General features: G+C 57.7%; 53 protein-coding genes and 1 pseudogene (1 of these 54 only partly in view). 28 read left to right on the forward strand and 26 right to left on the reverse strand.

Features of this window, described 5'->3' with window-relative positions:
* A pseudogene (locus ACVWY8_RS09815) lies at window positions 1-172 on the forward strand (IS5-like element ISSoc13 family transposase); the annotation flags it as partial.
* A 40-nt stretch (window positions 173-212) separates the two neighbouring features.
* Here ACVWY8_RS09815 and ACVWY8_RS09820 read toward each other — a convergent pair.
* From ACVWY8_RS09820 to ACVWY8_RS09850, 7 genes are all read right to left on the reverse strand, one after another.
* Window positions 213-1,082 (reverse strand): hypothetical protein, encoded by an 870-nt coding sequence (locus tag ACVWY8_RS09820; protein ID WP_457394593.1) that lies wholly within the window; start codon window positions 1,080-1,082, stop codon window positions 213-215.
* 1,376 nt (window positions 1,083-2,458) lie between these two features.
* Window positions 2,459-3,418, reverse strand: a complete 960-nt coding sequence (locus ACVWY8_RS09825) for an RAMP superfamily CRISPR-associated protein (RefSeq protein ID WP_457394590.1) — start codon at window positions 3,416-3,418, stop codon at window positions 2,459-2,461.
* Window positions 3,352-4,467: a type III-B CRISPR module-associated Cmr3 family protein gene (locus tag ACVWY8_RS09830; RefSeq protein ID WP_457394587.1), complete on the reverse strand. Its 1,116-nt coding sequence runs from the start codon at window positions 4,465-4,467 to the stop codon at window positions 3,352-3,354. Before ACVWY8_RS09830 ends, ACVWY8_RS09825 begins: the two co-directional genes overlap by 67 nt.
* 310 nt (window positions 4,468-4,777) lie before the next feature.
* On the reverse strand, window positions 4,778-6,766 hold the full coding sequence (cas10, locus tag ACVWY8_RS09835) for a type III-B CRISPR-associated protein Cas10/Cmr2 (protein ID WP_457394584.1): 1,989 nt from the start codon (window positions 6,764-6,766) through the stop codon (window positions 4,778-4,780).
* Between the two features lie 61 nt (window positions 6,767-6,827).
* Window positions 6,828-7,094 carry a CRISPR-associated endonuclease Cas1 gene (locus tag ACVWY8_RS09840; RefSeq protein ID WP_414344071.1) on the reverse strand — a complete coding sequence of 89 codons (267 nt, stop codon included), beginning with the start codon at window positions 7,092-7,094 and terminating at the stop codon, window positions 6,828-6,830.
* A 373-nt stretch (window positions 7,095-7,467) separates the two neighbouring features.
* Complete coding sequence (locus ACVWY8_RS09845; RefSeq protein WP_457394581.1) at window positions 7,468-8,334, reverse strand: SpoIID/LytB domain-containing protein; 867 nt, start codon at window positions 8,332-8,334, stop codon at window positions 7,468-7,470.
* A gap of 130 nt (window positions 8,335-8,464) precedes the next feature.
* On the reverse strand, window positions 8,465-9,766 hold the full coding sequence (locus tag ACVWY8_RS09850) for an MFS transporter (RefSeq protein ID WP_457394578.1): 1,302 nt from the start codon (window positions 9,764-9,766) through the stop codon (window positions 8,465-8,467).
* Window positions 9,767-9,997: 231 nt separating this feature from the next.
* Here ACVWY8_RS09850 and yidD point away from each other — a divergent pair, with 231 nt between their 5' ends.
* On the forward strand, window positions 9,998-10,267 hold the full coding sequence (yidD, locus tag ACVWY8_RS09855) for a membrane protein insertion efficiency factor YidD (protein WP_414344078.1): 270 nt from the start codon (window positions 9,998-10,000) through the stop codon (window positions 10,265-10,267).
* A 17-nt stretch (window positions 10,268-10,284) separates the two neighbouring features.
* Here the strand turns inward: yidD and ACVWY8_RS09860 are convergent, their stop codons facing one another.
* Window positions 10,285-10,668: a RidA family protein gene (locus ACVWY8_RS09860; RefSeq protein ID WP_414407490.1), complete on the reverse strand. Its 384-nt coding sequence runs from the start codon at window positions 10,666-10,668 to the stop codon at window positions 10,285-10,287.
* Between the two features lie 183 nt (window positions 10,669-10,851).
* Here ACVWY8_RS09860 and ACVWY8_RS09865 point away from each other — a divergent pair, with 183 nt between their 5' ends.
* Window positions 10,852-11,202 (forward strand): phenylpyruvate tautomerase MIF-related protein, encoded by a 351-nt coding sequence (locus tag ACVWY8_RS09865; RefSeq protein WP_414344080.1) that lies wholly within the window; start codon window positions 10,852-10,854, stop codon window positions 11,200-11,202.
* 80 nt (window positions 11,203-11,282) lie between these two features.
* Window positions 11,283-12,029, forward strand: a complete 747-nt coding sequence (locus ACVWY8_RS09870) for a TVP38/TMEM64 family protein (RefSeq protein WP_457394576.1) — start codon at window positions 11,283-11,285, stop codon at window positions 12,027-12,029.
* Window positions 12,030-12,241: 212 nt separating this feature from the next.
* Here ACVWY8_RS09870 and gshA read toward each other — a convergent pair whose 3' ends face one another.
* Complete coding sequence (gene gshA, locus ACVWY8_RS09875) at window positions 12,242-13,378, reverse strand: glutamate--cysteine ligase (RefSeq protein WP_457394573.1); 1,137 nt, start codon at window positions 13,376-13,378, stop codon at window positions 12,242-12,244.
* A 148-nt stretch (window positions 13,379-13,526) separates the two neighbouring features.
* Between gshA and ACVWY8_RS09880 the strand changes: the two genes are divergently transcribed.
* From ACVWY8_RS09880 to ACVWY8_RS09910, 7 genes are all read left to right on the forward strand, one after another.
* On the forward strand, window positions 13,527-14,966 hold the full coding sequence (locus ACVWY8_RS09880) for an NAD(P)/FAD-dependent oxidoreductase (protein ID WP_414409351.1): 1,440 nt from the start codon (window positions 13,527-13,529) through the stop codon (window positions 14,964-14,966).
* Window positions 14,963-16,252, forward strand: coding sequence for a hypothetical protein (locus tag ACVWY8_RS09885; protein WP_457394570.1), 1,290 nt, complete (start codon window positions 14,963-14,965; stop codon window positions 16,250-16,252). The genes ACVWY8_RS09880 and ACVWY8_RS09885 overlap by 4 nt, the downstream gene beginning before the upstream one ends.
* A gap of 252 nt (window positions 16,253-16,504) precedes the next feature.
* Entirely contained in the window at window positions 16,505-17,581 is a 1,077-nt protein-coding gene (locus ACVWY8_RS09890) for a hypothetical protein (RefSeq protein ID WP_457394567.1), read from the forward strand.
* 57 nt (window positions 17,582-17,638) lie between these two features.
* Window positions 17,639-18,091 carry a hypothetical protein gene (locus ACVWY8_RS09895; RefSeq protein ID WP_011432204.1) on the forward strand — a complete coding sequence of 151 codons (453 nt, stop codon included), beginning with the start codon at window positions 17,639-17,641 and terminating at the stop codon, window positions 18,089-18,091.
* A gap of 137 nt (window positions 18,092-18,228) precedes the next feature.
* Window positions 18,229-19,530 (forward strand): gamma-glutamyl phosphate reductase, encoded by a 1,302-nt coding sequence (locus ACVWY8_RS09900; RefSeq protein WP_457394564.1) that lies wholly within the window; start codon window positions 18,229-18,231, stop codon window positions 19,528-19,530.
* Window positions 19,531-19,665: 135 nt separating this feature from the next.
* A complete protein-coding gene (locus tag ACVWY8_RS09905) occupies window positions 19,666-20,307 on the forward strand; it encodes a hypothetical protein (protein ID WP_011432202.1) in 642 nt (213 codons plus the stop codon).
* 3 nt (window positions 20,308-20,310) lie between these two features.
* Window positions 20,311-20,673: a DUF3493 domain-containing protein gene (locus ACVWY8_RS09910; RefSeq protein ID WP_011432201.1), complete on the forward strand. Its 363-nt coding sequence runs from the start codon at window positions 20,311-20,313 to the stop codon at window positions 20,671-20,673.
* A 26-nt stretch (window positions 20,674-20,699) separates the two neighbouring features.
* On the opposite strand, the gene ACVWY8_RS09915 is transcribed toward ACVWY8_RS09910, so the two are convergent.
* Window positions 20,700-21,092, reverse strand: a complete 393-nt coding sequence (locus ACVWY8_RS09915) for a hypothetical protein (RefSeq protein WP_414407368.1) — start codon at window positions 21,090-21,092, stop codon at window positions 20,700-20,702.
* A gap of 200 nt (window positions 21,093-21,292) precedes the next feature.
* Between ACVWY8_RS09915 and psaC the strand changes: the two genes are divergently transcribed.
* Entirely contained in the window at window positions 21,293-21,541 is a 249-nt protein-coding gene (psaC, locus tag ACVWY8_RS09920) for a photosystem I iron-sulfur center protein PsaC (protein WP_011432199.1), read from the forward strand.
* Window positions 21,542-21,712: 171 nt separating this feature from the next.
* Here the strand turns inward: psaC and ACVWY8_RS09925 are convergent, their stop codons facing one another.
* The 3 genes from ACVWY8_RS09925 to ruvA all read right to left on the reverse strand — a co-directional run bounded on the left by ACVWY8_RS09925 (window position 21,713) and on the right by ruvA (window position 24,234).
* Window positions 21,713-22,867: an RNA-guided endonuclease InsQ/TnpB family protein gene (locus ACVWY8_RS09925; RefSeq protein WP_457394561.1), complete on the reverse strand. Its 1,155-nt coding sequence runs from the start codon at window positions 22,865-22,867 to the stop codon at window positions 21,713-21,715.
* A 147-nt stretch (window positions 22,868-23,014) separates the two neighbouring features.
* A complete protein-coding gene (gene nadD, locus ACVWY8_RS09930) occupies window positions 23,015-23,623 on the reverse strand; it encodes a nicotinate-nucleotide adenylyltransferase (protein ID WP_414375554.1) in 609 nt (202 codons plus the stop codon).
* Entirely contained in the window at window positions 23,620-24,234 is a 615-nt protein-coding gene (gene ruvA / locus ACVWY8_RS09935) for a Holliday junction branch migration protein RuvA (protein ID WP_457394558.1), read from the reverse strand. Before ruvA ends, nadD begins: the two co-directional genes overlap by 4 nt.
* A 166-nt stretch (window positions 24,235-24,400) precedes the next feature.
* Between ruvA and ACVWY8_RS09940 the strand changes: the two genes are divergently transcribed.
* From ACVWY8_RS09940 to lspA, 3 genes are all read left to right on the forward strand, one after another.
* Window positions 24,401-25,204 carry an ABC transporter permease gene (locus tag ACVWY8_RS09940; protein ID WP_457394555.1) on the forward strand — a complete coding sequence of 268 codons (804 nt, stop codon included), beginning with the start codon at window positions 24,401-24,403 and terminating at the stop codon, window positions 25,202-25,204.
* A 156-nt stretch (window positions 25,205-25,360) separates the two neighbouring features.
* Window positions 25,361-25,585, forward strand: a complete 225-nt coding sequence (locus tag ACVWY8_RS09945; protein ID WP_414357256.1) for a hypothetical protein — start codon at window positions 25,361-25,363, stop codon at window positions 25,583-25,585.
* A 266-nt stretch (window positions 25,586-25,851) separates the two neighbouring features.
* The gene (gene lspA, locus ACVWY8_RS09950) at window positions 25,852-26,376 is read left to right on the forward strand and encodes a signal peptidase II (protein WP_457394552.1); all 525 of its coding nucleotides are present in this window, start codon (window positions 25,852-25,854) and stop codon (window positions 26,374-26,376) included.
* A gap of 89 nt (window positions 26,377-26,465) precedes the next feature.
* On the opposite strand, the gene ACVWY8_RS09955 is transcribed toward lspA, so the two are convergent.
* Window positions 26,466-27,506: a threonine aldolase family protein gene (locus ACVWY8_RS09955; protein ID WP_457394549.1), complete on the reverse strand. Its 1,041-nt coding sequence runs from the start codon at window positions 27,504-27,506 to the stop codon at window positions 26,466-26,468.
* Between the two features lie 46 nt (window positions 27,507-27,552).
* Window positions 27,553-28,623, reverse strand: coding sequence for a gamma-carotene 1'-hydroxylase CruF (cruF, locus tag ACVWY8_RS09960; protein WP_414343391.1), 1,071 nt, complete (start codon window positions 28,621-28,623; stop codon window positions 27,553-27,555).
* A 277-nt stretch (window positions 28,624-28,900) separates the two neighbouring features.
* Between cruF and ACVWY8_RS09965 the strand changes: the two genes are divergently transcribed.
* Window positions 28,901-29,734 carry a M23 family metallopeptidase gene (locus tag ACVWY8_RS09965; RefSeq protein ID WP_457394546.1) on the forward strand — a complete coding sequence of 278 codons (834 nt, stop codon included), beginning with the start codon at window positions 28,901-28,903 and terminating at the stop codon, window positions 29,732-29,734.
* Between the two features lie 62 nt (window positions 29,735-29,796).
* Here the strand turns inward: ACVWY8_RS09965 and ACVWY8_RS09970 are convergent, their stop codons facing one another.
* Window positions 29,797-30,414 (reverse strand): hypothetical protein, encoded by a 618-nt coding sequence (locus ACVWY8_RS09970; RefSeq protein WP_414374941.1) that lies wholly within the window; start codon window positions 30,412-30,414, stop codon window positions 29,797-29,799.
* A gap of 304 nt (window positions 30,415-30,718) precedes the next feature.
* On the reverse strand, window positions 30,719-31,267 hold the full coding sequence (locus ACVWY8_RS09975; RefSeq protein WP_414417988.1) for an NUDIX hydrolase: 549 nt from the start codon (window positions 31,265-31,267) through the stop codon (window positions 30,719-30,721).
* A 140-nt stretch (window positions 31,268-31,407) separates the two neighbouring features.
* Between ACVWY8_RS09975 and trpE the strand changes: the two genes are divergently transcribed.
* The 4 genes from trpE (at window position 31,408) to ACVWY8_RS09995 (ending at window position 36,100) form a co-directional block, all read left to right on the forward strand.
* On the forward strand, window positions 31,408-32,928 hold the full coding sequence (trpE, locus tag ACVWY8_RS09980; RefSeq protein WP_457394543.1) for an anthranilate synthase component I: 1,521 nt from the start codon (window positions 31,408-31,410) through the stop codon (window positions 32,926-32,928).
* Between the two features lie 3 nt (window positions 32,929-32,931).
* Window positions 32,932-33,762 (forward strand): phytanoyl-CoA dioxygenase family protein, encoded by an 831-nt coding sequence (locus tag ACVWY8_RS09985; protein WP_457394540.1) that lies wholly within the window; start codon window positions 32,932-32,934, stop codon window positions 33,760-33,762.
* 596 nt (window positions 33,763-34,358) lie between these two features.
* On the forward strand, window positions 34,359-35,465 hold the full coding sequence (chlG, locus tag ACVWY8_RS09990) for a chlorophyll synthase ChlG (protein WP_414352183.1): 1,107 nt from the start codon (window positions 34,359-34,361) through the stop codon (window positions 35,463-35,465).
* Between the two features lie 173 nt (window positions 35,466-35,638).
* Window positions 35,639-36,100: a hypothetical protein gene (locus tag ACVWY8_RS09995; RefSeq protein ID WP_457394538.1), complete on the forward strand. Its 462-nt coding sequence runs from the start codon at window positions 35,639-35,641 to the stop codon at window positions 36,098-36,100.
* Between the two features lie 402 nt (window positions 36,101-36,502).
* On the opposite strand, the gene ACVWY8_RS10000 is transcribed toward ACVWY8_RS09995, so the two are convergent.
* Window positions 36,503-37,747 (reverse strand): RNA-guided endonuclease InsQ/TnpB family protein, encoded by a 1,245-nt coding sequence (locus ACVWY8_RS10000; RefSeq protein ID WP_457394535.1) that lies wholly within the window; start codon window positions 37,745-37,747, stop codon window positions 36,503-36,505.
* A gap of 57 nt (window positions 37,748-37,804) precedes the next feature.
* Between ACVWY8_RS10000 and tnpA the strand changes: the two genes are divergently transcribed.
* Window positions 37,805-38,245: an IS200/IS605 family transposase gene (gene tnpA, locus ACVWY8_RS10005; RefSeq protein WP_457394533.1), complete on the forward strand. Its 441-nt coding sequence runs from the start codon at window positions 37,805-37,807 to the stop codon at window positions 38,243-38,245.
* Between the two features lie 69 nt (window positions 38,246-38,314).
* Here the strand turns inward: tnpA and ACVWY8_RS10010 are convergent, their stop codons facing one another.
* The 4 genes from ACVWY8_RS10010 to ACVWY8_RS10025 all read right to left on the reverse strand — a co-directional run bounded on the left by ACVWY8_RS10010 (window position 38,315) and on the right by ACVWY8_RS10025 (window position 42,299).
* Entirely contained in the window at window positions 38,315-39,703 is a 1,389-nt protein-coding gene (locus ACVWY8_RS10010; protein ID WP_457394607.1) for an MFS transporter, read from the reverse strand.
* Window positions 39,704-39,779: 76 nt separating this feature from the next.
* On the reverse strand, window positions 39,780-40,520 hold the full coding sequence (locus ACVWY8_RS10015; RefSeq protein WP_457394530.1) for a Uma2 family endonuclease: 741 nt from the start codon (window positions 40,518-40,520) through the stop codon (window positions 39,780-39,782).
* A 40-nt stretch (window positions 40,521-40,560) separates the two neighbouring features.
* Entirely contained in the window at window positions 40,561-41,946 is a 1,386-nt protein-coding gene (locus tag ACVWY8_RS10020) for an aspartate ammonia-lyase (protein WP_457394604.1), read from the reverse strand.
* Window positions 41,947-41,987: 41 nt separating this feature from the next.
* Window positions 41,988-42,299, reverse strand: a complete 312-nt coding sequence (locus tag ACVWY8_RS10025; RefSeq protein WP_011432176.1) for a hypothetical protein — start codon at window positions 42,297-42,299, stop codon at window positions 41,988-41,990.
* A gap of 310 nt (window positions 42,300-42,609) precedes the next feature.
* On the opposite strand from ACVWY8_RS10025, the gene infC reads away from it, so the two are divergent.
* The 4 genes from infC (at window position 42,610) to raf1 (ending at window position 46,906) form a co-directional block, all read left to right on the forward strand.
* The gene (gene infC, locus ACVWY8_RS10030) at window positions 42,610-43,116 is read left to right on the forward strand and encodes a translation initiation factor IF-3 (RefSeq protein ID WP_457388865.1); all 507 of its coding nucleotides are present in this window, start codon (window positions 42,610-42,612) and stop codon (window positions 43,114-43,116) included.
* A 15-nt stretch (window positions 43,117-43,131) separates the two neighbouring features.
* Window positions 43,132-43,596: a thioredoxin-dependent thiol peroxidase gene (gene bcp, locus ACVWY8_RS10035; protein ID WP_457394528.1), complete on the forward strand. Its 465-nt coding sequence runs from the start codon at window positions 43,132-43,134 to the stop codon at window positions 43,594-43,596.
* A gap of 104 nt (window positions 43,597-43,700) precedes the next feature.
* Window positions 43,701-45,638, forward strand: a complete 1,938-nt coding sequence (locus ACVWY8_RS10040) for a serine/threonine-protein kinase (protein ID WP_457394526.1) — start codon at window positions 43,701-43,703, stop codon at window positions 45,636-45,638.
* A 164-nt stretch (window positions 45,639-45,802) separates the two neighbouring features.
* Complete coding sequence (gene raf1 / locus ACVWY8_RS10045; RefSeq protein WP_414343401.1) at window positions 45,803-46,906, forward strand: RuBisCO accumulation factor 1; 1,104 nt, start codon at window positions 45,803-45,805, stop codon at window positions 46,904-46,906.
* 86 nt (window positions 46,907-46,992) lie between these two features.
* On the opposite strand, the gene proB is transcribed toward raf1, so the two are convergent.
* On the reverse strand, window positions 46,993-48,108 hold the full coding sequence (gene proB, locus ACVWY8_RS10050; RefSeq protein WP_414352179.1) for a glutamate 5-kinase: 1,116 nt from the start codon (window positions 48,106-48,108) through the stop codon (window positions 46,993-46,995).
* A 213-nt stretch (window positions 48,109-48,321) separates the two neighbouring features.
* On the opposite strand from proB, the gene ACVWY8_RS10055 reads away from it, so the two are divergent.
* Entirely contained in the window at window positions 48,322-49,524 is a 1,203-nt protein-coding gene (locus ACVWY8_RS10055) for an RNA-guided endonuclease InsQ/TnpB family protein (protein WP_457397061.1), read from the forward strand.
* A 446-nt stretch (window positions 49,525-49,970) separates the two neighbouring features.
* On the forward strand, window positions 49,971-51,023 hold the full coding sequence (locus tag ACVWY8_RS10060; RefSeq protein ID WP_457394522.1) for a CsgG/HfaB family protein: 1,053 nt from the start codon (window positions 49,971-49,973) through the stop codon (window positions 51,021-51,023).
* A 19-nt stretch (window positions 51,024-51,042) separates the two neighbouring features.
* On the opposite strand, the gene pruA is transcribed toward ACVWY8_RS10060, so the two are convergent.
* A complete protein-coding gene (gene pruA, locus ACVWY8_RS10065; protein WP_457394519.1) occupies window positions 51,043-53,997 on the reverse strand; it encodes an L-glutamate gamma-semialdehyde dehydrogenase in 2,955 nt (984 codons plus the stop codon).
* A 145-nt stretch (window positions 53,998-54,142) separates the two neighbouring features.
* Here pruA and ACVWY8_RS10070 point away from each other — a divergent pair, with 145 nt between their 5' ends.
* A complete protein-coding gene (locus tag ACVWY8_RS10070; protein ID WP_457384863.1) occupies window positions 54,143-54,802 on the forward strand; it encodes an SDR family oxidoreductase in 660 nt (219 codons plus the stop codon).
* 177 nt (window positions 54,803-54,979) lie between these two features.
* Here ACVWY8_RS10070 and ACVWY8_RS10075 read toward each other — a convergent pair whose 3' ends face one another.
* The gene (locus ACVWY8_RS10075) at window positions 54,980-55,276 is read right to left on the reverse strand and encodes a hypothetical protein (RefSeq protein ID WP_414413829.1); all 297 of its coding nucleotides are present in this window, start codon (window positions 55,274-55,276) and stop codon (window positions 54,980-54,982) included.
* Between the two features lie 6 nt (window positions 55,277-55,282).
* On the reverse strand, window positions 55,283-56,214 hold the 3' portion of the coding sequence (locus ACVWY8_RS10080) for a hypothetical protein (protein WP_457394516.1). The gene runs 334 nt beyond the window's last position; the window shows 932 of its 1,266 coding nt (coding positions 335-1,266); the start codon falls outside the window, past its right edge; its stop codon occupies window positions 55,283-55,285.

The following is a 56,214-nucleotide window of genomic DNA, read 5'->3' on the forward strand; positions in this document are numbered from 1 at the left end:
TAGAAAGACGCAGCGGCATTATGACAAGCATCTGTATCAAGAGAGGCATTTAATCGAATGCTTTTTTCATAAGTTAAAGCAGTACCGGCATCTATGTTCTCGTTTTGACAAATTGGCCAGGAACTTCTTGAGTTTTCTCTATCTCGTCAGTGCTCTCTTTTGGCTCAAATGAAAGATCAACACAACCTAGAAGGAGCGAAAAGTTCATCTTTTCAAGGCTGTTCAGACTTCAGACCGAAGAGATGGAGACTGCCTTTTATTCGAGATAAGTCATTGAGAAACTGGGAACGGACATGCTGGCATCCAGCTTGGACACCTCCCATGAATAGGCAGACCACTTCCTGGCATTGAGTACCAACTTGCTTATGCTTAATCTTGTGCCTCCTAATCGTTACCCAAGAGCAATGGGCGCTGCCTCGCGCAGCGTCTCCACCAAGATCGGGATTCCGCTTGTAGTTTTGATGTCGATTTTGTTGATAAACCAACCCCATACCATTTCCTCGGGTACCCTCTACATCGATAGGATCAACCCAATTTGAACCTAACGCATCAATGGGATCCTGGTCAGGGCCAGGGACAGCGAATACAGCGCAACTGCTGGGTGAGAATGCCTCATAATTGGGGTTCTGATCTCCACTGAGCAAACGTTCCGGCCAGATTTGTCCAACTTTTTGATACCACTCTTCGTATACTTGCCTCCATTTTTCTGGTTCAAGACGTATTCCAAACACCCTGTACTCACCCTTAATTTTGATATCAAGCGTCAGGTGACTGCCTCGGGCTGCAGGAGAGTTGTCTCTTCTTTCCATCATGAAAATGTGAAGTGGTCTTCTCCAACCTCGCCCTACTCCTCCGGTCATCACTGCAACTCGCACAATGGGGAGAAGGATTCCCATGAGGATCTCTTTGGGAGCTTCAATTCTAAGTTCTCCCTGCCATGAGTAGAAGGTTGGGGAGTTTTTCGACTTGCGTGCCCAGATATCTCCCTGGATCATTTCCAGCCTTATGCACCCTTTTTGAGACTTGGGTTCTAGGGTTCCAAAAAGCTCACTCACTGTCTTCTCTGCATTCTCTTGGCTCATAACTCCCAGAAAGAATCGCAATGCCCAGGATCTAAGCCATCCTCGCCAATGCGAAGGTCGCAGCTCCAGGGTTCTCATGTTAGGGCCCGCATTACCCTGGCTGGAGAGATGGAATCTAAAGAGTATACTTGATATGCCTTCACTTAACTGTCTGGATCCCTTGTGGTTAGGGATCGAAATCCGACCATATCCAGAGGCCGTGCGGCTACCTATCCCCAAGACTTTTAAGGCTTGTTGAACCCATGACCAGACCTCATCGACTTCTTCTTCAGTTGCGCCGGGAACGCCCTGGATAGCTACGAGAAAATCAATGGGTTCCCGACCATTGCCCAGTGTGTAGAGCGATAAAGGAGTGCCTTGACCCTGGTGGAACACCTGAAAGTTTTGCTGAGGGTTGACAATATCGAGGCTTAACGGGTGGGCTCTAGGGGCCAAGCGTCGAGAAATTGAATCTTTCCTGCCGAGATAACAGTCTCTTTCTGAAATCCAAGGAGAGCTTCCATCTTGGGGATCCGCTCCGGTTGTTGCTTTGCCCAGGCCCGCACAATTCCTCGGATTGAAGAACCTGGAATGTACCCGTTGAGAGGCAAGTCAGGCATAAGTTCCCAGTTTTCACCAACATTGCGCTTATCCTCTGGCCGACCTCTTTTGGGCTGCCATGGCCCACAGGGTTCCCCTGCTGAAACAAGAGTTTCCACATCGGGATGAGGATAGGATCCCACTTTTGCTCGCCAACGCAAAGTGAAAGTTCCCTGACGGAAAAGGTTTGAGGATCGCTTTTGATGTTGCTCAGCCAATAGCTTAATTAGACGCGGCCCGGTGTACATCAGTGTTTTCTCCATTTGTATCTCCTGAAAGATAAGCTCTAGCCCAAAAGTTCCAGTGATTTGAGAGAACCAACGCCCTCCGCCATAGCGCAAGGTACTCTGCAGGTTGGTCGCTGGCCAAAGTTTGGATCCGCTGCATTAATTCTCTGGAATCTAAGGAATTATTTTCGTTAACCAGTTGTCCCAATAAAGAAGTCCAGACAGGAACTGTTCTCTGTCTTACTTTACCCTCTTGAGCATTGGACTGGTTAACATATCCTATGGCCGAGAGTAAGCCAAAAACTCTCAGGTGCTGGGAAAGTCGGAGCACTGCGTTGAGATCTTCCTGAGAAAGAGACTGTTTCCCCTGAGATTTTATGTACTGTTGGATGTGTTTATAGGCTAGCAGGCTGATATGCTCCGGGCGCACGCCTGTTGGTTGTCGCTCAGACGACGTGGGAACAGGGGATCTGTCTATTGGCGGGTTGGAAGATATAGCTTTGCTCTCCAATTTGGGATTTGGAGGAACGGGCTTAGGAGAGCTCTTGGCGTACTTGTTTTTCGACATCCTTAAACTCCTGCGGTGTTTTCAGATTTGGCTTGTAGAGCGGGCGGAGAAGCATTGGAGACCCATCCTTGAACCCAGCCTCGTCCAACGTTGGCTTGTCCTCCTACTTGGAACAAACCTTGAAGAATGTTGATCAAAATCTCATGTTCTTGGGTGAGATCTTGCTGATGGGGCAGGGGGCTATATCCCCAAGTAAAATAAAGAATCGTGTCACGAGGGATGCACACATCTGTCCAAAACACTTCTGCCGAGCCTACTTGGTTAGCTCCTTCAGGATCTTCCTGAATCTTGTTACGGATCTGCGTCCAAAGGGAGTGCTCCATCAAGATCTGGAAATCGCTGTCGGGAAGAATGATCCGATTGTGTTTCCAGGTTTTTTGGGTATCCCCCTGTAAAACAGCGGGCCACTCCCCAACCAGTGAGAAGGTTTGCCCTTCAGGGAGTTTCTCAACATGCACTTCTGCGTCTGCCACAACATAAACACCAGGTTTTGTTCCTACAGGGGTTCTGGGGAGAACTGGAAGAGGCTGACGGCACAGCAAGGCGTGATCTCGCAGTAGGGAATGACAGCTCACCCAACAGAAAACGGAATCGGATCCCTCTAGAGACATGGTGCGCATCGGCACCCACAGTAAACGGGCATCTCCAAACCAGACTTGGTGAACCCCCATCTGGCCGTCTTTTTGGAGTTCCCGTCCAAAGAGGGTATCAGCGATTTCTGGATCTTGGAGTGTCACCTCGTTCCGCAGGCTTCCTCGTAAAGAGGATCCTGGGATGTAGGGAAAGTTGGTGTGAGATTCACGGGCAATTTCCAGGATATTGCCTAAGTCGCCTTCTCCACCGCAATGGATGGGGGCAAGGCTGTAAAGATAGCCAACGCGAAAGTCAGGTTGAATCATTTTACAATTCCCCACAAAAGTGTTCCGTAATTTAATGATGCAAAGGTCTGGGACTGGGCGCATGGATTGCCTATAAGCTGCCTTGGCAGTGGTGGATCCTCCTTGAAGTGATACACTGTGCCGGCGGGGATGAAAGCCCGTTGAGGTAGCAGCGCAAAGTCTAATCGCTCACTGCCCTGTCGCCGAACCGCAGAAATTCCACCCCATAGCAAGGCCCGATCCGTGGCGCATCCCGCCAGATAAGGCTGCCACTGGGGGGGATAGGCCTGATAGATGCGGGGATCCGCTTCAGGCTGCGCTAAGCCCGGAGTGAGTAGATAAGCCACCCGACCCGTCCCCTGCCGAAACCGCTCCCAATCGATGCCGGGATCCCAATCTTCCAGAGGCGTGACCAGGGCGCGATGTCCCTCTCCGCCCAAGCGAACGGTGGTGGCCGGGATCCGAGCACTGATGGCTGCCGCCAATCGCCACCCCCACCGCAGCCGGGTTGCCACCTCGGTAAAGTAGCCCGCCTCCTCTTTCACTTGGCGAGTGTCAGATTTGATGTCGATGTGAGGTAGTACCTGGGTATCCCAGGGATCCTCATGAAAGTCGTCGGCCTGGGGTAGGGATCCTTGGAGATAAGCACTCAGTGCCGAGGCCCGCATCCAGGGGTGGGGACGGCCTTTGATGTACTCCCCTTTTTTGAGAGAGGGGGGCACCAGGGGCGGGAGTTTTTGATCATCCCAGCCGATAGGTTTCCAAGGATCCCCCTCAGCCGGCTGTAGGCGAGAGTATTGGTCTCCCCGGACTTTCTCTTCGAAGTTGTCTTCTGGGGTCGTGTCTGGATCAGCATGGGGATCCGATTGACCCGTAGCCAGGAGATCCTTGGGAGCGGGTAGCCAGAGCGTATCTTGCTCATCCAGGAGAAATGGCCCCAGGGACTTGAGATTTCGAGCCTTGTCTGAGGTGTAGGGCAGGGCGGAGCGTAGCGCTTGAAAGATCGTGGTGGGCATAGGGGGAAATAATCCTTTCGCCCAGGATCCCTCGCCGGGAGAAAAAGGTTTGCTCTCGCGGAAGAGCAGCACATCCATAGGCTCTAGGGCGTACCAGTACAGTTGAGTTTCAGACATAAGAATTACCTGCCTTGTGGAAATAAATCTTCGACACAGAAGGTGACCTCAGAGAAAGCCAAAGGAGAGAGGCAATCACGCTCTTTAACCACTTGCACTTCTTGATAAAAACCTTCCGCAGGGTGTGATAAAGAGCGCTCTCCTTGGCCTTGACATCAACAACCCAGTCATCCCAGATCCCGGCTTTAATAACTCCACCCGGTCGGCATCGGTCAGCACACCGTTTTCGATCATGTGATGGTAATCTTCAACTCTCCAGGGGTGAATATTTTGTAACTTGGCTTTGTCTTGTAACCGCATCTCGATCCTCTTACTTTGCCTCAATTTCCTGAGGTTTTTTGATCCAATCATCTCGTTGTTTTTCCTTGTCTATCCAAAAGGCTGAGAATCTCAAGAGATTACCCAAATCTACCGGAGTGGCGCCCAGAGCCTCTGACTTGCCTTGAAACTCGAATGCCCAGCTTTCCCAGGCATTGATCCAGTTCACCAAAAGCTCCCGAACAGGTTCCAGCTTCTCAGCTCGGTCTAGTCGCGCCAAAATCGTGGTGGTGGCCAGCTTAAACAGCTTGTTATTTGCAGAGATCACACAGCGCAGCGGCAGTTCTTCGGCCAAACGATATAGCACTGGCCCCAGATCCAGTTCCGGCCCTTGCTTTAACCAGTCCCACCATTGCTCCAGCAGTTCCCCTTTCATCAGGGCCTCCAAGGTATTCCCGGATTGGTAAATGACCCGGAAGCAAAGACCATCCTTGCCAGGGATCTTCTTGGCTCGATGCTTCTCAGCTTCCCAGAGATTTTCCAGGACGGTGGGCAGAGGGATCCCTTTGTTGGCGATCACCACGCCGATGCTCATGGTGGCTCCTTCGCCCATGGTGAAAAGGGGACGATTGGGCAGGCCGGAGAGATCTTTACCCGGCTGGGGATGCCAAAATCCTCCTTCAAATCTGAACTCGTCTTTGGGATCCCGTTTCCCACACCAATTCCCACACCAAGCTGCGCGCAGGAAGAGGAGATATTCGGGCAGATCTTCTAAGGGCAAGAGAGCCATGACATCGTCTCCGCCACTGTAGACCACCCGACCACAGAAGCGTTTCTCCGTCAGGTAAGGAACTAGTCGATTGGAGAAATCCAACAAGGCCCGATTAAGCCCCACGTGGGTGGCTGGCCCCATGCGCTTTTTGACATTTTGCAGAAGCTCCTGCCACTCCAAGCCATTCTTCTTCAATTGATCGGCAACATCTTCAGGCAGGTAGGTCTCATAGGGGTGTAGCCTGGAGCCGCTGACATACTTGCCCATGTTGTCTCCATCCGCCAGTACAATCACCCACCAGTCGGAGGGACTGCCCCCGGTTAGACCCACCTGTCGATGGGCTTGATCCACGGCTTCTCGCAATAGGGCAATATCTTCAGGATCCTGGAGCCCCAGATCGTCCACCAGCCATCTGCTGGAAAACATCACTCCGTTGTAGGGTGCTTCTCCCCTCGTCCGCTGGGAGAGGGGTTGGGGATCAGGAATCATTTGCTCATCCGTCTTCGGCACCTGAAAAGGGCGGCGCGTCAGGGATCCAAATCGATCCCGATATTCCGGCAGAACTTGTCGGATCTGCTTCTCCAACACGTGCCAATACTGTTTCACCTTTTCGGGAGCATCATGGGCAAAGCGGGCTGCTGCAATGGAGCTGAGGTTGGGAAACCGGATCAGGTTTTCCAGATCGTCCTCTTCTTCGGCTACTCCCAGAGAGTTGGCAATGCCCCCATACTTCCAGGCCATGCGTTTGGTCAGTTCCACCGCGTTCAACATCTCCGAGCCGTTGAAAAGCCCCGGATAAACTTCGGCCATCAGTTTCCAGAACATGCGCAGGGATCCCGCCGGCAACCCTGCCCCTTCACGGAATCGATCCCGATAGAGCAAATTGGGGTGAACCGCGCTGTACATGCCTGAGAGGGTAGACCGCTCCCCAGGGGCCACCGGGATCTGCCAGGTGCGGGTATTTTTAATAGCCTGAATCGACTGACCCAAACGCGCTTGCAAGCTGCCCCACCAGGTGTCCACATTCAAATTCCCATAGGCTTTTTCTTCAGGGTTGGTCGGCAATTCAACTCGGCTTTGGGCTAGAGTTTGCTGGGATTCTTTCCAGGACTTGTAGTCGGGATCTTTAGTTTTAGCTTGCAAAGGCTTGTCGGGATCCCCCAGCGGAACCAGAGTCCAATAGCTTTCCCAAGTATGATCAAGCAAGTCAGAGACTTTCTTGCGTCGTTTGTTGTCGGGGATGTCGTAGGTGATGACGTAGAGCTGCATGTGGGATCCCCTCAGCGGATGAGGAACGGCAAGTAAACAGGGATCTGATCATTTACATCATTTACAAACTGCTTGTAGGTCTGCACCTGCCGGTTGATGACGGCCCAGCACAGTACCCCATGTGGGAAAGATAGGCGATGGGGATGTTGCGCTCTAGGCAACTCTGGATCAGTTGGGTTGTGACTTGGGCATGGCCAAAGATCAAAATCTGATCCAAGTGGGGCAATTGAGCCTGTTGAAGAACAGCTCCAGCCCGTTTGACAACCAGGCGTTCCTGGTCGAGGCTGAGGTAGCAATCCTGTTGGGAGACATAGAGTGTTCTACCCATGAGGCCACTCCCAGAAGCCTAAAATTGAAGCTGAGGTGGGAACAAAACGGGGTCTTCTTCAAGTTAAAAGTCAGGCCCAAAAATGCTGTAAGGGAAGATGCGAATGGCGAAAAAGCAGAGCAGGGTTTCTGGTGTGGGATCCGTTCGTGACGGTGCGCTCCTGATGAAAGATCTGCAAACCCTGAGACACTACGGCATCCTTGGGGATCTGGTGTATCGTTGGGGCTACTATCTCGGCTCTAGCACCATGACCGAAGTGGAGTTCAACGCCGCCCTCAGCGAGGGGATCCCAAAGCCCAAGAGGTCTTTCAGGCCCAAAAGCCGCGGTTCGGTTGACGCAGACGAGACAGAGCAAATCAGGGCACTGAAGGTCTCACTCTGGCAAACGAGCAAAGCTGACCCCTCGGTAGTAGTAGGCCAAAATTTGGCGGTAAGTCCAGCCTCGGCGGGCCAATTCTTGGGCGCCCCACTGGCTCATGCCAATGCCATGCCCAAACTTGGGATAGGGGCTGACATCCGGTAAGCTCATCAAATAAGGGATCCCACTCACCCCGACGGTTTGGCCGCCGCTGCTGGCGCTGTACATGGCATTGACAAACTGACCCCCATACACCATGACCACACCACGGGTGGCTTGTGTTGCTTCCAGGGCGGCTGCCGACCGCTGGGAAAGCCCTCGGTACACCTGGGAGCGAGTATCGCTAAACACATCAAACCAACCGCGGGAATTGCGATGGTAAAGAACGTAGCTGCGGGCTGCCACCGCTTGCGCCTTCAGGGCTTCTGGGAAGAACCGGGATCCCATTTCTGCATCCACCACACTGGCCACATAGTCTTCCAGATCCACGTAGTTGATGGCCATCACCAGGTTGTACCCGGTCAAGAGCACCTTGCCGGAGTACCAGCGGCCATTCACCGCTACCAGGCCACCCTCCTGAGGTTCGATGAACAACGCCGGGTCAACCACTCCATGCAGACGCACCCCTCGAGGGCCGGGCTGAGCCAAAAACCCCTGCATAGGGGGCAACTCCGCCAGCACCTCTCCCCGACCGTTGATCAGGTGGGCAGGGAGAGAAACGCCTACCACCAGAGGGGCAGTGGTATCGGCCAATTGCACTCGCACCGTCACCCCCCAGACGGCTTCCACCCATCCCCAGAAGGCACTGACCACCAGGGATCCCATCAGGGCCAGCCAATGCCGCGCTTCCATAGCCCGTGCCCAGAGTTGCTTTTTGTACACCAACTCCAACTTAGGATAGGGCGAGTTTCCAGAAATGGGCCGGTTTGTCTGTAGAAACTGCAGAGGGCTTGAGTCTCAATTCAGGTGTGGATCAGGTGTGGAGCAGGGGGGATCTGATAGAGATATGAGACTATCTATGAACGGGATCCCGTCTCCGGGGGAGCGGGCTGACCCGGTGGCTCCAGGAGGTCGGGTTGCGGCTGTCCTCCAGACAACCCGAAAGGCTATCCGGCCCCAGGCCCAAGGCAAAGCGCAGCGAGTCCCCCGGTCGTCCATTGGAGAAGAAGAGAAAAGAACCCAAGGAAGCCAAGGAAAGAAGAGCCGCATAGCCAAACATGGCTCGATAGCCGGATCCCGCTGCTAAGGTGCCCAAAAGGGGCCCCGCCAGGCCAATGCCCAAATCAAACCCGCACATCACCAGGCTAAACAGGCGACCCCGCTCCGCCGGCTCCGAGCGATCGGCCACGAGGGCAGAGATGAGAGGGATCAAAGTACCAAAACCGCAACCCACCACGATCCCAGCAGCCAGAAAAGCGCCGGTGCTGTTGGCAACAATCAGGATCCCCATTGCCAAGGCATAGGTGGCCAAGCTGAGGGAGATAAATGGCCCCCGCCCATAGCGATCGGAAGCGCGACCGGTGAGCAGGCGCACTCCAAAGCTGGCAAAGGCCACTGCCGTATAAAAAAGACCTGGATTCAGGGGAGCTCCGGCTTCTTGGATTAACAAGGCCACAAAGGTGGTCTGGGTGCCGAAGGCCAACCCCACCAAAAACATCACCCAAGCGAGGGAGCGCACCTTCGGGCTGCCCAGAAAGCTCCAGAAGGCCCCATCCATCGGCAGGGATCCCCAATGCTCACGCCGCTGTTCTCGAACCAGTTGGGTACAAAGAAAGCCCACCAACCCCAGCAGAGCAGAGAAGAGAAACGAAGGGCCATAGCCGGCAAACTCCCGCAAAAAGCCGCCCAAAGCAGGGCCAATGGCTGCGCCGATCGGATTGACCAAACTCATGTAGCCCAGGATCTCACCCCGTTTTTCTTCTGGGGCAAAATCCACCACCAAAGTCACATAGGCCGTGGCAAAAGCGGCGATGCTAACCCCATGAAAGGCTCGCACCAGCGCTACCCATGGGATCCAATCGGAGAGCCAGTATCCTATGGGGGCCATCCCCACCACCCCCATGCCGATAAGCAGCACGATCTGCCGGCTGTGGCCATCCGCCAGGCGACCCAACGCAGGGCGAAAGGCCAGCAACCCAATCGAAAAGGCCCCCATTACCCAGCCCACTTGCTGGCTGGTGCCACCGGCATCTCTGACGTAGAGAGGCAACGTGGGCAGCAGCGAGGATAAACTGGCCCAAAAGAGCAGCCCAGCCACAAACAAAATGCCCAAGTTGCGCCGCTGTGCCGGCTGCAGCTGCCCGAATACCCTCACGCCAACTCCTTATGCAAAATGGAACTCAAAGCGTTCTCCCAGAACCGCGCCCTAGGATAAGCCCACCTTCGCCGGATCCCTCAGCCCGAAATATTTAGGTGCTAACCTTTCTGATTGTAACCGTATGGTCTGGGGCTGGGAACCGGCCCTGCTCGCCTTTGCAGGCGCCTCCAGTCTGGGATAACAGCTAACCTCAAGTTACCTAGAGATGCGCTTTTTGGACTCCGACCCATGCCTGAACGATCGGATCCCCTCACTCGCAGCTTGATTGCCCTGATCCGGGGTTACCAGGTGGGTATTTCTCCTTGGCTGCCGCCTGCTTGTCGCTACTACCCCACCTGCTCCCAGTACACCTTGGAAGCGGTGCGGCGCTACGGTGCCCTACGTGGGGGTTGGCTGGGGCTCCGTCGCCTCTGTCGCTGTCATCCCTGGCACCCAGGGGGCTACGATCCAGTTCCCGATTTGCCGGGATCCGCGCCGACCCAGAAACCATTCCGCTAGCCGGACTCAGGAGACATTTAGGTCGATTGTGGGTAGCAGGCCACAACCTCGATTTCTACTCGGGCATTGAGGGGCAGGCGAGCCACCTGCACGCAAGAGCGGGCCGGAGCCGGATCGGTGGCAAAAAACTCTCGATAAACCTCGTTCATGGCCGCAAAGTCCTCCATATCGGCCAGGAAAACCGTTGTCTTCACCACATTGGCGAGAGTGGTGCCCCCCGCTTCCAGCACTGCCTGCACGTTCAGCAACGCCTGCCGAGTTTGAGAAACAATGTCCTCCCCCACCAGTTTGCCGGTTTTGGGATCCAGGCCCACCTGCCCGGCGGTGAACAGAAACGGCCCCAGAGCAGCAACACCCTGGCTGTAGGGGCCGACAGGAGCGGGGGCAGCTTCGGTTTGCACAGCACAAGGGCCTGGCCCGATTTGGCCCTGCTGGTGGCCGATCTCTGGCTTGGCCGGCTTCGTCTGCTCCATAGAGGTTTGCCCAACTCTGTCGCTACGCTACCACAGGTGGATTGCCGAAGAGCGGGGCTGAGAATGCCAAGATGAATTTCAAGATGAATTTGTTGATAGGGAGAGGGATCCATGCCGTTGATCAAGCTGCAAACGTCTGTGCAACCAGAAATCGCCGCAGTAGAGGAACTGCTTAAGGTGCTGTCTGCTGCTCTATCGGAACAGTTGGGCAAGTCGGAAGCCTACGTGATGACCGCCTTTGAGGGTGGGATCCCGATGACCTTTGCTGGCAGTGGGGATCCCTGTTGCTACGTGGAAATCAAGAGTATCGGGCAATTTTCCGCCCAACAAACCCGGGCCATGAGCGAGTTTTTTTGTGGCACCATCGAGGCCCGATTGGGGATCCCCAAGAAGAGGATTTACATTGAGTTCAGCGATGCCAAAGGCTATCTTTGGGGATGGAACGGCACGACTTTCGGGTAAAGATACTTCCCCCACTCCAAGAGCTGTCTACTCTGGCTTGCCCTAGCTCGCCTCACAAGAACTTTGTAGGAGTTTAGCCAATGGAAGATCTACCTCAACTCAACACAAATCCCCAAAAGCAGCGGATTTTGCTTAAGCTTGCTACCGGCTTGGGCTTGGCCATTTTTATCTTTTGGGCAGCCCATCGATTGGGATTTTTTGGAGTTATTCAAGACTGGCTCGCCGAAGCTCTGGCTTGGATTGAAAGCTTGGGGTTGCTGGGGCCAATCCTCTTCATTGCCATTTACATTGTAGCGACGGTGCTGCTTCTACCAGCCTCGGTGCTGACCTTGGGGGCAGGGGCCGTGTTCGGGTTGCTGGCCGGAACTGTGTACGTGCTGATCGGGGCAACCATTGGAGCCAACTTGGCTTTTTTAATCGGGCGCTACTTGGCGCGGGAACAGGTGGCGAAATGGATTGAGGGAAATGCCAAGTTTGCGGCCATCGACCGAGCAGTGGGACGTGAGGGATGGAAAATAGTCGGCCTGATTCGGCTGTCGCCTGCGTTTCCCTTCAATGTGCTCAACTACGCCCTGGGGCTGACCCAAATTTCTTTTCTGGATAACTTGCTGGGCACTGCCGGGATCGTGCCGGGCACTTTTATGTATGTGTACATCGGCTCATTGGCGGGATCCCTGGCCAACATGGAAGGCAGGGAGTTGGATCCTCAGGCTCAAACCGCCCAATGGGTCGTTCGCCTCGTGGGGCTCATCGCCACCATAGCCGCTACCGTCTACGTCACTCGCATTGCCCGCAAAGCCCTACAAGAAGCGGTGGAGCCTGCCTAGGGAATTGCATTTTAAACAAGAATGAAATCTGTTGCATTGCTTCCCAACTCCTCTCTCTCTGGGAGAAGGACTGGAGGTGGTCGCGGAAGCGGCGCGGAGCGTTTGGGCAGCAGTAGGAGTGTCTCAATCCAGTTTGAAATGACTATAAGTTGGCTCGGCGAGCTAGTGTGTAGAAAGCACCGGGTTGAGAACGCTCACCGTTGGGCAGAGGCTTAGCCGACAGCTTGACAGAGGGTTTCCTGCCTCTCTCGGTCTTGTTCGGCCAGCTCCTGGATGGCCTTTTGGTACACCTGGGCAGGTGTGGATCCCTGGTTGACTTGCTTCAGCCAGCGTTGGGCCTCATTGCCCTGGTGGAGTAGGGTTTGCAAGGGAGCTAGAAAACAGCCTAAGCCCTGAGGTTGGCCAATGCGCCAAGCTTCGGTCAGCAGCTCTTCGATCCACTCTTGGGCCGCCCGTTCCCGGCCTGTCTGCCAATCGACCAAACGAGATTGCAGCGATTCTCGGGCAGCAGCCTGCTCGTTGGCCTCGCAAAGGCTCTCCAGCTCTGTCGGGGTAAAGGGCCCCCGCAAGGGATCCAGCGCTTCCGGCTGGGCCAGCAACTGCCAGAGACGGGCTTCCACCAAGGCGGTAATCGCCAGAACCATTACCGGATCCCCCACCAGATCGCAAATGCGCAGCTCCACCCGGTTGAGATGGTAGGGCCGCTCCGGGCCGTTGGGTCGCACCGAGGCCCACAGGTGGCGCACATTCTGCATGGTGCCCAAGGCTAGCTGCTCCTGGATCCAGGCAATGTAGTGGGCGTGATCCCGGAAGAAGGGCACCTGAGCCGGCGTTTTGGGGAACACCTGCCAACGGCTGGAGTGGGATCCCGTCACCCGTCCGTCCAGAAAAGGAGAGGAAGCGCTCAGAGCTAGGTAGAGAGATGCTTCCGCTCGCAGCAGGCGACAGGCCCGGAAGATGGCCTCGGTACCTGGCAGGCCAACATTGATGTGAATGCTAGCAGTTACCACCCGCGTGCCATAGGTGCGCTCGATGTAGTCGTGGTAGGGGTTGCCGGGATCCGACCGCTCGAAGTGGTCGCTGCCGCCCAAAGCTAGCGTGCTCCCTGGCAGAAGGGTGTAAGGGCCAAGACGGCGCAAAAATTGCCGCAACTGTAGGCGAGGCCGCAACAAGGCACAGAGCAGGTCTTCGTAGCGGCGAAGGGGAGGGGTGATATACTCCACGTTGCGCCGATCCGGCTCCCGCACAAACCCTGGCAAAGCCTGGCAAATGCGATCCGACAAGCCCACCACTTCCCCGGCGGCGGTGCCGGTGTACATTTCCACCTCAAAGCCCTTGGTTAACAGCACAGGCCAGCCTCCAGCCGCAGCCTCACCAGTCTAACCTTTCCTTTCTCCCCTCATTGTCCTGGGGTTTGGCAGGGAATTGGCCGGTGGTGGGGAAGTTTCTCGACCTGTTTTAGAATGTCCCTGTAAAGCAGTTTCGGGAAGAGACAGAGTGGGGGATCCCATCTACATCCTGGGAGCGGGGCCGGCAGGCATGGCGGCTGCCTATCGCTTGAACCAACTGGGTTTTTCCGTAGTGGTGGTAGAACGAGAGGAGAAGGTCGGGGGTTTGGCCAAAAGTATTCAGTATCAGGGGTTTATCTTGGACTATGGCCCGCACCGTTTTTTCACTAAAATCCTGCCGGTGCGAGAGTTGTGGAATCAGGTTTTGGAATCCGAGCAAGTAACCGTCCGACGGCTCACCCGCATCTATTACCGCAAGCAGTATTTTCAGTACCCCATTCAGGCCTGGGAAGTCCTGCGCAAAGTGGGTTGGTGGGAAAGCCTGCACATTGTCCTTTCCTATCTCTGGGCACAATTAATTCCGCGACCAGCTCCCCAGAACTTTGCCGACTGGGTCAAAGGCAAGTTCGGCACCCGACTCTTTCAAATGTTCTTTGAAGGATATACGGAAAAGCTTTGGGGGATCCCTTGTACCGAGATCAGTGCTGATTGGGCTGCCCAGCGCATCAAAGGTCTCAGCCTTGGGCAAGCCATCCAAAAGGCCTTGGGGTGGAATCGAAGCTTGGCCAAGTCTCTGATCGACCAGTTTCAGTTTCCTCGTCTGGGATCCGGGCAGCTCTATGAAAAAATGCAGGAGTATTTGCTTGCCGAGGGACAAAAAGTCCTGCTCAACACAGAAGTAGTCACCCTCAGACATCGGGGATCCCAAGTTGTCGAGCTGCAACTGCGCAATCTTCAGGATGGAAGTGAAACTTGGGTCTCCCCCTCCCACGTCATTTCCTCGATCCCTCTGACGGTGTTGGTGCAGAGCCTGCGGAAATTGCCTCCCCCCCAAGTGCTGCAGGCAGCCCGCAATCTCAGATTTCGCAATACTGTCTTGGTTTACTTGATTGTGCAGGGATCCCAGCTCTTCCCCGATAACTGGCTGTATATCAACGATCCAACGGTGGGGGTGGGACGGGTGACCAACTTCGCCAATTGGTCTCCGGCCATGTTGCCCAACCAAGAGCAAACCCCCTTGTGCTGTGAGTATTGGTGCAACTTTGGGGATCCCTTGTGGCAAGCTCCTGAGGAGGAATTGCTGGCTTTGGCCGAGAAGGAGCTGCGTCAAATTGGCCTGCTTCACGATCAAAAGATCTACAGTGGCTTTGTGGTGCGCCTGCCCCGCACTTATCCCATCTATACCGGTAGCTATAAAGAAGATTTAGCCATTTTGCAGGAGTATCTCAGCCAGTTTGAAAATCTACAAGTGGTGGGCCGCTACGGCTCATTTAAATACAACAACCAAGATCACAGTTTACTGATGGGCTTGCTGGCGGCTGAGAACATTCTCCGACCCGGTAGTCACAATCTCTGGCAGGTGAACTCCGACGACGATTACCAAGAAGAAATCAAAGTGCCATCTTCACCCTTAACGATTCAGCGATGAGCTTTCCTCTCAGTCATCTGTTGCAGCGAGGTCTGCAGTACCTTGCCCGTTTCTTAGGGCAAATCTTGTTGCCCAGTTTGGCCTTGACAGTGCTGCAGATCTTTATGATCTCCCTCTGGAGTGAGGAGAGCGATTATGTTTCCATCTTCAAGGGCCTAACTCAGTGGGATAGCCATTGGTATCTCGGCATCACGCGGCGAGGGTACCAGTTTGTGGGCTTTGACAAGATTGCCTATGAGCAGAGCAACGTGGCTTTTTTCCCCGGCTATCCCCTGGCGGTGGCCGGAATCAGTCGCCTTTTGAGCGTTGACCCTGAACTAGGGCTTTACCTCACCGCCCAGCTCTTTTGCTGGCTGATGTGGGTTTACCTTTTCCTGTTCTACTGCAAGTGGCAAATTCCCCCGCTCTGGCAGGCTTTGGCAAGTTTGCTCATCCTGGTTTATCCCACCAGCTTTTATCTGTGTGTGGGCTACAGCGAGTCTTTGTTTACAGCTAGCTTGTTGGGTTTTCTCTACTGGTCAATTCATTGGGATCGCCCCCTGCTGATGCTCCTGGCCGGGATCCACGGCTTGGCAATGAGCGCCACCCGCATTGTGGGTTTGCCGGTAGCCTTGATTCCACTTCTCAATCTCTGGTCAGGATCCCGACGTTGGCTTTGGACAGTGGCGACAGTGAGCCTGGCTTTGCTGGGGGGGCTGGGCTTTTTTCTCTACTGTCAGCTTCGCTTTGGACGCTGGGATCTCTACATGGAAATGCAGTCCTACTTTGGCCCCAGCTCTGTCAATTACCTGGCCATTGTTCAAGCGCACACCTATACTCCTCTCTTTTCTATTGGTCATTGGCGATCCCTGTTTTCCTTTTCTGAAGCTTTGGAAGCTGGGATATGGGCAATTTCCCTCAGTCAAGTGTTTGTTCCTCTCACCTTGGGATCCCTACTGGTGACCGGTTTGATAGATGGGATCAGCTCCACAGCCGGCAAAAGTCGGCGCTGGCAGGAGCGGCTGGGGTTTCATTTGGCTGCTTGGGTGATGTTTTACATTGCCTTAGCAGGAATGAGTGTGGTGGGCCAGCGAAGTATGGTTCGCTATTGCCTGCCGGTTTACATCGTGCAGGTGCTGGCCTGGCTGCATTGGGCCAAACACACCGATTTCAGCTTCATCCCCCAACGGGCTTGGCGATATCTTGGCAGTGCCCTGAAGCTGGGGTATTGTCTTTTGGCTTTCATCTTTTTTGCCCTCAACCAAATCCTCACCTGGCGCTACGTCCAACATCTTTGGGTGGCTTGACGGAGCCGTCTTGACGAGAGAAAGAGCAATGTGCCGATGAGTCTTCGCCTCAGCCATCTGTTGCAGCAGATCCGCAAACTTTTAGGTTGCTTCTCTGTTCGGATTGCTTTGCTAGGCTTAGCGCTTACTATCCTGCAAGTGCTAACGATATACCTCTGGACAAAACGCGGTGACTATGCTTCTGCTTTCGCGGCTCTGAGTCAGCGGGATAGCTATTGGTATCTCAGCATTGTGCGGCGAGGGTACCAGTTTGTGAGCTTTGATAAGATTGCCTATGAGCAGAGCAACGTGGCTTTTTTCCCCGGTTACCCCCTGGCGGTGGCTGGAATCAGTCACCTTTTGAGCGTTGACCCTGAACTGGGGCTTTACTTAACTGCTCAGCTCTTTTGCTGGCTGATGTGGGTTTACCTTTTCCTGTTCTACCGCAGGTGGCAAATTCCCCCACTCTGGCAAATTTTGGCGAGCTTGATTATTTTCATCTATCCCACCAGCTTCTACCTGTGCGTGGGCTACAGCGAGTCTCTGTTTATGGCCAGCTTGCTGGGTTTTCTCTACTGGTTCATTTATTGGGATCGTCCCCTGCTGATGCTCCTGGCCGGGATCCACGGCCTGGCCATGAGTGCTACCCGGATTGTGGGTTTGCCGGTGGCGTTGATTCCTCTCCTCAATCTTTGGCAGGGATCCCGAGGCCGTCGCCGGCTTTGGACAATGGTGACGGTGGGCCTGGCTTTGCTGGGAGGGCTGGGCTTTTTCTTCTATTGTCAGCTTCGCTTTGGACGCTGGGATCTCTACCTGGAAATGCAGCGTTACTTTACCGGCGTGAAAGCCAATTATCAAGCTATTTTCCAAGCTCGCACATATGTCCTTTCCGCCGAACGCTGGCAAAGCTTACTCTCTCTTTCTGCACCGATGAAAGACCCTGGGCTGTGGGCTGACGCTCTTAGCCAACTGTTTGTGTCTGCCACCCTGGGATCCCTGCTTGTTACAGGTTTAATGGATGCGGCAGGAGTTATGGCAGGTAGAAGCCAGTGTTGGCGGGAGCGGCTGGGATTTCACCTGGCTGCTTGGGCCATGTTTTACATTGCCCTGACGGGTACGAGCCCCTTGGGCGAGCGAAGCATGAGCCGCTATTGTCTGCCGGTTCACATCGTGCAGGTGCTGGCGTTGGTGCATTGGGCCAAACACACCGATTTCAGCTTCATCCCCCAGCGGATGCGGCCCTATCTTGGTGTCGCCTTGAAGCTGGGATATGGGCTGCTGGCTTTCATTTTTTTTGCCCTCAACCAAATCCTCACCTGGCGCTACGTCCACCATCTCTGGGTGGCTTGACTCCGCTTTCCTGAAGATAGGATGTGAGGGATCCCAACTTCTCACCGGCTGAGAGCTGTGGCCTTCTCTTCTCCCCGCAAGTCTCCCCGTCAAAACTCAGCCCCGCGTGTCGCTCAGACCCTTGAGCCCGCCAAAATTTACCCCTGCCCGTGCTGCCATCAAGGTCAGTTGCGCCTGATCACCCTAACCGAAGCCTTTGGGTGTAGCCGTTGCCAGCATATTTTTGCCATTACCCCCGACCGCCTGTACATCGAGCAACTGGCCGTTTCTTATCCCTATCGCAAAATGTGGTTCTGGAACGGCTACCAATGGGTGTTGCGGCGGGAAAACACCCTACAGGGATCCGCGCTCTTGGGCCTCACCCTCAGCTTGGGCATTGTCTTGGCGGTTGGGTTCATCGGCGCAGTGCTCTTCCCAAACCAAACCCAGTTGCTCAGTTGGTTCATGATTCTCGGCTTGTTGCTAACGCTGCTGATGGTAACGGCGATCCTGCTGCTGCGGCGGCCCTGAGGTGAGTGAGATTTTCTCCAGCGACTGGTCTCCAGAATTGGCAGCCCCAGCACTTGTGGATCCAACCATTTCTTGTTAGCAGTGGTCTGGAGAACGCAGCGGGTCTGTCTCTAATGGGCTAGGCGGGAGAAGTTCAAGTGACAGATTTCGGTTCAGACTTTGACTTAGGTACCACTCTGCGACAGGTACGCCGCTTACTACCGCAGATGCAGCGGCTGAGCAGCCAAACCAAGCGCCAGGCCCTGCTGGCTCTCTCGCGGTGTTTGTTGGAGCGCTCCGATCTGCTCCTGGAAGCCAATACCCTCGACCTGGAAAGTTGCCGCGAGCAAACCGTACCGGAGTGGATCCTCAACGGCCTGAAGCTCACCCCCGAGCGTCTACAGCGATCCGCCCAGTTGCTGACTCTCCTGGCCCAGCAGCCGGATCCCATTGGCAAGCTGGAGAAAGGGCACCGCCAGGAGAATGGCCTGTTTATTGGCCGCTACCGCGTCCCGTTGGGGTTGATTGCTCTGGTCTACGAAATCTACCCCGAGTTTGCCTTAAATGGCATTGGCATGTGCCTAAAAACAGGAAATGGCGTGATTTTGGCCAGCAGCGGTCCCATCCAGAAAACTCACCAGGCTATGGTCAACCTGTTGGCAGAGACGGCTTATGAGCACGGGATCCCGGAAGGGGCCATTCAAACCTTGCCCGCCCAAGACCGAACCGCAGATCCCCAAGCAGATTCCCCACTGTTGCCGTTGCTACAGCAAACCCGCTACCTCGACCTGGTGATTCCCTGCGGTCGCCCCGGCTGGGTGGAGTTCCTGTTGCAGGCCAGCAAAGTGCCGACTCTGGCCACCCATTTGGGCTACGGCCACATCTATCTGGATCGCACTGCCCCTTGGCCCTTGGTCAAATCGGCTTTGTTGGATCCCCTGGCCCAGTACGGCTCAGAAGGGATCCCTATCTATCAGCCTCTCACCCTCTGGCTGCTGATCCACACCGATTGGGCCACCAACCATCTGACCGCCTTGATTGAGGACTTGCTGGGTCACGGGATCGATATCCAGGCAGCCGCCTCCATTCTGGAACAGTTCCCGCAGCTCCAGCCGCTTGGGCAAGGCTTTGACTCGACGGAACGACCTCATCTGCGCCTGCAGCCCATTGCCGACCTGACGGAGGCGATCGCCTGGATTAACAAAAATGGTTGCCGTCAATCGGAGACGATCCTCACCGATAGCCAATCGGCGGCCCAACGCTTTCTCCAAGAGGTGGATGCCGCCCTGATCTACATCAACACTTCCCCCCTCTCGGCAGGCCGGGGAGCTGGGATCCCCACGTTGGGAGCGTTTCGCGACCTGTCTTTGGGCATTTCTACCCAGCGGCTGCACGTGCGCGGGCCCATCGACGTGGAAGCCCTGACAACGGTGAAGGTGGTGGCTCAGGGCGATCTGTAGAGCCGGGCAGCAACCCAACTGATGCGCCAAGGTTGGCCGGTCTGCCCAAGATCCAAGAGCTGGGATGAGGCTGGAGAATGAGAATGTAGATCGCCATCAGCTCAACATCCAACTGAGCCCAAAGGGAGGACTTTTTTGGGGATCGACCTTCGCAGTTACGTGTTTTTGGATCGGCTGCAACCCCAGTATGCTGCTTATCTGGGCACAGTAGCCTACGGCTTTTTGCCCCTGCCTGGGGACACTTCTTTGTGGGTCGAGATTTCCCCCGGCATCGAGATCAACCGCGTTATGGATATTGCCCTGAAGGCCACCTCGGTGAGGCCGGGGCTGCAGGTGGTGGAACGCCTCTACGGCCTTCTGGAAGTACACTCCAGCAACCAAGGGGATACCCGCACCGCCGGACGGGCGATTCTGGCTGCCTTAGGGGTGAGTGAACAGGAGCGCCTCAAGCCCCGCATCATCTCCAGCCAGATCATCCGCAACATCGATCCCCACCAAACCCAGTTGATTAACCGTTCCCGCCGTGGCCAAATGCTCCTGGCTGGCCAAACCCTCTACATCCTGGAGGTGCAACCGGCAGGCTATGCCCCCCTGGCTGCCAACGAGGCAGAAAAATCTGCCCAGATCAACATCCTAGAAGTGATGCCTTTCGGTAGCTTTGGCCGCGTGTATTTGGGAGGGGAAGAGCGAGATATTCTGGCCGCCTGCCGCGCTGCCGAAGCCGTTTTGGCGGGGGTTTCCGGTCGGGAGCCCCTCTTGTTGCCTGAGGAGGTGTAGCCAATGGCAGACTCCGATCCCAAGCCAAGATCGCCCCTGTCGCAACGCCGGGATCCCTCTTCAGCAGAGCAGGTGAGGCTGTTGACGGAGCTGGCCGCTCCCTACCGCAGCTTGCGGCGCTTCATCTACTTGGCGGTGGGGTTCTCGGCTACCATCGGGGCGTTTGTGTTTTTCTTTCGAGCCCTGGCGGGACGGGACTTGAACACCACCTTGCCCAGCTTGGCCTTGCAGTTGGGGATCCTGGCCGGCGCCATCGGCCTGAACAGGCTGGAAAACCGCTCTCACCAGAAGGTGATCAGACAGGTCAAACAACGCTTGGGCATGCAGCAAGACTCCCAGGAGCCCCAACGGTCGGCGGACAGTTAGCCCGCCCATTCCCCGCAGCCCCTTTCTCAATCCAGATCAAAGTCATCATCATCCGCGTCAGCACTGCGCAGATAGCGGCGCTGAGTTTGGCGAGCGGGATCCCCTTGTGACCACTTTTGGACAATTTGGACACCCAGAAAGGTCAGAAAGGCCCCCAAAGCCACAAACGTGAGAAGTGGGATCGCCAGGATCACCACTGCGCCCAGGACATAGATAGCCACCTTGGGCAGAGACGGATCCACCCCCCAGCGGCGGCTGCGCACCCAATCGGTGAGCTGCTGATCCCAGCGGCGTAGGCGAGGGACGTTTTCCTCGAAGATCTCCAGCAAAATTGGCCCCAGACGACGCAGATTGCCCTGAGTTTGCCTTCGCCAATCTTGCACCGAGCGCCCCATGTTCGGGATCCCTTGTCCTGTCATCTTCAGGCCGATCCTAGCCCAACCCCAGCAACCTTCCCATTGGCCCACCGGATGTAAATTTGTTTGAACATTTGGATCGGAGATTTTGGAGGCTTCCCAGGACTACTGTACACTGAGGGCACTTGCGCAGCGATGCTGCTGCCCTGCGGATTCGGTAAACCTTTTTTTAACGTTTCAACCTGCTCGACTGGAGAACGCTAATGGCTCACTCGGTCAAGATCTACGACACCTGCATCGGCTGCACTCAGTGTGTGCGGGCTTGTCCCACCGACGTGTTGGAGATGGTGCCCTGGAAGGGGAACAACAAGGCTGGCATGATCGCTGCCGCTCCCCGCACCGAAGACTGCGTTGGCTGCAAACGCTGTGAAACCGCTTGTCCCACCGATTTTCTGAGCATCCGAGTCTACCTTGGCCCCGAAACCACCCGCAGCATGGGCTTAGCCTACTGATGGGGGCACCTGGCCGCAACCCCACTCTCAACTGCCCACAGAGCACAAGTATTCCAGAGTACCAGAAAAGCAGTTTACTTCCCAACCCAGTTCCAGCCTTTCCCTCTTCCGGGGAGAGGCTGTGGCGTATGGCAGGTCTTAAGCTGTTTGGTAAACTACCCGACACCCGCGCTATGCGCAGGGTGCGAGCTTTATCCCAATCCCTAGCGGCCCCAGAGGACAGCTAAGTTTCGGAATTTCAGGCGAGTTTACAGTCGCCCCAAGGAGAGAGATTACTTGAGCAGCGTTATGGTCAGCATCCCCTTCCCACCCGCAGTGTCCACACTTGAACGACTTACCATTGCGGTAGGACTTACCCCGCTCAGGGTGGATGTGCAGGCATTTGTGGCAGGTCTGACTGGTGTAGGCAGGCGGCACCAGCACCACAGGCACTCCAGCAATGGCAGCCTTGTAGGCTACAAACATCCTGAGCTGGTAGAACGCCCAGTTGTTAGTCCTGCGCCGCTCGGCTTTGCTCCGAGGCTTCTGATTCAAGCACTCTCGAATGCCTGTCAAGTCTTCAAAAGCCAGTGCCGCACCAATAGCCTGGGCATCCCTGACCAAGGTTTTGCTGATGTTATGGTTCAGCCATGTCTGGTAGCGCCGTTCTCTCCCAGAGAGCCTTCTCAACAGCCTCCTAGAGCTGCGAGTGCGTTTGGATTGAACCTTGGCGCGTACACGGCTGAACCGGTCGCGGACGACCTGGATGTGCTCTCCACTCCAAGAGCGTCCGTTGCTAGCGGTGGCGATATCCCGCCTGCCCAAGTCAACTCCGATTACCTTTGGAGTTTTGCCAGTCGGGGGAGTATCCAGCTCAACAGCAATGTTGATGTAGTAGTCCCCTTGCTTGGTCTTGGACAGAGTAGCGCTGGTGGGCGTTTGCCCCCGCAGCAAAGCGATTTGATAACCGCCAATCTTGAGCTTGAGCCAAACCCGTCCGCTCATCAGGGTCACGCCCACGGCTTGGTCGGACTCTCGGTACTTAAAAGTACGCGCGTCCAAAGTCAGACTGGTGGGGCGGAACTTGTGGACTTGCTTCACCACCTTGGCATTGCTAATCACCCGACGGAGCGCCTGACAGACGTGGTTGGCTTTCAGCCCCGTTGCTGCCCTTACCGGCCGATAGACCAAGTGGTGCAGCTTGGCGGTGTTCCAGCAGTTCTTTTGTTTGGCGGTGTCGAGAATCTGGTTGCAAGCATTCGCAAAGCCCTGCAAAGTGCGGTCAATTTCTTGACGCAACTCTTGTGGGACTATCAGCTTGCAACGTACAGAGATAGTCTGGCTCATGGGCTTATTGTAGTTCATCCAGACTTTTGACCAGCAAACCTATATGGAGGAGGGCTTTCCTCCCGACACCAAGCCTGCGGCTATGGTGCGGGCCTCCAGCCCGAAAATTTGGTGATTCTAGAGGGGGGATCCGCCCCCTTTTTTCCTTTAGGGCTGCAGATAGAGGCGGTGCTGACGGATATAGTGCTCCACAGCAGGGGGCACCAGGTAGCGGATAGACCCTCCCTTTTGGATTTGCTGTCGCAGGTAGGTGGAAGAGAGCGTCAGGGTAGGGGCTTCCAGGATTTGGGCTTGGATGGGCAACTTTTCGGCTACCGCCTGCAGCACCTGGGCGGCATCGCCGGCATCCACCCGTGGGGCAACAATCCAATGGCAGAGGCGGGCCAGTTCTTCCGCTTGATACCACTGGGGCAGGTCCCGCAGAGCATCCACGCCGATGATCCAGTACCACTGGGTATTGGGTTGCTCCTGGATGAGGGTGCGCAGCGTCTCGATGGTGTAGGAGCGCCCCGGACGGCAGATCTCCAGCTCTGAGCAGGCGAAGCGCTCGTGGTCGGCAATGGCCAACTTGACCATGGCCAGGCGGTCGGCTTTGCTGGCACCAGGGGCCAGAGGCTTGTGGGGGGGATCCCCGGCGGGCATCCACAGCACCTGATCCAGGTCAAACTGCCAAAGAGCTTGTTCTGCCATGATCAAGTGGCCATGGTGCACAGGGTTGAAGGTTCCACCCAGAATGGCAATGCGGCGGTGCTTCATGGCTGCTGGCTCAGGTAGGTGATGGCATCCCGCAGCCAGTCTTCCGTTGGGCGGCGGTGGGTGGGCAGAGCTTGCAAGGCAGCCTGAATTTCCTGAGTGCTGTAGCCCAGGGCCAGTAAGGCCATTTCCACCTCTTCCCGGATAGGCATGGGCGGCCCCCCGGCCAAGGGTTGATCCGCAACTCCCACCCCCTGTCGCCAGTGGGCCAGCTTGGTTTTCAGCTCCAGGGCCAGCCGTTGGGCCGTTTTATGGCCTACCCCCGGCGTGAGGGAGAGCAGGCGCACGTTTTCGGTCACCACCGCCTGCACCAGCTCCGGCAGGCTGAAGGTATTCAGCAGGGCCAAGCCCAAAGCCGGCCCCACCCCCGAGACTTTGATGAGTTCCACAAACAAATCGCGCTCGGCTGGCGAGCCAAACCCGTACAACACCAGCTCAGTCTCTCGCACCACCAAATGGGTGAACACCCGGACGGGCTCCCCCACTGCAGGCAGTTGCTTGAGAAAACGTCCTGGGGCCTTGACGCGATAGCCGATCCCCTGCACCTCAACGGTGAGGCTACTGCGCTCTCCCCATTCGATGGCCACAAGGTGGCCGCTTAAAAACGCGATCATGCTGCGAGTTTAATCTGGGTTTGGGATGCTCTGCTCGACTGGAGCTCCAAAGTCGGCCAAGCAATCTAAAGTCCTTGCCAAAGGCTGCTTCCCTACAAGGCTATTTCACAGACCATTTCTCTACCTGTAGACTGTTCCCCATCCAGCTCTGTATTCTCCCTCATCCATGCCGATTCGCCCTTTTCCCATCGGCCAATGGCTTTGGCTCCTGTTCTCGCTGGGGGTGCTGCTCTTTCTCCATCTTCCTCTGCTGGTGATCGTCCTTTATGCCTTCAGCCCCGATGAGGCGACCTTGCGCTTCCCTTTGCCGGGGCTGACCTGGCATTGGTTTGCCGTGGCCTGGGGGCGGGCAGATATTTGGCGGGCCTTGTTTTTGTCTTTGCGGGTGGCTTTGCTGGCTACCGGAGTGGCAGTGGTGCTGGGATCCCTGGCGGCAGCAGCAGTCTATCGCAGCCGATTTTTTGGCCGCGAGACGATCTCGTTTTTGGTGTTGCTGCCCATCGCCTTGCCGGGCATTGTCTCCGGGATCGCCTTGCGCTCGGCGATCCATTTGCTGCATATCCCTTTCAGCTTTTGGACAATTGTTATCGGCCATGCCACCTTTTGTCTGGTGGTGGTGTACAACAACGTGCTGGCGCGGTTTCGCCGCATGGGACGCTCTCAACTGGAGGCTTCTGCCGACTTGGGGGCCAATCCTCTGCAAACCTTTCGGTACATCCTTCTGCCCGAACTGGCCTCGGCCCTATTGGCGGGATCCCTGCTGGCGTTTGCCCTGTCTTTCGATGAGATTATCGTCACCACCTTCACCGCCGGCCAGCAGCAAACCTTGCCGATTTGGGTGTTTAGCCAGCTCACCAAGCCTCGGCAGCGTCCGGTGATCAGCGTGGTGGCCCTGGGGGTGATCGGCCTGACGGTGCTCCCCATTTGGCTGACCCATCATTGGACTCAAGAGAAAACCTCAACTCGCTGATGGCTCTTTCCAGCCTCATGCAAGGTTTGCACTTGGAGGGATCCCTAAGTATTGGCCGGAGTCGCTGTAACAGCAAGGAAACGCTGGCCCTGGTTGATCGCAGAGCCCTTGTGAGAAAATGTAACAAGCATTTCATTTGTGAAAATTGAGGTATCTATGGCTGTCACTCGTGCCGGACGCGCCCCTCTCGTGCGGGGCAGCAGCGAGGGAAATCCTGCCAAGTTCATGGAAATGGCCAGCTCTTTGCTCAGCACCCGCACCCGCCAAGGCAGCGGCAAAAAGGTTCAAGATCGCTCCTCCTACGGCAAAGCGGGCAACCCGCAAGAGTTCATGCAGATGGCCAGCGAATTGCGCCGATCCCTGGAGCAGCAGGGGCGGTAGCCGATCTTGTCCACCGTCAAACCTAGGCCCTCCCCGTCCAGTTGCCTAAGCTGGACGGTTTTCTTGCTGCTCCTCTCAAGCCAGAGGCGGCCAATCGCTTCTGAGGCCACTCACCGGTGTTGGATCCCGTTACAGGCCCAACTTCGAGTCCAGAGCTCCGCCCTTGAGCTTCTGTGCAATGAGCCGGCAGAAGAGCAGCATGTCAGGATGGGAAAAGTGCTCATCGGGGCGCTCTTGCCGGTGGACGTGATTGAGGCCAAGACGACATGAAAAACAAAGGCTTTTGGCTGGCCGGGATCCTGGGGGTAATCTTGGATCAGGCGACCAAGCACTGGGCAGTGGAACGGCTGCTGCCGGGGCCAGAGATTGAGCTGTGGCCAGGGGTGTTTCACCTCACCTACGTGGAGAATACCGGCGCTGCTTGGAGCCTGTTTGAAGATTCGGCAGAGCTCTTGAAGTGGATCTCGCTGGGGGTGGCGCTGGCGTTGGCGCTGCTGGCCATTCGCGGCGGGATCCTGAGCCGTTGGGAACAGGCGGGCTATGGCTTGGTGTGGGCAGGAGCCGTGGGGAACGGCATCGACCGCTTCGTCAACGGCTATGTCGTGGACTTTTTCAATTTGATCTGGATTCGCTTTCCGGTATTCAACGTGGCCGATGTGGCCATCAACCTCGGGGTGGCCTGCCTGCTGATCGGTTTGCTACAGGACAACTCAAAGAAAACGGGATCGACTGCTACCTCGCCTCGCTTGGAGAAAAAGCCCAGTCGCGACAGCACCCACTTTAAGGATTGACCAGCCGATGAACAGCCTTCAGGGATCCCTCGGGATGCTCATGTCCTTGGCAAGGGGGATCCCCGGTCAGCTGCAAGGACTCCGTCCGCCTATTGCAAACGGCTGGCTTGCTGGGCCACCTGGCAGAAGCGCTCGACATCTGCGGGCAAAGTGTTAAAAGCCGTCACCAGGCGGATTAAGTTGTGACCTTCCCCCAGCCAGCGGTAAAACCGAAACCCCGCCTGCTCCAGGGCCTGGAGAACCGGCTCCGGCAGCTCGATAAAAACCTCATTGGCCTCGGTGGGATATACCAACTTGGCTCCCGGCAGGGATCCCAGTCCCTGCGCCAACCGTTGGGCCATCGCGTTGGCATGGCGAGCATTGCGCAGCCACACCCCATCCTGGAGATAAGCCTGCAATTGGGCAGACAAAAAGCGCATCTTCGAAACCAGATGGCCACTGCGCTTGCGACGAAACTCAAAATCGCCCACCTGATTTGGATGAAAAAACACCACCGCTTCCGCAGCCCAGGCTCCATTTTTGGTGGCCCCAAAGGACAGCACATCCACCCCCGCTTTCCAGGTCATCTCGGCAGGGGTGCAGCCCAAACCGACCAAGGCGTTGGCGAAGCGAGCCCCATCCATATGCACCTTGAGGCCAAAGTGATGGGCCAAATCCGCCAAGGATCTGAGCTGCTCCAAGGAGTAGAGGGTGCCGGCCTCGGTGGCTTGGGTCAGGCTGAGGCAGGCAGGTTGTACGTGATGAACCACCCCAAACCCCGCCCGCTCCAGGGCTGCTTTTAAGTTGCCCCAGTCGATACGGCCTTGTTCCCCTGGGATCCCCACCAACTTGGCCCCACCTGTAAACAGCTCTGGCGCTCCACATTCGTCCAGATTGATGTGGGCCTCGGGATGGCAATAAATCGCCCCGTAGGGCGGGGTGAGCACCGAAAGGGCCAGGGCATTGGCAGCAGATCCTGTTGCCACCGGAAACACTGCCACTTCATGCTCGAAGATCTCGGCAAACAGCCTTTGCACCTGCGCTGTGCATTCGTCCCCTCCATAGGGCATGGCGGATCCCCGGTTGAGGGCCAACAGGGCTTCCATCACCTCAGGACAGGCGCCTGTGACATTGTCGCTGCAAAAGTTCATGGCATGGACAACTGGGGGATCTCGCCGAGGAAAGGTTAGGGCCAGTTTATTTCGCGCCAACCCAACCGGGATCCTCCAAAGTATCCCAGGCTTGACCTGCCTCTCCCTCAACCGTTTGCAATAGCGGGACAGAGTCCTTTTGGGGATGGGAAGGCGGCTCAGGCTGGTCGCGATAGCGGGACGGAGTCCTTTCGCAATAGCGGGATGGGGTCTTTGCACTCCACCACAACCCCAAAGCGGGCCCCAACCCCAACAACAGGCCCAGCCCCGCCGGCGCAACAATGCCGGAGCCCAGGCTCATCAACAGGGCAAAAGCAAAATTAGCTACATAGAGCACCAGCGGCCCCACCAACTGGCGGCGGTCAAGGATGGGTTGATCCTCGCCCCACAGCAGATTGGCCACCGTCATGAAGGCAGCCCCAGTCAGCATCCAACCACCGAAGTTTTGCAGCGGCATACCGAAGAAGGGCCCCGGCTGAAACCACGTCCAAAACGGGATCAAGCCGCGGGTCATGGCCGGATCCAGCACGAAGTCCCAGGCGGTGAGCAGCAGGGCCCCCAACATGATGGCCTCGAAGTGGATCAACCAGTGGCGCTGGGTTTGCAGAGCCACACGCGCCAACAAATAGGACGACAACCCCACATAAAACCAAGACAGAGGGATGGTAAAAGGCACCAACCCGGCAATCTTATAGCCCAGCCCACTCAGGTAGCCGTAGTTGCCAAAAGGGATCCCAGTGCTGGTGCCCAACAGCTCACTGCCCAAGGAAATGCCCACCGCCGGGATCAAAAACATCAATAGGCGCCGCACCCCCAACAGCCGGGATCCCATCAGAGCTGCCGCCAGTGCACCGAACACCATGTAGGCCACGCCGCCATTGCCCATGCTCAAGGAGAAAGCTTGAATGCCAATGGGGGGCAAACTGGCCACCCACTCAGGATGGGGTACAACCCAGAGCAACCCTGCCAACCCAAAAAGCAAAGACAGAATGTGCAAACCCAGAGCTAAGGCCTCCAGCCGCTGCCAAATCGAGCCAGACAGGGGCAGAACACTTCGCCCAACAGAAGACTGGAAAGGCAGGCTGACGAGAACACCAGAGGACGAGAACCAACGCATGAGAAACTCCCGAAGAGTGGTTAAGCGAAGCCGCTCTGTCTCCTTGCAACCCATACGGCGGCTGAGGGAAAAAGCGGATGGCCCCAAGAGAGAGCCTAAAGCCAAGAACAAGCCCGCTTGCTTGCAGGCCGGCCTACTTGGAATGGCCCTCTGGACGGAGATGTCACCACCGCTAACGGTGACACTGCTGATATTTTGCTGTCTATTGTATCAATTCGTAAACATATCGCCCGTTTTTCCTCAGGTCTCCTCCCCGTCTTCGCCGCAGGGATCCCGGGTGGGGGTGTACGCCCAGTTGGCTCGTGCTGTGGAGCGCCAGGACTGGCTTCAGGCCCTGCAGCTGGTGGATCTGTTGCAGCAGCACACGGAAGATCCCGCCCAGCGTCAGGATCTGGAAGACTATCGGCTGGAGCTGGAAAAATATCGTTCTGCTTATGGGGATCCGCCGCCGCCCCAGTGGCCGTTTTTGCACAAGCCCTTTGTCGGAGAATTTCCCGTCACCAATCTCTTCGACCATGATCTGCCTTTGGGGGAGAGGGATGGCAACAGACGGTTTGTGAGTGGGCAAGGCCAGGTTTGGATCCCCGACCCGCTGCACCCGTGTGGCAAAAGCGATGGCCATGCCGGTTATGACTGGGAGATGCCGGTGGGCACCCCGATCCTGGCCGCTGCCGCAGGACGGGTCACCTTGGCCCGCGAGGAGCCGGAGTTTTTTTGCCCCAGCTTGGGCCGGCTGGTCAGGGGGTTGCGGGTGCGCCTTCTGCACGAGCCAGAATTCTCCGATGGGGAGAGAGCAGACAGAAGAACCCTTCCCCGCTGGGAAACCCTCTACGCCCACCTCAGCCAAGTTGGGGTGCAGGAGGGGCAAGTGGTGGCCCCAGGAGAAATCATCGGCCTATCGGGAGATAGCGGCTGTGCCAGCGGGCCCCATCTTCATTTCGAGGTGCGTCGCTTCGACAACACCAACTCCGGCCAACCAGCTGCCGTCGATCCCTACGGGTGGTTTGGGTCTGGCCTGGATCCCTGGAGTATTCACCCCCTTGGGGCCGAGAGTCTGTTCCTTTGGCAGGTGGGACAAGCCCCCAGCTTGGGAGCTTGCTGGCAAGGGTAGCGATAGCCATGACGGACATCCGCTCTGGGCGAGACCTCGCTGACAGACAGACGCGCAGCAGATTACAGATCTCGGCGGACAAAGCCATCTCCCTCCCATTGGTAGAGGGTAGCCCTCAAATCACGGCTGGCACCGGGCGGGCTTGAGATGACCAGGATCCCTTGCGGGCTGACCCGCAGGCTGGCATTGCTCAGATCCGTCACGCTCAGCAGTGGCACAAGTCCCTCAGGCCGGTGTTCCAAGACCAAGACAGAGCGCAGCAGGCTGATGCCCCCTCGCTCGGTGAGGAGCACCAACTTGGGCTGTGGGCTGGAGGTGATGTCCGTGCGCAGGTGAGCCTCCACCAACCGCCCTGGGATCGGCTCAGCCGTGTGGAGCAGACGAAAGCTATACCCCCCCTGGTGCTCGAAGCTGAGAACGCGCACCACCGGCTCTACGGTGGGCTGCCGCTGAATCTGAAACACAGCCACCACATCCTGGCGAGATGGAGAGGTTAGGCTGGCCGGGAACAGGCGTAGGTTTTCGCCACGATTGCCGCGAATAAAATCCCACCAAATGGATTGATTGAATAAAGCCACAACCCCACCTCGAGCAGCGCCGCCCTCAGAAGGAACCGGCAGCAGCGGAAGCACAGGCTGGGGATAGGCAGGAACAGCAGCAACCGGTAGAGTGGCAGCCAAGGCCGCTCCCCAGGCTATTCGACCACAGGAACACAACAGCTTCCGCATATTTCCTCACTCCTCGCCCCTAAAATTCTAAAGGACTCCAAGGTTCTCCCAGTCAACCAAACAGCCGGGATACAGGGATCCCTTTTATGTCGAACGCAACCTCGATCTCACCTTGATCTCGCCTGGCAATGGGCTACCAAGTTAGGGTGAAAAGCCTGGAGCTTCCTCTGTAGCCAACAAAGTCGGCTTGGAACGACGCCCCGCCAATTTGAAAGGGATCCCCCAGGAGCAAGGGGCAGCCCCCCGACGGAGAGCTTTATTTTTCAGCAGCCAAAAACAGTTGAGCTCGCCAAAAGCAGGCGATGGATTTGCTGTCGAAATCCATTCCCAAACGGGCCATTTCTGTAAGCTCAGAAGCAGAAAACTCCACTACGGTAATATCTTCATCCTCATCCTTATCGGGAGGGGAATCCAGCACTTCCAGCTCCCGCGCCAAATAGGCATACATAATCTCGCTGGAATAGCCGGGGCACAAATAAAATTGGCCAAGGGGATCCCAGCGATGGGCACGCAGGCCCGTTTCTTCTTCCAGCTCGCGGCGAATGGTGTCATCGGGATGCTCCCCTGGCTCGACCGTGCCTGCCGGGAATTCGTAAAGATAGGAAGCGACCGCAAAGCGATATTGACGAATGCAGACGAACTTGCCTGCTGCAGTTACAGGCACGGCCACCACCCCCCCGGGATGGATGAGGTACTCCCGCTCTCCCTCTTTGCCGTTGGGAAAACGCAAACGCTGGCTGACGAAGGTGTATTTGTGGCCTTGATAGCGGAGGCGCTCACGAATCACCTGAGATGGGTTTTGCATGGCAAGGGATCCCGAGAGTAGAGCCGCTCTCAGCTTAATGGTTTTCGGCGCTGTTGCAACCGGGCAATCCAGAGGGATCCACACGCCCTTGGGATCCCGTGTCTGGGGTAGAGTCAGGAAAAGCACAAAAGTTGCAGGCCATGATTTACCCTCCCTTGAAGGAGTTTCTTGCCCTCACCAAGCAGGGCAACTTTATCCCGGTGTACCAGGAATGGGTGGCGGATTTGGAAACGCCGGTTTCTGCCTGGTATCGGGTTTGTGCTGGCCAGCCCTACAACTTTCTCCTGGAGTCGGTGGAGGGGGGGGAACAGGTGGCCCGCTACAGCTTCTTGGGCTGCGATCCCCTGTGGGTTTTGGAAATACGCGGGGATCAGGCGCTACAGCGATACCGCGATGGCCGACAGGAGCACCACCAAGGGGATCCCTTTGCCATCTTGGCCCGCTGTTTGCAGCCTTATGAGCCGGTGCATTTGCCGGAATTGCCCAGCAGCATTGGCGGCCTGTTTGGCTACTGGGGCTATGAGCTGATTCGCTGGATTGAGCCCAAGGTGCCCATCCACCCCCTGCAGCCGGGGGATCCCCCTGATGCCGTTTTGATGCAGGTGGACAGCATCCTGCTCTTTGACCAGGTGAAGCGCAAGATCTGGGTGGTGGCCTTCGCCGATACCCGTCACCACGCTGCCGAGGAAGCCTATGCCCAAGCCTGCCGGCGGGTGGAAAAGCTGATGCAGCAGCTCAGCGCTCCTCTTTCTCTGGCCCATCTGCACCTCAACTGGAAGCCCCACCTGTCGGAAAGGACTCCGTCCCGCTGGCGCGAACAAATCCCCCCCAGCACCCTGAGCCGCCCAGCCTACTGCCAAGCCGTGGAACAGGCTAAGGACTACATCCGCGCCGGAGATATCTTCCAGGTGGTGCTCTCGCAGCGGTTTACCGTCTCCTTTGCGGGGGATCCCTTTTGCCTCTACCGCTCGTTGCGGCTGATTAACCCTTCCCCTTATATGGCGTTTTTGCAGTTTGGGAATCTCTGCCTCATCGGCTCCAGCCCAGAGGTGATGGTCAAACTCAGCCGGGTGGGAGAAGACCGCATCGCCACCGTGCGCCCCATTGCCGGCACCCGCCCCCGCGGCACCACCCCTCTGGAAGACCGGCAGCTGGAGCAAGAGCTGTTGGCAGATCCGAAAGAACGGGCCGAACATGTGATGCTGGTGGATCTGGCCCGCAACGACCTGGGACGGGTCTGCCAACTGGGATCTGTGCAGGTGGACGACCTGATGCAGATCGAGCGCTACAGCCATGTGATGCACATTGTCAGCAACGTGGTGGGGCGGCTGGATCCCCAGTACAGCGCCTGGGATCTGCTGCGGGCCACCTTCCCTGCCGGCACTGTTACCGGCGCCCCCAAAATCCGCGCCATGCAGATTATTCATGAGCTGGAAGGATGCCGCCGCGGGCCCTATGCCGGCGCCTATGGCTACTACGACTTTTCTGGCCAACTGAACACCGCCATCACCATCCGCACTCTGCTGGTTCATCAGGGCCAGGTGAGCTTGCAGGCCGGGGCAGGTATTGTAGCCGACTCGGATCCGGAGCGGGAATATCAAGAATGTCTGAACAAAGCGCGGGGCATGTTAATGGCTGTGGCCAGTTTGCAGGAGACCTAGCCGATGTTGGCCCAGTTGCGCTTCAGCCCTGCGGTTCGCGTCAGCGGGACGGAGTCCTTACAGGAGCTCCAGCAGCCGGATCCAGAGACCGTAGAGCAGGCTTTTGAACTGTTTTCCACAGAGGGCTATCTGGTGTTGCCGGAGATCTTTCCCCCCGAGCTCATCGACAAGTTGCACAGCAGCTTTCTGGCCACCTACAGCCGCTACTGCACCCACGAAAACCACGCCGATGCCCTGTTAGTGGGCAATAGACGGGTGATGGTAACGGTTCGCCTGGAGGGCCCCTTCAACGATCCCCTCATCTATGCCCATCCTCTGATCTTGCCCATCCTGAAGCGGATTTTGGGGCCGGAGTTGATCTTGAGCGGGCTGGGGGCGGTGGTCTCTCTGCCGGGATCCGCCGATCAACAAGTTCACCGGGATCTGTCTCATCTGTTTGGCGACGAGACCTTGGATGCGATCATTCCTTGCTATGCCCTGAATTTGCTTATTCCTCTGGTGGAGGTCAACGAAGAGAACGGCATGACCCGTCTCTGGCCCGGCAGCCATGCGGTCTTCGATGCCCACTATACCGAGCTGGCCCAGCAGATGCCCTTTGTCGATCCACCCTTGGCCAAGGGATCCTGCCTCCTGTTCGACTACCGCCTGATTCATCTGGGTCGGGCCAATCGCTCGCCCGCTCCCCGTCCCCTTCTCTACAACACCTACAGCCGCGCTTGGTTTCGGGATCCCATCAATTACACTCGGCAACCTCCCCTGGTGATCCCGGCCCAAGAAAAAGAGCGGATCCCAGCGGAGCACCAAAACCTATTCGTGACGGCACAGATTGTGTAGACGGCCCGGAACTGCGAGCTAACCGAAAACTCGGCGGCTCAGGCCCCGGCATTTATGCCTAGGGATAAGCTACCGTCTCCTGATAGGATGTGAGTATCGCTCCACCCATTTATAGAAAGGTGCAGTGCTGAAGGTGAAGTAGAAGTATCTGGGGTGTTTCCACATCCCAGTAGCTGGTGCGTTCGCCTTGGCGGCGCGAAGCGCTTTGGCGTCCCCCACGGTGCTGCGGTATAAGCCACATGCTCGGTGTAGCTCAGTCAGTGGGAGTTGTTTTGCTGGCTGAGAACGGATCCTCTGGCTTTAGCCGTGGGGAGAACGTCAACCTCTCCTCTTGTTTGAGGAATCCGGTCAGCTAGACCGCCGAGAAGCGACGCCCTCTATGTATCAGCATGAGGGTCAGGATGAAAGGCGGAAACCCTTGCTATGGTAAACACAGAGCGGTGGGGCATCCCGTTCTTAAAGCTCAGGAAATGTCCTTAACAGGAGTCACTGAGAAGCTCGTACTCTATGCATCAGCATGAGTGCGGGAGTATGTCACGATGTCTCAGAATGGGGGTGGTTATCCCCGTTATTGCAGTTTGATTGCGCATCCCACCATGAGCGAAAAGATCCCCCAAGATCCCTCCTTGCCGGAAGTGGCGGCTGAGATGGCCTTTGCTGCAGAGCCCAGTTTAGAGGAGGTAGGAGCTACTGCGGAAGAAACCACCCCAGACTCGGATCCCGGCAAGGGATCCCCTGGCACCGGCGGGTCGAATGCGCAGCGTGTCCGTCAACTGCTGGGCATGAAAGGAGCAGAGGTGGAGTCTCGCTCCATTTGGCAGTTGCACTTGCAGCTGATGAAACCGGTTACCTGGATTCCTTTGGTGTGGGGTCTGATTCCGGGGGCGGCATCTTCCGGTCACTTCACCTGGACTTGGGAGAATGTGGCTCTCATTTTGGTGGGCATGATTCTGGCGGGCCCCCTGATGACGGGCTATACCCAAACGGTGAACGAATACTACGACCGCGAGATCGACGCCATCAACGAGCCCTACCGCCCGATCCCTTCGGGGGCCATCTCTCTGCAGCGGGTGGTTATCCAAATCTGGGTGCTGCTGATCTTGGGGTTGGGCTTGGCCTACGCTCTGGACTGGTACACCGGCCATGACTTCCCGGTGATCACCTGCATTGCGCTGGCAGGAGCCCTGATTGCCTACATTTACTCGGCGCCCCCCCTGAAGCTCAAGCGCAACGGCTGGCTGGGCAACTACGCCCTGGGCGCCAGCTACATCGCCCTGCCCTGGTGGACAGGCCACGCCTTGTTCGGCGAGCTGAACTGGACGGTCTGCATCCTGACGCTGATCTACAGCTTGGCCGGGCTGGGGATTGCTGTGGTCAACGATTTCAAAAGCATCGAAGGGGACAGGCAGTTTGGCTTGGCCTCTTTGCCGGTGATGTTTGGGGCGATGGGGGCCGCTTGGATCTCGGTGCTGATGATCGACCTGTTCCAGTTCGGCATGGCCTCGTTTTTGCTGGGGGCGGGCCTAAAACTTTACGCGGCCCTTTTGGTGCTGCTGATCATCCCGCAAATAACCTTCCAAGATATGTACCTGCTGCGGGATCCTTTGAACAACGATGTGAAATACCAGGCCAGTGCGCAGCCCTTCTTGGTGTTGGGCATGTTGGTGGTCGGGCTGGCGTTGGGCCGCTCGGGGCTGTGGTAGTCGAGCCGACGGCAAAGTGCCCATCTTGGCAACAGAGGTGACGGCTTCCGCCCTGGGTTCGGCCCGACATCTGGGCCAAGATCAAGTTAAGTTGAGCCAGGGATCCATCCCCTTCGAGGATCGTTGGCGGATCCCTGGAAGCTGTTATGGCCCTGGGCCAAAGGAGATATCCAATGAAGCTGTTGTTTCCCCTCCAACTCGGCCTAAGCCTGGCTTTGCTCTTGGGGCCGCTGGCCGTCTCTCCCGCCCAAGCGCAGCGGATCGTCATCGACGGGCGGGGGATCGTGGTAGAACCCAGCACAGGTGGCTCGGTGATCCTCAATCCCGACCAGCCGGTCTTTTCTCCAATCTTGCCCTCTGCAGTTCCTTTTTCCATCGATGAAGAAGGCAAGATCGTCTCTGCCCCTGGCTACCGCTGCAGTGCGGCTACTGCTGCCGACAACTCCCCCATCATCTGTCGCTCCCAGTTCAACCGCAACGACGTGGTGGTGTATGAGCGGGACGGCCAATCCAACACCTTCTTCGTAAATGCTGACAACACGGTGACCCGGCCCTCCGGCAGTGGGCTGCGGATTGTGCCCAACCCTGAACCGGCGACTCCCTCGGGTAGCGGCCTGCGCATCATCCTAGACTGAGGGCAGGGATCCCTTCACCTCTTGTCCAGTTGCAACCGCAGCATTTGCTCTGCATCCTAGAGAGGTTTGGCGAAGAAATAGCCCTGGCCATACTCGCAGTTCAACAGCCTCATTGGTGCAGTTGCTGTAGGGTTTCGATCCCCTCGGCAGTGACATCCATTCCCAGGCTGCGGGCCAAGGTGATGATCAGGCAATGGTCTCGGCATTTTCTTCATTCGGCCCCCAGCGCGAGATGAAGGAGTGATCGATTTTCAGGCCATTTTTTCAGGCCATTGATGAGGTAATCCTGCAGGCCCCTGAGAGAGGAGTAGCCTGGGCCGAAGATCAAAACCCCCGCAATTGCGCCAGTTGCTCTGCCGCTAGAAACCGTAGCCTATTTTGCGGTGTGACATACTCCCGCACTCATGCTGGCGCAAAGCGCTCCGCGCCGCTAAAGCGAAAGAGTACGGGCTTCTCAGTGACTCCTGTGAAGGACATTTCCTGAGCTTTGAGAACGGGATGCCCCACCGCTCTGTATTTGATGTTTATCGCCGCGTTGTGGTCTCGGCCTAGTTCCAGTCCACAATGCGGGCAAGAATGCCATCTGTCTCGAATGGTTTTCGGTACTTTTTGACCGCACTGAGAACAGTCTTGGCTCGTGCCTCTTGGATCCACTGCAATCGCCCTCAGCCCAGCTCTTTCAGCCTTGACTGCGAGGATTTGCAGGAATTGCCCCCACCCAGCGTCATAGATGGATTTCGCTAGTCGGGTTCTAGCAATACCTTTGGTGTTGAGCGCCTCATACGCAATATGCTTCCCTTTGCTTACTAGCTTCTTGGCTACTTTGTAGTGGAAATCTTTACGCTGATTGGCCACCTTGAGGTGTGCTTTAGCTACTCGCCCTAAGGCTTTCTTGCGGCGGTTTGACCCTTTCTGCTTACGGGATAATGACCGCTGCAGCCTCTCCAGGCGCTTTTGGGCGCGGCGGTAATACTGGGGCACTGGGACGGACTCCCCTGTATCGGTCACCAAAAAGGAGTCCAGCCCCATGTCGATCCCTATCGTGTTCTCCAGTGTTGCAGGCTCAGGAACAAACTCGGGGACGGACGCATCTTGCAGGCTTAATGTCACATACCACCCATCAGCCTTACGGGTGATGGTGGCAGTCTTGATAACAAACCCGTCAGGCAACGGACGGTGTTGAATCAGCTTAATTGCTCCGATTTTGGGCAGATGAATAAACTTCCCTTGAATGCAGTCCTGTTTTACCTGGGGAAAGGTGAAGGAACGATACCGGCCCGCCCCTTTGAATCTCGGCCTTCCTGCCCTCTTGCCGTTACGGTCGCCTTTCAGCCAGCGGTCGAATGCTTTGTGCACCCGCTCTATGCAGTTTTGCAGGACTTGCGAATGGATTGCTTGGTATTCGGGGAACCTTGCTTTGGTATTCACCAAGTCTCGTTTTTGGGAGTAGACATCCGGCCTGTCTTTCAGCTCAGGCAAATGACAGATTAAGGGGCAGGCGTTTATATTACAGCGGTTTTGTTCCCACCAGTTAAGCCGCTCTGCCAACCGATAGTTGTACTGCTTGCGCAACAGCTCCAGCCATTGCTCCATCAGGACAACTTGACTGGGCGTAGGCCGCAGGCGGTACTGATAGGCAGTCCTCATCTTAAGCGTACTCAGAAACCGCTACACTGATTATAGCGCCAGCAGGGATTAGCGACCATGAAGCATGATTTTGTTTCCAGCGGCAGAGCTGTATCTGACTTGAAGGCACACTTGGTCTTAACCACCAAGTACCGTCGCAAGGTATTTACCAGCGAAATGCTGCAGCGATTACATGAAGTTATGTATGACCTTTGCCAAAAGTGGGGTTGCAAACTTATTGAGTTCAACGGCGAGGCAGACCATGTTCATCTGCTGTTCCAGTACTACCCGCAAGTGGATCTGTCCAAATTGGTAAACAACATCAAATCCGTCTCTAGTCGCAGGATGAGAAGCGAGTTTGCGGATTACATCAGCAAGATATACCGGAAAAATGTGCTGTGGAATGAATCTTATTTCATCGCTTCATGTGGTGGGGTGACAGTCTCGGTATTGAGCCAGTATATTGAAAACCAAGGTACTCCCGCCTCTCATCCCGTCCCAAGCGCTCCGCGCCGCTAGCGCGTTCGCTTCAGCGGGCCGTAGGCCATACGTCCTACGGACAGAGGGCGGGGCTTCTCGGCGGTTTAGCTAAGGAGATCTTTCGGTGCTGGGGTGGTATTGTTGCCGTCTTTCTTCCAATTCCATCAGGATCTGCTGATGACGCTGCCGGGTGATTGGGTAGAACCACACCAGCAAGATCCCGCCGATCAGGGCCACCGCCGGTAAGGGGCCAATGGCAACGCGAATGGCCAACAAAGCCGATTCCGGCTGGATGGGCAGGGCCTCTCCGGCCACCGAAGGCACAAAGCCGGCCCAATCCAGAGCTTGCCCCACGAAAAACAGTCCCAGCGCCAGGCCCACCTTTTGTAAGAAGACCATAAAAGCGTAGAAGATCCCCTCCCGCCGCTCCCCGGTTTGTAGTTCATCCAGATCGATCACATCCGGCAACATCGACCAAGGGCCGAGATAGGCTGTAGCAGAAACCCCAATGCCGGCCAACAGAGCCAGCCCAATCATGATCCCCTGCTGCCCGGGCTGGAGAAAAAACAGGCCTGCCTGCGAGATCAGCCAAAACCCCGCCCCAATGAGGTACATGGTGCGCTTGTCCAGATGGGTGCTCAGTTGGGTCCAACCGAACAGCGTCAGCACTGCGATCCCCTGTACCGCCAGTACCACCAAGGAAATCCACACCTCCGGCAGGCCCATCCAGAAGACGATGAAATAAGGGATGATTGTGGCTGTGAACTGAAACGCCAGCCAAGAACACAGGTAGATGCCGCTGACAAACAGGTAGGGGCGGTTGCTGAAGGCCACCCGCAGTTGTTGAACCAGGGGCATGGGATCCCGTTGGGATGGATACCGTTCTCGCACCCCCCAAAAACAGATCAGCAAGGGCACAGCCGAGATCACTCCAAAACAGGCTCCGGCCAGCAGATGGCCGGCAGCCCGATCCGGCAGCAGGTTGACCAGCAGGGGAAAGGTGACCACCGCAACCATGCTGCCCCCTACAGAGAAGGCAAAGCGGAATTGGTTGAGCTGGGTGCGCTCGTCGTAATCCTGGGTCAGCTCCGCTGTCAGGGAGGCGTAGGGAATATTGGCCGCAGAGTAGAAGGTATTGAACAGCAGCGACACCAGTAGGTAGTAGGCGAAAAGGGGGCCAATACGACCGGGAAAAGGGATCCACCACTGGGCCAGGAACGTGAGGCCGAAGGGGAGGGCGGAAAACAGCAACCAGGGACGGCGACGGCCCCAACGACTGCGGGTACGGTCGCTGAGGATGCCGATGATGGGATCGTTAATGGCATCCCAAATGCGAGTGATGGCGTAGATGCTGCCGGCCAAGCCTGCTGCCATGCCAACGGTATTGGTGAGAAAGGGCAGCAAGAAAAAGATGAGGATGTTAGCTGTCATGCCTGTGCCCAGATCCCCCACCCCGTAGGCCAGCTTCGTCCACAGGCTGAGTCGTTGTCTGGTCATCATGTCCCCCTGGAATGCCAGGATCGCAGTGTACGGGGTAGGTGGAGATTTCTTTGGGGATCCCTGGAAAAGCTGATCAAAATTCAGGGTCTTCTCCCAGTTCCCGTAGCCGCTGGGCCAGTCGTTCGGCTCGGGAGCGTTCCAATTCTGCCCGCTGCCGTTCCAATTCAGCCCGTTGCCGTTCCAATTCAGCCCGCTGCCGTTCTAGTTCAGCTCCCGTAGGCAACAATTGCCCTGTCCTATCATACCAGCGCACCCAAAAGCGTTCTCGCCCCTCGTAGGATCCCCACCACCGACCGATACTCAAGTCCAAATCGGGCAACAGAATTGGGGGATGTTCTCCAGCGCCTGAGCCGGGGAGCAGCTCATAGTGTCCGCCCTGGAGTTGATAAACATTCAGCTCATCGGTCTCTAGCTCGAAGGTGACGTAGTAGGGGATCCGCAGCCGCCTTTCGTAGAGCTGGAATTTGGCTTGTCCGGGTTTTTCTTCCCCCTGGTCGTTGCAGATGATCTCCAAGATGAGAATAGGCAAGATATTCCCTTCATCCCAAACCACATAGCTTTTGCGGGCAGTGCCATCCCGCCAACGGGGAACCCCCAGCACCAGAAACAAATCTGGAACAATGACCTGCCGGGGTAGGGCGTAGTAAAGGCCCATATTGCAAGCCACAAAAAAGTCTTGCCGATCTGACCAGTGCAGCAGCAGCGGTTCCCGAAGGAGGGGGTATTGGCGGCCTTGATCCTCGTTGTCCAAGGGGGTGTCGTCTGTATCGGGCAAGTCGTGCTGGGTGGGCCAGCGATAGGGGGCGATGGTCATGGCCAGGCAGGAGCAGTATGCCTCCACTGTAGCGAATGGGTTAGGACTGCATTTGGCTCATCGCCTCCAGATCCAGCACCTTGGCCACCTGTTCCGGGGTCATCAAGTTGCGCTCTAAGACAATCTGCCGAATGGACTGGCCGGTTTCCAAAGAAGCCTTGGCCACTTCTGCAGCTTGCAAATAGCCGATGTAGGGGTTGAGGGCGGTCACCAAAGCCAGCGTCCCTTCTGCGTAGCTACGGCAGCGCTCCGGTTTGGGGGTGATGCCTTGAATGCAGCGCTCGGTGAAGACCCGCAGGCTGTTGTTTAGGATCTGTAGGCTGTGCAGGAGGTCATAAGCAATGAGGGGCATCATCACGTTCAGCTCAAATTGCCCCGCCTGAGCACAGAGGGTGATGGCGGTATCCAGCCCGATCACCTGAAAGCAGGCCATGTTCAACATCTCGGCTATCACCGGGTTGTACTTGCCAGGCATGATGGAAGAGCCGGGCTGCACCGGCGGCAGTTGGATCTCCTTCAGGCCGGTCTTGGGGCCAGAATCCATCAGCCGCAGGTCGTTGGCCAGCTTGATGCCATCTTGGGCCAGGTTGCGCAGGGATCCCGACAGATGCACAAAGGGGGCCATGCTCTGCATCGCCGCCATCAGGTGGGGGGCAGGGGTGAGGGGCAACTGGGTATACTCTGCCAGCCGTTGCACCACCTTTTGCCGGTACTGGGGATGAGTGTTGAGGCCAGTGCCGACGGCGCTTCCCCCCAGCCCCAAGCTGCACAGGGCCTGGCTGGCCTCCTCGATCCACCGACGGTGTTGGGCAAAGATGGCCGCGTAGGCGCCGAAGCTATCCCCCAGCCGCACTGGCACCGCATCCTGCAAATGGGTGCGACCGGCCTTGAGGATGCCGCGAAACTCTTGGGCCTTCTGCTCCAGCGCCGCTACCAAATTGTCCAGCGTGCCCAGCAGATCCCGCCGCACCCGCAGCAGGGCAGCCAGGCGAATGGCGGTAGGAATGACATCGTTGGTGGATTGGCCGTAGTTGACGTGATCGTTGGGGCTGACCCGCTGGTAGCGGCCCTTGGGCTCCCCCAGGATCTCCAAGGCGCGGTTGGCCAACACTTCGTTGACATTCATGTGGTGAGAGGTGCCCGCCCCCGCCTGGTACACATCCACCACAAACTGATCCCGCAGGGATCCCTGGAGGATCTCATCCGCCGCTTGGACAATCGCCTTGGCCACTTCTGCCGGAATGCACCCCAGCTCGCCGTTGACCTCCGCCGCCGCCTTTTTAATCAGCACGCAGGCCTCCACATACTCTGGCAGGGGCTTGAGGCCGCTGATGGGGAAGTTCTCCAGGGCACGGGCGGTCTGGATGCCGTAGTAAACCGACTGGGGTAGTTGCCGCTCCCCCATTGAGTCTCGTTCGCTGCGCACCTCAGCCAAGGCTTTTCCTCCCCCGTTCGCGGATCCTTGGGCTAGCTTCCGGCAGCCTTCTCTGAGGGTGTCTCGACGGCTGCAGATAAGTTTTGTAAAGTAGCCTGCAACTGCTGGCTGAGGCGCTCGTTGTTCTCTGCCAAGACCAACACCATGGCCGCACAGGCCAGATGCACCCCTGCTCGAAATTCTGCCGAAGACTTGTACTGGATCAGCGCTTCGCTATCCCCTTCCCGCGGGCTGAGGATGAGCTGAACCGACTTTTGGGCCAACTCTGTCAGTTCCCGTTCCGTTAAACCGAGCTGCACCGCTTCTGCCCTCCCTGCTGGCCGACAAACAACCTTTGATCCCATCAGGATCGCCACTTTGGTATCCTACCGCGGTTGTTGCCCCAATCTGGCAGGATCCCCAAGTGAGCGGGCCTTGACAACGCTTGACGGCTCTAGAAAGAGACGGAAAATGCCGGTTAGTATAGGTGCAGCCTGCCTTGGCCTGCGGGCCAGTGGCCGACTTTGATTGGAGAGTCCAAACTCAGGGTTCGGCACTGCTCCGAAGGGGGCTAGTCCTACTTAGCATTTGTCTTGTGTTGTTATTTCGTTGAGAGAGGAAAACTTGACCGTAGAGCGTCCACCTGACCGCTTCCCCCGCAAGCAGCGTGCAGAGCTGCCGGCTATCAACGAGCGCATCCGCTTCCCCAAAATCCGCCTTATCGATACCGACGGCACTCAGTTGGGGATCATGAGCCCGCGCGAAGCCCTGCGCCTGGCAGAAGAAAAAGATCTGGACTTGGTCTTGGTGAGCGAAAAGGCCGACCCGCCCGTCTGCCGCATCATGGACTACGGCAAGTTCAAGTTTGAGAAGGAGAAGAAAGAACGGGAGGCCCGCAAGAAGCAACACACTGCCGAGATCAAGGAAGTGAAGTTTCGCTACAACATCGGCGAGCACGACTACAACGTGCGCCTGCGCAGCGCCCAACAGTTCTTGGGGGATGGAGACAAGGTGAAAGCCACGGTGATGTTCCGCGGTCGTGAGGCCCAGCACGCCGAGTTGGGGGAAGAATTGCTGCACCGCTTGTTCAAAGACTTACAAGAAGTGGCGGAAATGCAGCAGCCCCCCCAAAAGGAAGGGCGAAACATCACGATGATTCTCTCTCCCAAAAAATCGGTCTGAGGAGGGATCCCACCTATGCCCCTTGCGGTTGGGGATCCCGCTCCTGAGTTCACCTTGCCCGATGCCGAGGGCAATCCCATCAGCTTGAGCCAGTTGCGGGGACAGCGGGTGGTGCTCTATTTTTACCCGCGGGACAACACCCCCGGCTGCACCCAAGAAGCCTGCGGCTTTCGGGATGCCTACGCCGATTATCAGGCGCAAGGGATCCGCATTTTGGGGGTGAGCGCCGACGATGCCCGCTCCCACCAGAAATTTGCCCAGAAGTTCCGGCTCCCTTTTCCGTTGTTGGTGGATGAAGGAGGCAAGGTGGCCAGTGCTTATGGCGTCTTTGGCCCGAAGAAGTTTATGGGCAAAGAGTACAACGGCATTCACCGCACCACGTTTGTGATCGATCCGGAGGGGAAGATCGAGGCCATCATCACCAAGATCAACGTGGAAACCCACGCGGCGGAGCTGCTCAAGCAATTGACTGGTTCATAGCTTCCCGGCTGGGAAGAAACTGGCCATTCGCCAAAAGCGGCGATTCTGGGAGGAGATTTCCATGCTAGGGATAAAGGTGCTGAGATTTCCCTTGGGCTGGGGCCGTGTCCCGACGCAGCCGTACCCTCAAGTCGATTCACGATAGCTACCAAATGTTGGGTTTGGCCGGCCAAGGGCAGTATGGGCGCGTGTTCTGTGCCCGTCCCCACCAGGGGGGAGAGCTGGTGGCCCTGAAGGAGCTGCAGGCGGAGCGCTTTCCCACCCAAAATCTGCTGCGGGAGCTGCGCCATCTGCTCACCCTGAACCACCCCAACATCACCCGCTGCTATGCCCTCGAACATGCCCGCGAGGGTCGCTACCTGGTGTTGGAGTACTGCGAGGGGGGCACGCTGCGGGAGCTGATCGACCAGGTGGAGCAAGGGCTGTGGCTGCCGGTCAAACAGGTTTTGGGCTTTGTGGATCAGATTTTGGCCGGGTTAGATCATGCCCACCGGCAGGGGGTGATCCACTGCGATGTCAAGCCCGAGAACATCCTGCTCAAGCCCACGCCCCAGGGCTGGCAACTGAAGCTGACAGACTTTGGCATTGCCCGCCACTCCCAGCCTCTTCCCGATGAGATCAGCGCCACCGGATCCCCTGCCTACATGGCTCCCGAGCGCTTCTACGGTCAGTTTAGCCCTGCCTCGGATCTCTACGCGGTGGGGATCATCCTGCTGGAGCTGTTGACAGGCCGGCGGCCTTTTTCCGGATCCCCCGGCCAGTTGATGCACGCCCACCTCAACCAGCCGTTTGTCTGTCCCGAAGGGATCCCTGCCCCGCTGCGGGAGGTGCTGGAGATAGCCCTACGCAAGTTGCCCTTGCGGCGGTTCCGCACTGCTGCCCAAATGCGGTCGGCTTTGGCGGTGGTTGCCCAAGAGTGGCAAGAGCCGGCCAGTTGTTGGGTTGGCCCTCGCCTGCCCAGATGGCCGCCCCCTGGGGTACAGGTTTGGGATCTGCCGGATCTGGGCTCTGTTGACACTGGCGGGATGGAGTTCCTGGCCGAGCAAAAGTTCTGCATCTGCGAGGATCCCAGCGGCTCCAGATCCCCGCTGCTGTTGCGGGTGACCCCCCAGAGGCTGGAATGGCTGGAGCTCCAGAACCTTGCCCTGGGATCCCCTGCTTTGGCCCGTTTTTCCCTGGACGAGCCAATTCGGGCGGTGCTGCCCTTGAACACCTTCCCGGAAGCCCTGGCCTTCTCCCAAAGCAGCCTTTTGCACCTCAGCCCCAGCCGCATCCGTACCTTGCTCAGCTTTGAAGGGGATTGGCAGGCCACCTGGCTGGCAGAGCGACAGGAGCTGTTCTGGGCCACCGCCCAAGAGTTGGGGGCAGTACAATGGCAGCCGACAGGAACACAGCCTTTCCCCGATTCCCGCTGTTATTTCCGCTGGCCTTGGCAGGGATCCCTGTCCCGCTTGCTGGCCCTCTCGGAGCATCTGGTTTTGTTGACAGGTGTGGGGCAGCAGTGGGTGGAGATGAGCCTCTTGCCCTATCCCAAGGGACACCATCCCACTGTCGCGACCGGTTGGTCTCTGCAGACGGGATCCCAGCCCATTCGCTATCGCCTGCCCTTGGATCCCCAAGGGGGGGTGATCAGCCTGGGGGAACGGTTGCTCTTCGCGGCAACAGATGGGGGCAAGGAAGGCCAGCAGGATTTCTGCCCCTATCTCGACTCGGTGCAGGTGAATCCGCTGCGGGTGCGCCGCTGGTTCTTGAAAGGGCAACCTGTCCAGATGGCCAAGGCCCCTTGGGGCGTGCTGCTGCTGTGTCGAGAGGGCGAGCAATCCACTTCCCTCTGGCTGTACAGTGAAAAAGGGGATCCCTTGGCCCAAGTAGCTGTGCCTAACGGCTCACAGGTGTTGCAGGTGGGCCAAAGGGGCAAGATTTGGCTGCAGGTGCCCAAAGCAGAGAAATCTCACCTGTCTCAGCTTTGGCAATTGGATCTGAACTGCTTGCCGGTAAGTGGACAGCCTTCCCAGGTGATGCTGTGCGACCCAGCGATCTAGAGTTTCGCCAAGGACTCCGTCCCGCTGTCGCGACCGGACTCGGCCAGAACCGCTATCAGCCCTAAGATCAAGTTTGAAGATCAAGTTTGGCCAGATGCCCGGCCAGCTCTGCTGGGCTGTGGACCAGGGGAGTGGTGATCTGTCCAGCCTGTTGGAGAACAAGCATGAGTCAGTATCTGCCGGAACCTGCTGCTGTGGAGGAGGATCCCAGCTTGTTGGTAGAGCGGCTGCGCCGCAAAGAGGGCCGGTGGCTGGATTGGGCCAAGGCCTGTCAAGCTTTGCAACGACAGAAAATGACTCCCCAGGCCATCTTCGAGGCAACCGGGTTTGAGCCCATTCACCAAAACCAGATCCTTGTTGCGGCCCAGGTTTACGAAGGGATGGCCAAAGCAGGAGCCAGCCCAGAAGTTCTGGGGCATTTTGCCCATAAAGGCAGCGATATCCTCTACGAGTTGCGCATTCTCTCTCCACAGGATCGGGTTCGGGTGGCGGAATTTATCTTCAGTCGCCATTTGAATGCCGCTGATGCTCATGAGATCGCCCGCGCCGTGAAAAATTATGCCCAGCTCCAACAGCTTCCGGAAGGGTTTACGGATCACCCCGGCGATGCGGTGGCCTATCAAGCCTGGCGGACGGCCCAGCAAACCCGCGATCTGCAGGAGCGAACTCGGGCTATCGGTCGAGCGTTTCAGTATGTCCACAGTGATACAGCCCGCCGACAGGTGGAGCAGCTCTTGTCCACGATTGCCACCAGCTCCCGCCCCCAACGCAGCGTTTTGCCCAAGCTGTCGGTGTTTCGCCTGGAAGAAGATCTGCCGCGACTGCTGCCGGTGGCCGGATCCCTGCCTCTTGCAACTGCCGCCTGGGAAGGGATCCCCCCCAGCGAGCCGCAAGGGCCCTTTGGCTGGGTCAACAGCCCGGCGGAGCAGACTTGGATGGCCTTGCCTGCTTGGCCGGTGATTCAAAAGGCCGGGGATCCGGTGATCCTTCAGGTGGAAAACCGGCTTTTGGGATCCCTGTTGGGTTTGCCGGTGCCTGCCGGTGAAGAACAGGATCCGGTTTTGCTGGTGGTCGATCGCGCCGCTCGGGTTTGGGAGGGAGCTCAGATGGCGGGATTTTTCCTGGTGGATCGGGCCGGATCCCTGGCGGTGGAGTGGATAGAAGACTCGCCCTCCTCTCCCCTGTTGGGCCAGGTGCTGATGGCCGTGCGCCCCCCGCGGGTTTTCGATGAGGTGCTGGCTCAGGATCCCTGGCAGTTGGAAGAATAGGCGTTGGGATCCCGCCGTTGTAGCCATTCGTGCTAGTGGTGCAGAGCACCGCGCCTGGACTCGCCCCCATGGCCTCACCCATGGCCTCAATTGAGCAAGGCCAAGTTATCCCGGTGGACGGCAGTATCAACCCCTTCGTAGCCCAGGATGTGAGGGATCTCGGCAGTTTTTTTGCCCTTAATCTGCCGCAGCTCCTCGGCGCTGTAGTTCACCAGGCCCCGCGCCACCTCCTGGCCGCTGGGATCGCACAGGCGCACGGCAGCCCCCGCCTCAAACTCCCCAGAAATGGCTGTGATCCCTGCCGGCAACAGCGAGCGCCCTTGCTCGCACACCGCTCGTACCGCCCCCTCATCCAAAGTCAAAGATCCCTCGGGGATGAGGCCGTAGGCAATCCATCGCTTGCGGGCGCTGGCGGGCTGAGGAGCCGGATCAAAGCGGGTGCCGATGGCCTCGCCGGCCAGAATTGCCGGGATCTGCTCAGGCCGTTTGCCATTGGTGATCACCACCGTTACCCCTGCAGCTGTAGCAATTTGAGCAGCGGTCAGTTTGGTGGCCATGCCGCCGGTGCCCCAGCCGCTTTTCCCCTGGGCTTCGGCCTTCACCTGTAGCGGGATCCCGGGCAACACCCGCTCAATGGGCTGGGCAGAGGGATCTCGGTTGGGGTCAGCCGAATAGAGCTTGTCCACATCGGTGAGCAGGATAAGCCACTTGGCCTGCACCATGCTGGCCACTAACGCCGAAAGCGAGTCGTTATCGCCGAATTTCAGCTCCTCCACTGCCACCGTGTCGTTTTCATTGACGATGGGAATAACCCCCATCTGCAGCAGTTGGGCAAAAGTGCGATTGGCGTTCACGTAGCGGCTGCGCTCCACCAGATCGCCGCGGGTGAGCAGCACTTGGGCAATTGGCTGGTTCAGAGCCGAGAAGAGGTCATCGTAAAGGCGGATCAACCGCCCCTGTCCCACCGCAGCCACCGCCTGCTTCTCGGCAATAGCCGTCGGTCGTTGCCGCCAGCCAAGGCGAGCACAGCCCACCCCCACCGCCCCAGAGGAGACCAAGATCACCGCATACCCCTGCCTGCGCAGGTGGGTCAGCACCTCCACCAGCGGCCCCAACACCGAAAGACGCAACAAGCCGGTCTGAGTATCTGTCAGGCTGGAGGTGCCGATCTTCACCACCACCGTCACGTCTGTTGTTGCCATCGCCGCTCTCAACCCATCCTCCCACCCCTCTATTCACCATAGCGCCACCATAGCGGAGTCAAGACGCAGCTGTATTGACCAAAAGGCGCGGCAAGCCCCGTCCTTCAGGGCAGGGAAGGATAGCGCCGACCGTAGCCGACGCCCTTTAAAAACGCAGTGTCGGCCATGTGAATATCGTTGTCATCACGCATAGGCCAAGAATACGATTGAGCGGTGCAACGACTTCAAGCCTTCAAGTACGAATTGCTGCCCAACAGCCAGCAGGAACGGCAGATGCGCCGCTTTGCTGGCTCCTGCCGGTTCGTCTACAACAAAGCACTGGCGTTGCAGAAGGAGCGTCACGAGCAAGGTCAGAAAAAGCTAGGCTATGCGGGCTTGTGCCAGTTGCTCACCAAGTGGCGCCACAGCGCAGATACGGCGTGGCTGGCGGATGCGCCGGTGCATCCGCTGCAACAGGCACTCAAGGATTTGGAGCGAGCCTACAGCCACTTCTTCGCCCAGCGCGCCGGCTTCCCGAAGTTCAAGAAAAAAGGCCGGTCGGACAGTTTCCGTTATCCCGACCCCAAGCAAATCCAGCTGGACCAGGCCAACAGCCGCATCTTTCTGCCCAAACTTGGCTGGCTGCGTTATCGCAACAGCCGCGACGTGGTGGGCAAGGTCAAGAGCGTCACCGTATCCAAGCACGCTGGCAAGTGGTTCGTGTCGATCCAGACCGAGCGGGAGGTTAATTGGCCTATTCCGCAGGGGGGCGCAGTGGGCATGGACATGGGCATTGCCCGCTTGGCTACCCTCTCGGACGGCACGTTCTACGCGCCCCTCAACAGCTTCAAGCGGCACGAGGCGCGCTTGCGCAAGGCCCAGCAAGCGCTCTCCCGCAAAGTCAAGTTCAGCAACAACTGGAAGAAGGCAAAAGCCCGCCTCCAGCGTATTCATTCTCAGATGGCCAACGCCCGCCGCGACTTCCTGCACAAGGTCTCGACCGCGATTTGCAAAAGCCAGGCAATCGTGTGCATCGAGGACTTGCAGGTGCGGAATATGTCCAAGTTGGCGGCAGGGACGGCAGATGCTCCTGGGAAGAACGTCCGCGCCAAGTCAGCGTTAAACAAAGCCATTCTCGACCAGGGGTGGTATGAGTTCCGCTGCATGCTGGAGTACAAGCTGGCCTGGAAAGGTGGCAGGCTCATTGTCGTGCCGCCGCAGAACCCGAGCCGCACCTGTCCATGTTGCGGCCATGTTTCATCAGACAACCGCCAGACCCAAGCCTGGTTCGAGTGCGTGGCGTGCGGCTATGAGAATAACGCCGATCGCGGCAGCGGGCCGGAGGCCTTTCGCGGCAGCGGGCCGGAGGCCTTTCGCGGCAGCGGGCCGGAGGCTTTTCTGGTCGGTGCCATCAACATCCTTGCTCGCGGGATATAGCTGTTGCGAGACGAAGGGCAGGACACGGCCGACGCTGCGGTCGGGATGCGGGTGGGTGAACCACCCGTGTCAGCCCGGATGGCCTGTGGATCGAACTGCACGGGCGGTCGGAAGCAGGAACCCGCCGAGACGACTGCGCAAGGAGCCATCCATGCGTAGCGTGGTAGGAATCTCCGGCCTTTAGGCAGGGGAGGATGTCAATTGCAGAGAGCGAGTACCTTTGCTCAACAGGGTTGAGATTTGTCAACTCTTCTATACAAACCTTCTCAATCCCTTTTTTCAACAACCTTGTAGTCGGTAGAGTGTAGGGCATCTTCTGGGAACAGGCGACGTCAGGATCCTTAACCCTTAGCCGCCAGGTGATATCGGTCACCGCCCTGAAGCTCTTTTGGATGCAGGCTGTGAGTGAAATGTGGCCCCCCTCAGATTTAGGAGATCGCTCAACCATGCGCAACCTCTCTTCCATCTTGCTGTTCGGGATCCCTTTGGTAAGCCTAGGCTGGACAGGGATCCCGGTGGTGGCCCAATCCGCCAATCCAGCCCTCTGCCAGCAATTTCCCCAAGACATTCGCTGCACCCTCTCTGCCCCCAGACAGGTGGGACAAGCGCCGCAACCCACATCCCGTCCTCGGATTGCAGTCTTGGACTTTGATTTCAGCAGCCTCAGCAATCCCTACAGCTTCCGCGAGGCTTCTCGGGGGGTGAGCGACCTGTTGGTGGATCGGCTGGTGAGAGATGGCACCTTTTCCGTCATCGAGCGCTCGCGGCTGGACGCGATCTTGGCCGAGCAGAACCTGGGTCTATCCGGTCGACTGGATGCCAACACCGCTGCTCAGGTAGGCCGGATCCTAGGGGTCGATGCGGTGATCCTCGGCAGTGTGACCCAGTTTGATGTGTCTGTGCGCCGTTCTGGGGGTGGGGCACCGGTCTTAACTCCCTTCGGCAGCTTCCCGCTGGCGGTGGGCGCTGAGTCAGTGGATGCCGATGCCGACGTGCAGCTGAATGCCCGCTTGGTGAGCACCAGTACTGCCGAGATCTTGGCCGTGGTCGAGGGCAAAGGCAACGCCAGCCAGTCGGATAGCACGGTCACGGTTGCCGGCTTTGGCGGGGGATCCGCCACCAGCAACGAAGAGAAGCTGTTGGTATTGGCAAGCCAACAAGCGGTGGAGCAAATTGCCCAGCAGTTGGCCGGTTTTGCCGGGCGCTTGGCAGCTCAGCCTCGCTCTCTGCCAACGGTTGACGCCTTGGTGGCGGATGTCTACGGCAACCAGGTGATCCTGAACAAGGGCAGCCGCGATGGCTATCGGGTGGGATTGATTCTTTCTGTGGAGCGCGTCGTCCGCGAGGTGAAGGATCCGGCCACGGGGACAGTCTTGCGCAAATTGACTGAGCCAGCCGGACAGGTCCAACTGACGGAGGTGGATGACAGCTCCAGTGTGGGACGCATTCTCAGCGGGGCAGGCTTCAAGGTTGGGGATGTGGCCAAGCCTGTCCAATGAGCTTTCCCAAGCCCTATCCTCAGGATCCCTCGATGGGAGCAAAGCCCTGCCGTTGCGTGTTTTCGGTTACGGTGCGCGGCTCTAAAAATTGCAGCAGGTAGTCGGGGCCACCGGCTTTGGATCCCACGCCGGAGAGCTTGAAGCCGCCGAAGGGCTGCCGCTCCACCAACGCCCCGGTGATCTCGCGGTTGATGTAGAGGTTGCCGACGGCAAAGTCCCGGCGAGCCTGTTGAATGTGGGAAGGGGTGCGGCTGTAGAGACCGCCGGTGAGGGCGTAGGGGGTGGCATTGGCCATCTGCAGAGCAGAAGAAAAGTCCGGCGCTGAGATCACCGCCAAAACCGGGCCAAACAGCTCCCGCTGCGCCAGCTCTGACCGGGGATCCACCTGGCTGAACACAGTGGGGCCGACGAAGTAGCCTTTTTCCGGCACGGGCAGGCTGAGGTCGAGGCGGGCATCAGCCTTAGCCGATTGAATGGCCTGTTGCAGGCGAGCTTGGGCCTCTGCATCGATGACCGGGCCAACTTGGGTGCTGGGGTGGGCTGGATCCCCCACATTTAAAGAGCGCACCGCCTCGATGAGCCGCCCCAAGAACAGGTCGTGAATGGACTGCAAAACGATCGCCCGCGAGCAGGCGGAGCATTTCTGGCCACTGTAGCCAAAGGCGGAGTTGACCACTCCTTTGACCGCCTGATCCAGGTCGGCGCTTTCGTCGATGAGGATGGCGTTTTTGCCCCCCATCTCGGCAATGACCCGTTTGATGTGGTGCTGGCCCGGCTGCAGTTGCGCGGCTTGGGCGAGGATCTGGCAACCCACCGCCTGGGATCCGGTGAAGGCAATCAGGTGCACCCGCCGGTCTTGAACCAACAGGGGGCCGATGGCTTCGCCCACCCCCGGCAGGAATTGAAAGACACCCTCCGGGATCCCGGCTTCCTCCAGCGCCTTGAGGATAAAGCCCGCCAGCTTGGCCGCGATCAGCGAGGATTGTTCTGCCGGTTTAAGCAGCACACAATTCCCGGCCACCAGAGCCGCTGCCGTCATGCCACAGGGGATGGAGAGGGGGAAGTTCCAGGGGGCGATCACCACCGCCACACCGCGGGGCTGGTAGTGGTAATGGTTGGTTTCGCCGGGCAGGTTGCACTCCCGTCCCCGCTCCAGAGCCTCCATCTGTTGGGCGTAGTAGCGGCAAAAATCGATGGCCTCGGAAACTTCCCCATCGGCCTGGGCAATGGGCTTGCCCACCTCCAGCACCATCCAGGCAGCCAGCTCCGCCCGCTGGGCTTCGATTTGCTCCGCCACCCGCCGCAGGATCCCCGCCCTCACGGCAACGGGGGTGCGCCTCCAGCTGGGGAAGCTGGCTTGGGCCGCTGCCAAGGCTTGCTCCACCTGTTCCGGCTCGGTCAACCCAATTTCCGCCACCACCTGTTCAGGATCCGCAGGGTTGAGGGAGAGCATCGCTTGTCGAGTGGGGCGATATTCTCCGGCAATCCAGGGCTGAACCCTCTGACCCAGTTGAGGCCGGATCTCGTCCAATGCCTGAAAAAAGGGATCCCGCTGCTGGGGCTGGCTGAAATCCGTATCGGGAGCGGCGGCAAACGAGAGAGAAGGAGCCTGGAAAACGGATCCCTCGTCCAAGACCGGCGGGGCCAACAGTTGCTCGGGGTTGTAGCCCTGAACGCTTTGCCGCAGGAAAGAGGTGTTGGCGGTGTTTTCCAGCAAACGCCGGATCAGGTAGGCCATGCCCGGCAGCAGCTCCCCGTAGGGGCAGTACACCCGCACCCGCTGTCCCTTCTGCACCAGGGCCTTGGCCAGGGGATCGGCCATGCCGTAGAGCACCTGCAGTTCAAAAGCAGACTGGGGCACCTCCAGGGCTTGGGCAATGGCGATGGCTTTGGCCTGAGAGCGCACATTGTGGCTGGCGATGGCGGCGTGGAGATGGGTGTGGTGCTCCAACAAAAGCTGGGTCATGCGCTCAAAATTGGCGTCGGTAGCAGACTTGCTGTTGTAAACCGGCTGTGGCCAGTGCTTTTGCGCCGCCAGGATGGTCTCTTGATCCCAGTAGGCCCCCTTGACCAAGCGCACCGTCACCGGGGATCCCCGCTCTTTGGCCCAGGCGATCAGGTTTTGCAGATCGGTGTAGCTATCCCGCAGGTAGGCCTGCAGCGTCAGGCCAACGTCGGTGCGGCCTCGGAACTCCGGCTCCAGCAGCAGCTCCTGCAAAATGGCCAGGGTGAGGGATTTGTAGCGGTACTGCTCCATGTCGAAATGGATCCCGACTCCCAGAGCTTCTGCCCGGCGCAACAGGATGCGAATCCGTTCCCCCACTTTGGCTTTGGCCCCCAGGGGATCGATGGGATCGAACTGGGAATAGAAGGCTGTCAGCTTCACCGACACTTGCGGCACCGGCTGCGGTTGTGGCCAGGTTTTGACCATCTTTGCCAAATGCTCCATCACCTGCAGATAGCGATCCAGATAGGATTGGGCTTCCGCTTCGGTGATGACGGCTTCCCCCAGCAAATCCAGCGTGAAAGCCATACCCTGCCGGTGCAAAGCTTCCAGAGTTTTGCTGACTTGCTGCAGGGTTTCTCCGGCAATGTATCGACGGGCCAGAGCTTCCACAGCAGCGGTGAGAGTGCTGGCAGCCAACTGTCCTGGCAGGGAGTCGGGGTCTGCGAAGTTGAGCAGGCTCTTCAGCATCCCCGGCAACCCTACTGCCGGATCCAAGAGATACTCCTGCAAATGGCGGGCCACCTCAGCCTTGCTTTTCAAGCTGGGCAAGACATCGATCAAGCGGAACAACTGGGTGCGCAGGTGGGGGTTCTCCATCGCCCAGGCCAGCAGCTTGTCCTCCCAGCGCAGTTGATCCCGCCACTGGGCCAGCAGGGATCGCTTCTCTCCCCAAAGAGAGGCCAACAAAGATTGGGCGAGAGCTTGGGTTTGGGCCTCGTAGGCAGTAGGAGCAGCTTGGGCAACCATCTAATAACTGGGGTGTGAGATCCCTACCATCCTGTCATGGAAAAGAGGGAACCTGAGGCCGATTTTGGGAAGATAATGGCTTATGGGGCCACTGCAAATCCTCGAACAGCTACGCCGGGTATAGGCAGCTTTGCAGGAGAAACTTATGCAGGCTTTTGTTGCAGGGGCTACAGGAGAAACCGGACGCCGCATTGTCAAAGAGTTGGTGGGCCGCGACATCCCGGTACGGGCGCTGGTGCGCAGCCGCGAGCTGGCCGCACGGGTTCTGCCCCCCGAAGCGGAAGTGGTGGTGGGGGATGTGCTGGATCCGGCCACGCTGGAGACGGGCATGGAAGGATGCACGGTGGTGCTCTGTGCCACCGGGGCCAGGCCCAGTTGGGATCCCTTTCAGCCCTACCGAGTCGACTATGAAGGCACCAAGAACCTGGTCGATGTGGCCAAAGCCAAAGGGATCCAACACTTTGTTTTAATCTCTTCCCTGTGTGTTTCCCAGCTGTTCCATCCCCTCAACTTGTTTTGGCTGATCCTGGTGTGGAAAAAACGGGCGGAAGAATATCTGCAAAAAAGCGGCCTCACCTACACCATCGTTCGACCGGGGGGCCTAAAAAACCAAGACAACGACGATGGCATTGTCCTATCCAAGGCGGATACCCTCTTTGACGGCAGCATCCCCCGCACGAAAGTAGCCCAAGTAGCCGTCGAAAGTTTATTCCAGCCCGCCGCCCAAAATCGCATCCTTGAGATCATCGCCAAGCCGGGTGTGCCCAACCAAGAATGGAGCGCTCTCTTTGCTATGGCAAGGTAGGTACCGAGCTGCATGCATGCTGCATACATTATGACTATGAGCGAGTATGAACGCGGCTCCCAGTTCCTCAGCAGGCTCGAACTTGGTGGGCGCATGGCACTCCTGGAAAGTCGATCCTGCATTGGTCGATAGTCTGCCGCAAAATGTCGGTGCCAAGCTAAACTTCTCGTTTTGCCCTTAACTTCCCTCTGTCTGGGAACCAGAAGACTTGGCCAACTGCTGCAAACGATTTAAGATCTGCGCCTCAGCGTTGGCATCGTGGAGTCGCAACGTTAGGCGGGGCACCCGCAACGAAGCCGTAATCCGGCCTGAGGGCAGATCCAGCCACACCAGTTGCCCTTGAAAACAGCGACAGGCAGCTCCCCATTCCTGGGCCAGAGCCTCTACCTCTGACCAGACAAGGCAACGTGGCAGCAGCAGGTCGGTGGCCCACCCAGCCCCACACTCCCGCCGCCTGAGGACACGCACCTGCATGGATCCCTACACCCGCAAGGACTCCGTCCCGCTGACGCGAGCGGCGTAAAACTCGCACCAGGGATCCCCCTTCTCTCTGGCCTTGGTCTCCTGGCCGTGGAAGAGCCCACCCCGCTGGAAGAGGCGGTTGTAGAAGACTTGATCCAAAACCAGCTTCTGCTGAATGTTGCCGTTGTAGACCAGATTCATCATCGCCGGCACCGCCCCTTGGGCAAAGTAGCAGGCGGGATCCTCTGCCCGTGGGTAGGAAGCCAAAAAGTAGTTGGCTTCGTAGTTGCCATCAATGGCCACCCGGCAAGACTGGCCACTCACCACCTCCAAAGCCTGCCAGCGACCCCACCCCAGGCTGCTGGCCACCGCATAGCCGCCGTGGATCCAGTCCGTGTCCTTCTCCAGCATCGGCCCCACCAGGGTTTCCCACTCCACCGATTCCATGATGTTGCCGAAGGTGTAGAACACACAGACATGCCCCGACTCGCGGATAAGAGCTTCCCCCACCCCCATCAGCTCAGCCTGCACTGCCTTCAGCTCCTGTAAAAAGCGATATTGAATGCGGTTGTAGTAGTTGGCAGGCATGCGCGTTAGCAACACGTTAAAGGCGCGAATCTGCCCCTGATCATCTCCGGCCAAAGGCAGGCCCCACAGAGCTTCGTTGACCGCATCGTAGTCCACTGCTGTTGTGGGCCGGGGGAACTGGAGCGGCTGCTCGATCAACTTGCCCATCCCTGGACTGGGAGTCAACAACTGGGGCCGCGGCAGCCGAGTAACCTGGATTACACAGTGATCCTTACGGGTAACGGCCATGCACTCCGTTTCTTCTGCCGTGTAGCTCCCCAGCTCGCCAAACGTGGCATCCAGAGCTGCTGCCACATAGCCCACCGCCAAGTGGTCAATGGGACGTGTGCGGTTGACCTGCTCTCCGTACTTGCTCAGCCAGC

The organism is Thermostichus sp. OS-CIW-32 (assembly GCF_054060415.1).

What these genes read in the sequence shown, in the direction of transcription:
- ACVWY8_RS09820 (WP_457394593.1), bottom strand. Translation starts at nt 1,082, where the DNA reads ATGAGCCAAGAGAATGCAGAGAAGACAGTGAGTGAGCTTTTTGGAACC.
- ACVWY8_RS09825 (WP_457394590.1), bottom strand. Translation starts at nt 3,418, where the DNA reads ATGCGCCCAGTCCCAGACCTTTGCATCATTAAATTACGGAACACTTTT.
- ACVWY8_RS09830 (WP_457394587.1), bottom strand. Translation starts at nt 4,467, where the DNA reads ATGTCTGAAACTCAACTGTACTGGTACGCCCTAGAGCCTATGGATGTG.
- cas10 (WP_457394584.1), bottom strand. Translation starts at nt 6,766, where the DNA reads ATGCAGCTCTACGTCATCACCTACGACATCCCCGACAACAAACGACGC.
- ACVWY8_RS09840 (WP_414344071.1), bottom strand. Translation starts at nt 7,094, where the DNA reads ATGGGTAGAACACTCTATGTCTCCCAACAGGATTGCTACCTCAGCCTC.
- yidD (WP_414344078.1), top strand. Translation starts at nt 9,998, where the DNA reads ATGCCTGAACGATCGGATCCCCTCACTCGCAGCTTGATTGCCCTGATC.
- ACVWY8_RS09865 (WP_414344080.1), top strand. Translation starts at nt 10,852, where the DNA reads ATGCCGTTGATCAAGCTGCAAACGTCTGTGCAACCAGAAATCGCCGCA.
- ACVWY8_RS09870 (WP_457394576.1), top strand. Translation starts at nt 11,283, where the DNA reads ATGGAAGATCTACCTCAACTCAACACAAATCCCCAAAAGCAGCGGATT.
- ACVWY8_RS09885 (WP_457394570.1), top strand. Translation starts at nt 14,963, where the DNA reads ATGAGCTTTCCTCTCAGTCATCTGTTGCAGCGAGGTCTGCAGTACCTT.
- ACVWY8_RS09910 (WP_011432201.1), top strand. Translation starts at nt 20,311, where the DNA reads ATGGCAGACTCCGATCCCAAGCCAAGATCGCCCCTGTCGCAACGCCGG.
- ACVWY8_RS09915 (WP_414407368.1), bottom strand. Translation starts at nt 21,092, where the DNA reads ATGACAGGACAAGGGATCCCGAACATGGGGCGCTCGGTGCAAGATTGG.
- psaC (WP_011432199.1), top strand. Translation starts at nt 21,293, where the DNA reads ATGGCTCACTCGGTCAAGATCTACGACACCTGCATCGGCTGCACTCAG.
- ACVWY8_RS09925 (WP_457394561.1), bottom strand. Translation starts at nt 22,867, where the DNA reads ATGAGCCAGACTATCTCTGTACGTTGCAAGCTGATAGTCCCACAAGAG.
- nadD (WP_414375554.1), bottom strand. Translation starts at nt 23,623, where the DNA reads ATGAAGCACCGCCGCATTGCCATTCTGGGTGGAACCTTCAACCCTGTG.
- ruvA (WP_457394558.1), bottom strand. Translation starts at nt 24,234, where the DNA reads ATGATCGCGTTTTTAAGCGGCCACCTTGTGGCCATCGAATGGGGAGAG.
- ACVWY8_RS09940 (WP_457394555.1), top strand. Translation starts at nt 24,401, where the DNA reads ATGCCGATTCGCCCTTTTCCCATCGGCCAATGGCTTTGGCTCCTGTTC.
- ACVWY8_RS09945 (WP_414357256.1), top strand. Translation starts at nt 25,361, where the DNA reads ATGGCTGTCACTCGTGCCGGACGCGCCCCTCTCGTGCGGGGCAGCAGC.
- lspA (WP_457394552.1), top strand. Translation starts at nt 25,852, where the DNA reads ATGAAAAACAAAGGCTTTTGGCTGGCCGGGATCCTGGGGGTAATCTTG.
- ACVWY8_RS09955 (WP_457394549.1), bottom strand. Translation starts at nt 27,506, where the DNA reads ATGAACTTTTGCAGCGACAATGTCACAGGCGCCTGTCCTGAGGTGATG.
- cruF (WP_414343391.1), bottom strand. Translation starts at nt 28,623, where the DNA reads ATGCGTTGGTTCTCGTCCTCTGGTGTTCTCGTCAGCCTGCCTTTCCAG.
- ACVWY8_RS09975 (WP_414417988.1), bottom strand. Translation starts at nt 31,267, where the DNA reads ATGCAAAACCCATCTCAGGTGATTCGTGAGCGCCTCCGCTATCAAGGC.
- trpE (WP_457394543.1), top strand. Translation starts at nt 31,408, where the DNA reads ATGATTTACCCTCCCTTGAAGGAGTTTCTTGCCCTCACCAAGCAGGGC.
- ACVWY8_RS09985 (WP_457394540.1), top strand. Translation starts at nt 32,932, where the DNA reads ATGTTGGCCCAGTTGCGCTTCAGCCCTGCGGTTCGCGTCAGCGGGACG.
- chlG (WP_414352183.1), top strand. Translation starts at nt 34,359, where the DNA reads ATGAGCGAAAAGATCCCCCAAGATCCCTCCTTGCCGGAAGTGGCGGCT.
- ACVWY8_RS09995 (WP_457394538.1), top strand. Translation starts at nt 35,639, where the DNA reads ATGAAGCTGTTGTTTCCCCTCCAACTCGGCCTAAGCCTGGCTTTGCTC.
- ACVWY8_RS10000 (WP_457394535.1), bottom strand. Translation starts at nt 37,747, where the DNA reads ATGAGGACTGCCTATCAGTACCGCCTGCGGCCTACGCCCAGTCAAGTT.
- tnpA (WP_457394533.1), top strand. Translation starts at nt 37,805, where the DNA reads ATGAAGCATGATTTTGTTTCCAGCGGCAGAGCTGTATCTGACTTGAAG.
- ACVWY8_RS10010 (WP_457394607.1), bottom strand. Translation starts at nt 39,703, where the DNA reads ATGACCAGACAACGACTCAGCCTGTGGACGAAGCTGGCCTACGGGGTG.
- ACVWY8_RS10015 (WP_457394530.1), bottom strand. Translation starts at nt 40,520, where the DNA reads ATGACCATCGCCCCCTATCGCTGGCCCACCCAGCACGACTTGCCCGAT.
- ACVWY8_RS10025 (WP_011432176.1), bottom strand. Translation starts at nt 42,299, where the DNA reads ATGGGATCAAAGGTTGTTTGTCGGCCAGCAGGGAGGGCAGAAGCGGTG.
- bcp (WP_457394528.1), top strand. Translation starts at nt 43,132, where the DNA reads ATGCCCCTTGCGGTTGGGGATCCCGCTCCTGAGTTCACCTTGCCCGAT.
- raf1 (WP_414343401.1), top strand. Translation starts at nt 45,803, where the DNA reads ATGAGTCAGTATCTGCCGGAACCTGCTGCTGTGGAGGAGGATCCCAGC.
- proB (WP_414352179.1), bottom strand. Translation starts at nt 48,108, where the DNA reads ATGGCAACAACAGACGTGACGGTGGTGGTGAAGATCGGCACCTCCAGC.
- ACVWY8_RS10060 (WP_457394522.1), top strand. Translation starts at nt 49,971, where the DNA reads ATGCGCAACCTCTCTTCCATCTTGCTGTTCGGGATCCCTTTGGTAAGC.
- pruA (WP_457394519.1), bottom strand. Translation starts at nt 53,997, where the DNA reads ATGGTTGCCCAAGCTGCTCCTACTGCCTACGAGGCCCAAACCCAAGCT.
- ACVWY8_RS10070 (WP_457384863.1), top strand. Translation starts at nt 54,143, where the DNA reads ATGCAGGCTTTTGTTGCAGGGGCTACAGGAGAAACCGGACGCCGCATT.
- ACVWY8_RS10075 (WP_414413829.1), bottom strand. Translation starts at nt 55,276, where the DNA reads ATGCAGGTGCGTGTCCTCAGGCGGCGGGAGTGTGGGGCTGGGTGGGCC.